Here is a 57671-nt window from a genome sequence, read left to right as displayed (position 1 = left end):
TGCGGCAAATACCGGTAACTTTAAAATTTTCCAGGTAACCGTGCCAATCCTTGCAGCAAACCAAGGCAAAAAGGTAGTGAGCGTACAGCTAAAGAAAACCTCATCTGCCGAAGGTTATGCTAACATGTTTGCTATTTCGGGTAAAGCCATTGGCGACTGTCCTACCATGAATACAGCTGCAGGCCACGGTAACCCGGGCTTTACAACCGCTACTGTAGAATGGGTATTGGGTAACCCGGGCGGTACAGCTGCCAGTGCAGTAACCTATACCGTAGAGGTAGCTACCGACGCTGCATTTACATCGCCTATATCAGGTTCTCCGTTTACTAACCTTAGCGGTTCATCGTACACATTTAGTGGTGTATCTGCAAATACCACGTACTATTTCAGGGTAAAAGCAGGTAACGGCATATGTGATTCCGGCTACTCTACAGGAAGCTTCTATAATGGCTACTGTTTGCCAACCGGACTTAGCTCATCTACAAGCTACTACCTTACTAATGTAGTTACTACAGGTGCACTAAGCAACCTAAGCAACGCTACCGGCAGTACTGTAGGTACAGCTACTGTAGGCTATGCAAATTATAGTGCTACACAAAGTGTAACGCACTATGCAGGAAGCTCGTTTAACATTGCGCTTTCTACAAGTTCAGGCACACACTATTTCTACACATGGATAGATTTTAACAACGACCTTGATTTTGCCGACACAGGCGAAACATTGGTTGCAACAACTGGTTTCACCGGCTCTTACAGCGGCGCTATAGCTATACCTGCAGGTACACCAAACGGCACCTACCGCATGCGTGTAGCCAGCAGCTGGTCTGGCACCATCACTGCTTGCGGCCCTGCCCCTTATGGTGAATATGAAGATTATTCACTTACAGTAGTATCGCAGCCGGCTCCGTGTACAGCGCCAAACGCTATTGCAGACCTTGGGCTTACACCTACAAGCACAAGCATGGCGGGTACAATAACTCCTGATGCTACAGCACCTACAGGTTATATTATAGTACGCAGCACTGCTGCATCATTAACAGCACAGCCGGTAAACAATACCTCTTATGCAGCAGGCAACAGCCTTGGCGGAGGTACTGTATTATACAACGGTACTGCTTTAACGTTTAATGATACCGGCCTTTCATCAGGCACTAACTACTACTACTTTGTATACGGATACAACACCGGCGGTGCCACCTGTTTAGGCCCTGTATATGGTGCTGTCTATACTTCTAACAAGTCTACTTGTATCGGTACACCACCGGTGGCAGGCGCCAGCAACATTAAAAACAACCAGGCCACAATAAACTGGGCCAGCGTTGTAGGCACAAACGTTAGCTATACCCTTGAGGTGTATACAGACAGTGGTTACACAACCCCTATAAGCGGTTCGCCATTTACTACAACATCTATCAGGTATGCGCTTTCAAGCCTTACTGCCAATGCCACTTACTACTTTAGGGTTAAGGCTGTTGCCGATGGCGTATGCGAATCAGGCTACGGCACAGGAAGCTTCATAGCCCAAAACAGCTACACCCCTATAGACATTACAGGCTTTAACGCCGACGTAATTGCTAACGGTACCGGCCTGGCTAACCTTTCTACCACTAACGACGTAGACGGCGTAAGCAATGCATACATGTCTCTTGATTATAAAAATTCAAGTACAGCTACTGCTGCTACATTCGGTTTACCTGTAAACAGGTTGCTTACAAGCAGTACTATATCTGGTCTTAACTTTATAATCCCAGACTATAATGGTAACAACTCGTTAAGGCTAAACGGCACTACCCCATCGGGTACCGTAACCCTTACAACACCTATGAAGTTTACAGACATTTACCTTGCGGTAACATCGGGCAGCCTTGCTTCTACCGTAAACGTAACCATTAACTTCTCAGACAGTACCACACAAACCATTTCAGGTATAAGCCTAACAGACTGGTATGACCCGGGAACTACTACACAACCTGCCCTTATAAGCGGTATAGGACGTGTAAACAGGTCAGCCAGCGCTACCGGCACACCGGAATCAGGTGCTTCAAAAGTATTCATGATTACCCTTACGCTTGACCCTTCTAACGTAGGTAAAACCGTAACAAGCTTTAGCGTTGCTACAACTGCAACAGGAAACACTCCTGTAGCAAACATCTTTGCCGTATCAGGTAAAGTAATAGGCGATTGCCCTGCTATGGGTACAACGTCGGCTACTGTAGCATCATTTACGGCAGCTACTATAAACTGGACCCTTTCATCGGCAGGCGATGGCGCTACAGCACCTACAGCTTACACTGTAGAACTGTATACAGATGCCGCCTTTACAACCCCGGCTACAGGCTCACCGTTTACAGGTATAAGCGCTACTTCGCTTTCGCTTACAAGCCTTACCGGCCAAACCAACTATTACTACAGGGTTAAGGCAAACAACGGTAACTGCGATTCTGGTTATGTAACAGGCAGCTTCTACACAGGCTACTGTGTACCTACCGGCCTTACCGGCAACACGGCTTACTACATTACTAATGTAACTACCACTAACGGTACTACTAACATAAGTAATACTACAACTGCCGGTGCGGCAGGTTATGCCAACTTCTCTGCTACGCAAATCGTAAGCCAGATACCTGGTGGCACATTTAACTACAGTATTGCTACAAGTACAGGTACACACTACTACTATGTATGGGTAGACTGGAACAACGACCTTGATTTTGCCGATACAGGCGAAACAATATTAGCTACTAACGGTTTTACTAACGGATACAGTGGAACCATAACCGTACCGCTTACACAGGCTGCGGGTAACTACCGTATGAGGGTAGCTAACAGCTGGTCTGGTGTTATTACCGCTTGTGGCCCTGCTGCTAATGGCGAGTATGAAGATTACACCATCAACGTACTACCTGCACCTTCGTGCTACTCCCCTACCGGGCTTGTAGCAACGTATGGCTACACCAGCAGTACATTCAGCTGGAGTCTGCCAATATCTGGCACAACTCCTGTAGGATATGAGTATGTACTGTCTACCACAGCAGGCACTCCTGCAGGCAGCGGTACTCCTGTAACCAGCCCTACGTTTACAACACCTACAACGCTTGGTACTACATACTACCTGTATGTACGTTCTAACTGTGGCGGTGGCGATTACAGCTCTTGGTCTACAGCTACATTTACCCCTGGTTATTGTACACCGGCTACCACTACTGTAAACACTATAGATACGGTAACAAACGTAGTAGCTACAAATACTACAGGCGGCACTTATACTAATGCTTCTACAAGTAACGGTACTACAAACTACAGCACTTATACTACAACCTTTAACCTTACCCAGGGCAGTGCCGGTAATACCATAGCACTTACCTTCGGTACAGACGGCACGCAGTACAGCGCTGTATGGATAGACTATAACCGCAACCTTATCTTTGAAACAGGCGAAGAAGTTATAGGTGTTGCTACAAGCTCAGCAGCCGGCAGTGCCACTGTAACCTATACATTTGCCGTTCCTGCAACTGCTCAGCTGGGCAGTACTGTAATGCGTGTACGTGGTGGTTCAGACTCAGCTTACTCAGCATCCGGCCCATGTGCTACAACAGCTTATGGCGAAACAGAAGATTACACCATTAACATTATAGCCCCTTGCTATAACTGGACAGGTGCTACCAGTACTAACTGGAATACGGCTTCTAACTGGTGTGCAGGTGTAATACCTACTTCTGCAAATGACGTAACCATAGGCACAGCTACATACTACCCTGTAATTACTACAGGTACAGTATCTGTACACAACCTTACCCTGGGTGCCGGTACTACGCTAACCGTGAACAGCGGTGCTACACTAAGTGTAGACAACATACTGGCTGTAAACAGTGCAGCTACGCTAACGGTACAAAACAACGGTGCACTACTACAAGGTGCCTCTACCGTAACCGATGCTAACAGCGGTAAGATAACCTTCCACAAAACAAGTAACCCACTGTTCAGGCTGGATTACACATTGTGGTCGTCTCCGGTAGCTACATGGACCGTAGGACAGTTCTCGCCTGCAACGTCAAGCAACCGTTTCTACGAGTACATTTACACTACTGAAGGTGTAGGTGCCTACTCACCGGTAGCTACAACAACTGCATTTACAGCAGCTAAAGGTTTCCTTATCCGTATGCCAAACGTACTGAGCGGAAACGTGGTAGGTACTACAGGTGACCAGGTAACAACACCTGCTGAATACATAGCCGGTAACGACAACTACTATTTCGACGGTACGTTTACAGGTGCACCGAACAACGGTACCATAACCTACCCGATAAGCGCAGGTGCTGAAAGGTTTACCGCAACTGGTAACCCATACCCGTCGCCAATTAACCTGTCGGATTTCTTCACTGCTAACAACAGCGTGATTAACACCACATCGGGTATCTACCTGTGGAGGAAGCGTAACAATACGGCCAACTCATCATACGCAACACTTAGCCAGGCTGGTTACGTAGCGAACCCGCAGGATGGTGGTGTAGTAGACATGAGCTCGTACTTCTCAGGGGTTAACACCTATAACAACTGGACTATAGCGCCATCGCAGGGCTTCTTTGTAAAAAATGCTGCTGCTGTAACGTCGGGGGCTATAACCTTTACAAACGCCATGCGCCGTGCAGCACCGGGTGCTTCACAAGCCTTCTTTAAGTCGGCTGCAAGCAGCGCTTCACGCCTGTGGCTGAACATCGCTGCCGAAAACGGCACTGCAAGCCAAACCATGGTAGCCTATATGGAAGAAGGTACACTGGGACTTGACTACGGTTTTGATGCCACCAAGTTTACCGATGGCAACTCGCTTTCTATCTACTCGGTAGCCGAAACAACCCCTCTTACCATACAGGCAAGGCCGGGCTTTGAAGTAAGCGATGTAGTACCGATGGGCTTCAGCGTGCCAAGTGCCGGTACATTTACCGTAACACTTGACCACGTAGACGGGCTGTTTGAAGACGGACAGAAAATTTACCTGAGGGATAACCAGGAAGGCATAGTGCGCGACCTTACACAACTGGATTACACATTCAGCAGTGAGGCGGGTGCATTCGAAGGGCGTTTTGATGTAATCTATACAACACAAGCCCTGGGTACAGAAAACCCTGTACTGGATGCCAATAAGGTTATTGTATACACCGAAGGTAAGGTAATAGGCATCAACAGCGGAAACGCAATGATGAACAACGTTACCATCTACGACATCCGCGGACGTATGCTGTACAACCAGAACGGAATCAACAACACCGAACTGAAAATAAGCAACCTTACTGCAGAGCAGCAGGTACTTATTGTGGAAATTGATACCGTAAACGGAAAAGTAAGCAAGCGAATCGTATTCTAACGGTTGCTATAAAATAACATACCCAAAAGAGAAGCCCCGCCAATATTGGCGGGGCTTACTTTTTATAGTGTAAAGGCTTCTTTTAAAACCGTAGCCTGAAATGTTATTTACTGACTAAAATACTCACGGCATTGCCACCAAAGCCCACAGCATTAATAAGCACTTTGCGTATATCCCTGTCCTGCTCCTGCGGGTAAAATGGCGATGCTATAAACGTATTGTGCTGCATCATCAGCAATGCCATTTCCACACTCAGCAGGCCACTGGCACCAAAGGTGTGCCCTATCTTCCATTTGTTTGTAGTAAGCAGCGGCAGGCTTGCGCCAAAAACAGCCTTAATGGCATTCAGTTCTCCAAGGTCACCTTTTATGGTTCCGGGCGCATGCATCACTACAGCATCTACCTCAGCAGGGTTCATTCCCGCCAAAGCCATTTTCATGCTTTTTTGCAGGCACTCGGCATCATCACTAAGTGATGCCCCGTGCTTTATCGTTTCGGTAGCATAGCCTATCCCTACAATATAACCCAGCGCATCGGGATTGTACCCTGCTTCAAGGCAGGCCACAGCAGCACCCTCGCCCAGCACCATAGTATTCAGTTCCTTATCCATATCCAGCGCGTGGCATGGATAGGCATTAGTAAGCGGGCTGTAAATTTTCATGGCCTGCATCTGCGCTATGGTAAAACCCGTAAGCGGCGCCTCACTCCCCCCCACCAGGAACTTATCGCTCAGGCCACTCTTCAGCCAGGCAACACCGTTAAGCACCGCATGGAGCGCCGTACTGCACGTTATGGAATGCGAAATTTCGGGTCCGTTATGTTTCAAATCCTGCGCTACCCAGCTGGCTATATTGCCCAGTGTGGTACTCGGCGATGCCTGTACAGCCGCCTTGCCCGTAGTAAGGTATTGGTTATAATGCTGCTCAAAAAGGTCGGTAGCACCACGGCTGGAACCTATGTTAATGCCAAAGGTATCACCCTCTGCCCAGCCCGCCTGTGCAGCAGCACTGCGCGCAGCAAGCACCGCATACAGTACCGACTTATCCACACTGCGGAAATTCGGGTTGCTTTGTTTTAGCGCCTCAGCTTTGGCAGAAAGGCTTTCGGCAAGGCTTCCGCCAAAAACAGTATTATTGGCTACAGCCAAAGGCCTCAGCAATACACCGCCGCTAAGGTAGTGTTGCCAAACATCAGCCGCAGTATCGCCCAGTGGTGAGACAGACCCCACCGAAAGTATAGAAATGGTATCGGTATTCATACCGTAAAAAATTTATGCAAAGATACGGGCAACAATCTCAAAATTGAAAGATTGAAAAATTTAAATATTTTGCCAGTGCTACATTAGACAATTGGTACATTTTTAAAACACCTCTTCCAGCGCCTGCCCTATCACCGTATACACCCTGTCCAGTTGCTCGTCAGTAATGATATAAGGCGTAAGCACATATACAATATTACCCACAGGGCGCAGTATCACACCGTTTTCTATGAAAAATTTGTACAGCTTATTGCGAAAATCACCATAGTACGACTCGGCACCGTCACGCTTTATCTCCAGCGCCACAATAACCCCGAGTACACGGGCAGTTTTTACACGCGGGTGCTGTTGCACCGTTTCCATAAAGGCACGGTGGCGGGCATTTACCCGGTTGATGTTGGCCTGCATATCATCGGTGAGCAGCAAATCCAGGCTGGCAAGGGCGGCGGCGCAACCGGTAGGGTTAGCCGTAAAGGTATGCCCGTGGAACAATGCCTTATTAATATCATCGCTATAAAAACCGTCGAAAATCTGCTGCGTAAAGGTGGTTATCGCCATAGGGATGGTACCGCCCGTAAGCGCCTTGCTAAGGCACATCATATCGGGTTGCTGCGTAAGGTAATCGCACGCGAATATTTTTCCTGTTTTGCCAAAGCCCGTCATTACCTCATCGGCTATAGTAAACACACCGTGTTCCCGGCAGGCTGCCATTAGGCTATCCAGTACTTCGGGGCCATACATCACCATGCCCGCTGCCCCCTGTACTAAGGGTTCAAAAATAAATGCAGCATATTCACCCGTAGCCAAAAGCTGGTTCAGCATATCAAGGCTGGCCTGCTCCTGCCCCGCAACCGGTACCGGGATACGCGTAACCTCAATCAGCGAACCGCGGAATGCCTCCGTAAAAAACGAAATGCCGCTGGCCGCCATAGCCGCAAAGGTATCGCCATGGAAACCATCGGCCAGGGCTATGATTTTAGTACGTTTTTCGCCCTTATTGTAAAAGTATTGTAATGATGCCTTTATGGCCACCTCAACCGCCGTACTGCCGTTATCGCTAAAAAACAGCTTCTTTTGATTTGATGGTAGTATTTGCAGAAGCCTTTCGGCCAACTGTAGTGCCGGGTTGTGCGTAAAGCCGCCAAAAAGCACGTGCTCCAGCGTGGTAAGCTGCTTATAAATGGCATCGGCTATATATGTATTGCTGTGCCCGAAGGGGTTTACCCACCAGCTGGCTATAGCATCTATATATTCCTTACCGTCTTCGTCCCAAAGCAGGGCACCTTCGCCCCTCACAATTTTTATGGGAGGAAGCGCCGTTTTATGCTGTGTATACGGGTGCCAGAGCCCCCCATCCCCCAAAGGGGGAGACTTCATCTCTGAATTTTTCAATTTTTAAATCTTTAATTTTTTTAAATCTGAAATAACCTCTCCCTGAACTCATCTGCATACTCGGCCACTACATTGGCATCAAAATAGGGTTCATCCTGTATGCGGCCTATCATGTCCAGTCCGGTCATGTTCAGTATTACACTTTCGCTGGCTCGGTTTTCATTACCGTTAAAAATAATACCGGCTATGGTTAGCCCACGGCTTTTAAGCGCCTCCACAGTAAGCAGCGTGTGGTTAATGCTGCCCAGGTAATGGCGCGATACTATAATCACTTTATAGTCGGGCTTAATCAGGTCGGCTATGGTCTGCGTGTTGTTTATAGGCACGTAAATGCCGCCAGCCCCTTCTATAACCAGGTGCTCGTTCTCGGTATGCGGTTCAATGATATTTTCAGGTGAAATGGCAACACCGTCTATCTCCGCAGCCAGGTGCGGGCTGGCGGGGGTATGTAATGCGTATGCATTAGGGTGCAGTATGGTTTTGGTAGTTCTAAGGTAACGCTGCACCTTATGGGTGTCGGAGTTGTCAAGGTCGCCCGCCTGTATGGGTTTCCAGTAGTCGGCCTCCAGGGCCTGGGTTACTATGGCAGCTGCTATGGTTTTACCCACATCGGTACCTATCCCGGTAATAAATAGTTTCATTATAAAGTATTCTTACAGCTATGGTAAAGCCGTTATTTCATCTCAAATTCATGGCCGCAGTTGTTGCAGTGGTACTTGTACTTTACAAATGGCGGAAGCGTACCCAGCAATAACGTACCAAACAAAAAACCTAAAAACCCCTTACGGTCACGTACCGTACTCATTACCTCTACCTCTGTAGCATTACAGTTGGGGCAATGTACGGGGTTACCACTGTTGTCTACCGCATAGCGCGATATGGTTTGCAGCACTTCCCGCGCCTTTTCGGCATCTTCGGTACGCACAAAAAGCTGCACACCGCCCATGGCATTGCTCATCAACGGATCGGTATCTATGGTGTTATTATTTTTAAGGAACACCTCTATACCTTCGGCTTCAAGCCTGCCCTTAAGGATAAGTGCTTCGGCACTGTACTGGAACGACGCTACTTTTATAAACTGTGGCTGCATGTTGCAAAGGTACGTAACAAATACATCCTCCCGACACCCCCACAATTCTGTTAAAAACCACCCATCCGTATTATCAATACTTTAATAAATCCTTACCAGAACCCGAAGTTATTTCTGTCTAATTTTGGTGTATCTGCTAAGAAATTAACACTTTGATTTATGGAACTGCGGTTACCACCCTATCTGCGTACGCTGGCTATAATGCTGCTCATTACCATGATTGTATTTTTTATGATTATGGCAAAAGGGCTGCTGGTACCCCTGCTCATTTCGGGTTACATAGCCATGCTGCTTACCAGTACCTGCAACCGGCTGGAACGGTTTAAAGTTCCGCGGTCGCTGGCGGCATTTATCTGCCTGCTGGTATTTGTAACCATACTGGGCGGTATTATTTTTCTGATTTACACACAGGTAAAAGGGTTTACCAATGACTTGGGCGACGGCCTTATGGGCAAAATAAACACCTTTGTTATAGAAGCCAACACCTGGAGCAAAAATACCTTTGGGGTAGACCTGGGCATGCCAAACGGTTTTGAAATAGAAAAAGCCGTGGAAATGGTAGGCGCCGAAAATGCCAAGCCTACCCGTATGCTTATAGATACACTAAGCACTGTGAGCGACATAGTGCTGCTGCCGGTTTTCATCTTCTTTTTGCTGATATACCGCGACCATTTGGCTGTGTTCATTACCAAGGTATTCCGTAAGCAGGACAATGATTTTCTGTTGCGAAAGCTTACCTCCATCCGTAAAATAGTACATGCCTACATACTGGGCGCGGGTAAGGTAATGTGCATACTGGCTATAGTGAATACTGCCGTACTGTTTGCACTGGGCATAGAGCACGCCATATTCTTTGGAGTATTGGCAGGCATGCTGAACATCATCCCCTACGTAGGCCCCACACTGGGTGCGGTACTGCCGTTTTTCTTTGCACTGGTAACTAAAGACAGCGTATTTTATCCCCTGGCAGTAGTATTTGCCTTTACACTCATACAAATATTGGAAGGCTCATTTTTAACCCCGAAAATCACCGGAAGTAACGTAAACCTCAATGCACTGGTTACGTTTATAGGCCTGCTTGTAGGTGGCGCCATATGGGGCATTATGGGTATGATACTGATAATACCTACCATAGCCATAATGAAGAAACTCTTTGAGCTAAGCCCCGACACGCGCCCTTATGCCTACCTGTTTGGCGAGGAAGACAGCAACTGGTTCAAACGGCGATACGGCGAAGCCACCCCAGCTGAAAAAGAAATTGAAAAACAGGCCGACAAAGAAGCAAAAGAGGTTATGAATAACGAAGCGCATTAGTCAGCGTATCCATAAGTGCCGAAATTTGCCGTGTCGTATTAAAGCTGTGCAGGCAAATGCGCAAGCGTTCCTGCCCTGCCGGTACCGTGGGCGACAGTATGGCTTTTACGCTAAAACCCGTACGTTGCAGCAGCCCCGCTATTTTTCGCGCACGGTCGTTACCCGGAACAATAATACAGTGTATGGCACTAAAGCTGAGGATAAACGGCAGGCGGCAACGCTCTGCCTCCGATTTAAAATGTGTTATAGCCTGCTGTAATCCTGTAAGGCTTTCAGGGTGCATACGCATAATATTATAGCTGCTTATAATGGCGGCCAATGAGTGTGGCGGCAATGCCGTAGTATAAACAAAACTCCGCGCGAAGTTGGCCAGATAGGTAGTAAGTTCTTTACTGCCCAGTATGGCAGCCCCATGGCAACCTAATGCCTTTCCAAAGGTAACTATAGTAGCAAACACACGCTGCTGCAGTCCATAGTCCTGCAACAACCCCTCTCCCCTGCGGCCAAAAACCCCTATGGCATGCGCCTCATCTACTATAAGGCGGCATTTGTAGCGTTCGGCAACATCGGCAAAAGCCTCCAGGTTTGGCGTATCGCCGTCCATACTAAAAACCGATTCGGTAACAATGTACAGTTCCTGCGCCTTGCTGCGGTGGCGTTCTACCAGGCGGTACAGCGCCTGCGTGTCGTTATGAGCAAATTTAAACGAGGCCGCACCGCTAAGCCTAAGGCCGTCGCGTATGCTGGCGTGTATAAACTCATCATACAAAACCACATCGCCCTTTTGCGGCACACTGCTGAAAAACCCCAAATTGGCATCGTACCCTGAGTTGAATATCAGTGCGCTTTCGGCATCATGGTATTCGGCTATGGCTTTTTCGGCATCGTCATACAGGGCATGGTTACCGCTAATAAGGCGTGATCCCGTGGCACCGTTCTGCTTTACACCCATACCCTCCAGGAGTTCGTGGGCAGTAATAAAAAGCTCTTCCGAAGCGGCCAGCCCCAGGTAATCGTTAGAAGAAAAATCGGTAAGCTTCCCGGTGCTTCCGGGGGTACGCAGGGCGTTTTCCGCTTCGCGCTGCGCCAGCTTTTCAGCAAGGGATTTAGGGAATGTATCCATTACTTCAAATATAAACATCCCGTGTGTAAGTTTAACACTTTTCGTAAAAATATTTTTTTTCAAATATTTTTTATTGTTTTTCGATAATTATTTTACCTTTGTCGAAAACAAAATCATTTCAACCATGAAGAAGTTAAAAATCCTCCACGCTATTATTATAGCAGCTGTAGCATGGTATGTGCTATACATAGGCTATTATTTTGTTGATTATTTGTTGCAGCAAAGCACCACCACAACCGAATCAGAAATACCAGTAAGAAGACTGGCATCGTTACTGGCTTCATACAGCCTGGATATACCCGCACTTGTCCTTGTGGCTTTATCGCTTAACCGCTTTATAAAATACGGGTATTTTAATACCGGCAGTGCTAAAGGGCTTAAATGGGCAGGCTGGTTGTTTTTAATCCAAGCAGTAATAAGTCCATTATACACGTACATTTCATCTGCTACTTTTAAACAAACCATAGGAACAATAATCTTAGGATGGAGTAACATGCTGCCCCTTTGTTTAGGCATTGGGCTTATGGTGCTGGCCGATTTTATACTGCGTGGCAAATACCTGAAAGATGAAAACCAACTAACCATTTAATTTTTACAGCTATGGCTAAAATATCTATAATCCGTTTAATGGTGGGTATTTATATACCTTTCAAAATATTATTCATGGTTTTAACCTATACCAGTCTTGAAGGTTTTGCCTATTTCCCCGAATTAGAAATGATAAAACGGTTAAGCATTGTAGAGATTGTATCTTCATTATCCTTGTTACCTGCCCTGGTTACTTTATGGTTATCGCTGCATTTCTTTTTAATAAAAGGATATTTTAACCCCAAAAGCCGCAGGCTGCTTAAAGCCACGGGGTATATCCTCGCTTTTAATGTTATAACTACACTGGTACTGTACCTCGCAATATGTTATATACCCGGTTATATGAAATGGGACACGTTCCCCGGCTCATTATCTTCTATAGTACCTAACCTGCTTATAGGCATCGGGCTTATGGTTGTGGCCGATTTTATACAACAGGGTGAAAGCATAGAACACGAAAACCGCGAAATTATTTAAATAAACAAACCTTATGAAACGTCTTAACTTTTTAAAACTCCTTGTATCTATCCTTTTTGTAACAGACATTATAGCCATTGCCCTGGGCGTACCCTTTTCACTCATTTATCTTATAGCGCCAGACAGGATTCCTGCCGGGCTTAAAGCTACAATGGATATGGGTAACGGCCTGCATTTTGGGTTTTTCAACCTGATTATTGCCCTTGCGGGTTTTGCCTGCGAAGCCTATGCGCTGTACTGCCTTAAACAGGTTTTGGCATTATTCCAGAAGAATCGTTTTTTTGATGCCAAAGTGGTAGCGTTGTTCCGCAAAACAGGCACCTACGTTATATGGGGCTGCATACTGGTATGGTTTGCACACCTGCTTATACCCGCCGCCGATGGAACCGTACACTTTAGTGCCAACATTAACTCGGCAACCATTTTTGTAGCGGCACTGGGGCTATTATTCCTGGTACTGGGTGATGTGTTTGAGATGGCCCGCAAGCTGAAAGAAGAAAACGACCTAACCGTATAATCCCGTTTAGAAATGAAATACAATATAAAAGTAGTTACTACTGCGCTGCTGGTAGTACTTATACCCCTTTCTGTATACATTGCCATGTGCCTTATTGCAGGCCTTGCCTGCCTCATTCATGAGATTCCTCCATTTGCCGAGGGCTTAATAAACAGGCTATTTTCGCCATTGCAAAAAACTTCTGGTGTTGCACTCGGTTTGTTTTTTATGGCATATACTGCGGCGATGGCATATTTGTTTGTCAATGTAAACAACCTGAGGCTTGCGCTGAAAAGTATTGCCAAAAATGGCGCTTTTGAAGATTATAATGCCCGCAGGTTGTACCGGGCAGGTACCGGCATTGTACGGTTTGCATTCATTAAATATGTATTGATGTGTACATTCGGTGCCTTTGCATTGTTAGACATGCTGGCAGTTTTCACCGAAATAATCCCTATGCTTGCGTTGTATACCATGGGTAAATTTATTCTTGTAATGGCCGATATGACAGAGCGCGGCGAAACCCTGCTTGAAGAAAACGAACTTACCATATAAACCTATAGCACCATGAAAGCGACACAACGTGCCCTGGGTAGGGTATACAATTTCAGCCGGGTGGCATTTTGGCTGTACCTTGCCTTTATAGCCACAATCGTTTACCAGAATATAGCCAACACCTTTGGCAGCGAGCCAAAAGAACCCACAAGCGCTTACTTTTTACCCGTAAACATGGACCTGAAAAACGTAAGCGACACCATAATACCCTACAGCCACAGCAGGCCATCGGGTACCGAAACCGGCACTGTTGTTATACACAATGGCCTTTCTGCAACGGAGCGTAAGGAAATAAACACCATACTTACCGACAGCAGTTACCATAAAGAAATAATTACCAACCGTTTTATAAGCCGGAGAGGTGAGCCAACCCCCGTACAGACGGTATCTGACAGTGCAGACGGGGCGGTGTATGTCAACCCCGATTCCGTTGGCTTTAAAATACTGTTGTGGCTGCGCTATTTCTTCGACCCGGTAAAAAACCTCATCGTGCTGTTCTTTATATACAGGTCGGCCAAAATGCTCCATGAAAATTTTTCGTTCAGTAAAAAACTGGCAAAAAACATACTGTATGCCGGTAATGCCATAATTTTGGAGCAGCTGTTCTTACTGCTTTCAGACTGGTATATTGCTACACGCCTGCATACGGTAACCCTTGTAAAAAATGCAGGAGGCACCACACAAGAGGTGTTAGATGTGTCTTTCAGCATGCAGGCCAGCCTTATAACGGTTTTTATTGGGCTTTGCCTTATTGCCCTGTCGCGCCTGCTGCAACACGGCTACCAGTTACAACAGGAAAACGAACTTACCATATAGCCCATGCCTATAATTATAAACCTCGACGTGATGCTGGCCAAACGCAAAATGCGCAGCAACGAACTGGCCGATAAGGTGGGCATAACCACGGCTAACCTCTCCATACTGAAAACCGGTAAGGCCAAAGCCATACGCTTCAGTACGCTGGAGGCAATTTGCCGCGAACTCGACTGCCAGCCCGGCGATATTATGGAGTTTATCCCGGATGAATCTTAAAGTCGAAAGTTAAAGGTCGAAAGTCATAAAGTCGGGCAACTATCCTCGCCTGTAAATTTTTCAATTTCTCGCAAAGTCACAAAGCCGCAAAGAGAATGGAAACTGTGGCTGTGATTGAAAAATCCACACCAAACAAATAAACGAATCAACACATTTACAAATTAACACTGAAAGCAATAATATCATAAACCGCTTTTACGTTAAAAGGTTTTTTGTAAGTTTATACCCTTAACCACTACGCAGGCATTATGAAGCGGATTATGTATACCCTCACTGCACTATCTTTTATCCTGGCGGCCTGTAATGGCAACCGCGGGGAAGAAGGTACACAGCCTGGCACCGGAAAAACGGCGCAGGTATACAGGCCCATACCTAAAAAAACACCCAAGCCTGCAAAAGAGACCCCGCTTGACGAAGAAGCCCTGAAAAACCAGCAGCGCCTTATTCCCCACGAAAAAACCCTGGAAGGCTTTACCTTCCGCTACGGGTATACTAAGTATGATGAGGACGAATACGGTTTTGAGAACCCCGGTTTCCTGGAGGTGAAAAAAGACGGTAAACTACTGTTTAAAGACGCTTTTAAAGGCGAGGGCGAACCCTTTGTAACCTCTATGGGCTACCACGAACTGGGCGGCAAAAAACTCATCTTTAAGCTTAACTACGGCACACCCGCCTGCGACTATGCACAAATATCGCGCTACTATGTGGTGAATGCCGATGGCAGCATGGCGTTTATAACCGAAAGCTGGTCGGCTAACAGTGGCGACGGCTACAGCTCACGCTCGTTCAGGGAAATACTGCCGGGCGATTTTACCGGTGAACCGAATACCATGGTGGTTATAGAATCATTGGTATTCCATGAAGGCGATAAGCCAGACCAGGCCGATACTACCCGTATTATTTTTAGCGGCAACACCTTCAGGGTAGAAAAAAACACCGATAATATTGCAAAGGCTGAGTAAAGCCTTTCGTAATAGCTTCTCTGTCTTCTCTATGAAACTACATGTTACCAAACACCCAGGTAAGCCCTGAAAACTGCGGCTGCGACTGAAAACTATTGCCCATAATTCTCCACATCCGTTAACGATAACCCGATAACCGCATTAGCAAATAAACAAATTAACCCAAAACGTTTACTTTATTGAAAAATAAGCAAAATACATATTGCATATTTCAGTAATAAACAACTATCTTTGCACTCGGAAAAAAAGGGTTTTTCCTTATTCTATAAATAGCTGTTTAATAAATACATAAGCAATGTCTAAAGTAACAGGAAAAGTTGCACAGATTATCGGCCCGGTAGTAGACGTGGTGTTTGACTCACAGGCTGCGGCCCTGCCAAAGATCTACGATTCATTAGAGATCATTAAAAATGATGGTTCAAAACTGGTACTTGAGGTACAGTCTCACGTGGGACAGGATACTGTACGTACCATATCTATGGACTCTACAGACGGCCTTAGCCGCGGACAGGAAGTAGTAGCAACCGGTGCTCCTATACAGGTGCCTATCGGCGGCGATATCTACGGACGTTTGTTTAATGTAGTAGGCGATGCCATTGACGGCCTTGGTAACCTTCCTAAAGAAGGTGCAAACGGTCTTCCAATCCACCGCTCTGCCCCTCGTTTCGACGAACTTTCTACATCTTCTGAAGTACTTTTTACAGGTATCAAAGTAATCGACCTTATCGAGCCTTATGCAAAAGGTGGTAAAATTGGTCTTTTCGGTGGTGCCGGTGTAGGTAAAACGGTACTTATCCAGGAGCTTATTAATAATATAGCAAAAGGCCACGGTGGTCTTTCGGTTTTCGCCGGTGTAGGTGAGCGTACCCGTGAGGGTAACGACCTTATGCGTGAGATGCTTGAATCAGGCATTATCAAGTACGGTGAAGACTTTATGCACTCTATGGAAAACGGCGGTTGGGACCTTTCTAAGGTAGACAAAGCCGGTATGAGGGAAAGTAAAGCTACTTTCGTGTTCGGACAGATGAACGAACCACCGGGAGCACGTGCCCGTGTAGCCCTTTCAGGCCTTACCATTGCCGAGTATTTCCGTGACGGTGCCGGTGAAGGACAAGGTAAAGACGTACTGTTCTTCGTAGACAACATCTTCCGTTTTACACAGGCGGGTTCAGAGGTATCGGCGCTACTTGGCCGTATGCCATCTGCGGTAGGTTACCAGCCTACACTTGCTACTGAGATGGGTGCTATGCAAGAGCGTATTACTTCTACTAAAAACGGTTCAATTACTTCGGTTCAGGCGGTATACGTACCTGCGGATGACTTAACTGACCCGGCTCCTGCCACAACATTTGCCCACCTTGACGCTACTACGGTACTTAGCCGTAAAATCGCCGAGCTTGGTATTTACCCTGCGGTAGACCCACTAGATTCAACTTCACGTATCCTTACCCCTCAAATCCTTGGTGCTGACCATTACAACACTGCACAGAGGGTAAAAGAGATACTGCAAAAATACAAGCAGCTGCAAGACATCATTGCCATCCTTGGTATGGAAGAACTTAGCGAGGAAGATAAACTTGTTGTAAGCCGTGCACGCCGCGTACAGCGTTTCCTTTCTCAGCCGTTCCACGTAGCTGAGCAGTTTACAGGTATACCTGGTGTACTTGTAGATATTAAAGATACCATAAAAGGCTTTAACATGATTATAGACGGTGAGCTGGATCACCTTCCTGAAGCTGCCTTTAACCTTAAAGGCGGTATAGAGGATGTGATTGAAGCAGGCCAGAAAATGTTAGCCGAAGCGTAAACCTGGTTTATTGGTTGTTGGTTGTTGGTTGTTAGAAGCTGCCAACAACCGACAACTAACAACCATCAACTAAAAGGACTATGTTATCATTAGAAATAGTATCGCCGGAAGGGCATTTATTTAAAGGCAACGTTACATCGGTAACTGTGCCGGGCGTAAATGGCGAATTCCAGATGCTGGACCACCACGCCAATATTGTTTCGATACTGGCCCAGGGCAACATCAAAATAGCCGTGCCTGATTTTAAAACTGCTGAGCTTAGCGAGCGTTTTACAAAACAGGACAAAGACCAGAAGTTTTACCTGCCTATAGAAAGCGGTACACTGGAACTTAAAGACAACAGGATCATTATACTGGTTGATTAAATTCATCTATACAGCTAAAATCCCCTTTTCTCGCGAAAAGGGGATTTTGTTTTTCTATTTATTCAGCTTCTTATTCAGAGTGTTTTTACCCACAGTATACGCATAAGAAGAACTAGGAAGATATTGTATATTTAAACCTTTATTTTCAATCTCGCCTTCTTTATCTATTGTAGTTACAATTGGATTATTCAGTTCATTCTCCTCGCAAAATTTGTGGAGGCTCTTTAGGTCATGAGGTTTATCATAATATCGATTACTCCATTTTATTTCCAAAGCCCATATCGGTTTTAAAGTTGTATCACTTAAACCTACCATATCTACTTCACCATTACTCCAACGGGCATACCACGGCGTAAACCACTCACGGTGCATCCATTGAGCAAAAATTGCGGTTTCAACAAGGTTCCCTATCATTTCATCAGTAGTTGTTACAGGAGAAAATAACGCACTGCGCAAAGATGGGTTAGTAAGGTAAATTTTAAAAAAATTATCCCGCTTAAACCTTTTACCACTTTGATCTATCCTCTTAACCTGCTTTATTAAATAAGCCGCCTCGAGATATTCAATATACTTTTTAAGCGTATTCTTAGGAACTTGCGACTGTTTACTAAGTGTTTCTAAAGAAAATTCTCCCCCTGTATTATATGCTATTGTTGTAAAAAGCGAGTTTAATTCTCTGGTATCACTAATCCCATAAAGACTAGGTAAATCGCGAAGTAAAACTTTATCTACTATATCCTGCCTTATATATCTTCCGGGATTTTCCTGTATCTTTTTAGAAAAAATAACTTCCGGATAGCCCCCAAAATTGATATAATCAATAAAATGCCTATTTAATTCTTCAAGATGAGTAGAAGTATAAAATTCAGATACAGTATTTCGCCACTTTAAATTTATTGTAGTAATAATCCTGTCAAGACCCTTTAGAGAAATATATTCGTTAAATGTAAGTGGAGGTAAAAGAAAATCAGTAAACCTTCCTGCACCGCTCTCCGTACTTGCAAATTTAAGAGCAGCAGCAGCAGAGCCTGAAACTATAAATTTATCTTTTCTGTAACTATCAACAAGAGATTTTAAATGCACTTCCCAGTTTCTACAATACTGAATCTCATCAAATATTACAGTCCATCCGGTTTTATCCTTTAATCCTGTTGCTTCTTTTGCATAAATAAACAATTGCTCTAGGGAAATATTATTGTATATGGGATTCTCAATAGTAATAAATATAATTTTATTAGGCTCGTAAGAACCCTCTATCATATCCTGAACCATATGGTAAAGCATTACTGTTTTACCTACTCTACGAGGCCCCATTAATACTACAGCCCTCCTTATCTCCCTTTCATAAACTAGAGGCTTAAAAAGATCAAAATATAATCGTCTGGGCATATCATTATAATCAGCTTCAATTTGCCCATCCACCCACCACGGGTTTTCAAATCTTATCCTGTCTAAAACTTGTTTTTTAGAGATTTCACGAAGCATAAAAAATCTTATTTCATACAAAAATAAAAAATAAAGTCAAACATTTGACTTTATTAGAACAAAAATAAGAAAATAAGAAAATTTTACATCATACAATCTCTTAGATTATAAAACTAATATTCATAAAATAAAAACAGCCGTATCGTCCTTTTTACGGAACCATACGGCTGCTTAGAGAAAATATTTAAATAGTAAGATGTGCTTTAAAATGGTGGTTAAGGTGGGGCAGGGTTATTTGCCCAGAGCTTTCTTAATGCCCGCTACGGCTACAATACCAAACACTAACATGTTTACAATACCCAGTGCTTTTATAACAAGGGCATTGGCCATGTGTGGCTGTTCTGCAATGTGAAAGGCAATGTAGTAGCCCAATACCGCCATTACCACTGCCGGCAACGTATAGTTCGGGCGCACAATCCTGGTTTCGTTTTCAAGTGGATTCATGGCAATTGTGGTTTTTGATTAATACTTAAAAAATTTGAGCGAAAACTATGCCAATAGAACGCCATGACAGCCCCATATGATGTAAAAGGCGTGTTAAAAATTTGCTAAAATTTTTCTGATTAAAAAACCTACTCCTTAAGTATCCTTAGCCTGTAGGTGTTTGCCACAGTATCGTGCAGGTAATTATAAACATCATTAGAGCCTTCATTGCTGATTTTAAATGACTTTTCTACAGGTTTTTCAGGACTGTCATCATCCTGCTTTATCTGCGCTATGGGTATAAGTGTAGTACTTTGAGGATTTTTCTTCGGTATTACCCTTAGCGAGTTGTCATCGTCCTGCAGGTATAGCGTAGTTTTGTCTTCAAAACACGGAACCACAAAACCCAGCACATCATAATAACCCCTGTAGGTAAACGTCTTCAGCACCTTACCGTACGGCGACACCAGGCGGGCATTGGGTACTTTGGTGCTGTCATTATATTCATCAATAGCCAGTATAGTTTCAGGGTTTACCAGCCTTTTGGTTACCAGCCAGTGGCCTTTGGTATTCAGGTTGGTTTTTTTACCGTTGCGATGCAGCACCTCGTAGTTGGTAACAATAAAGCTGCCATCGGGTGCCACGGCGATTTTCCCGTCGCAGCCGCCACCGCCAAAACTGTTGTAATACGTCATGTGGCGCAACTTCCCGTCGCGGCCTATCAACAGAAAAACTTCATCGCCCACATCACTCTCCGGCACAAGGAAACGCACCGTAAACATAAAGGCATCAAAAGACGGTACGTACCCGAGCACGGTAGGCGTATCAATAACAGTTTCTGCTACCACGCTACCGTCGGCAGTATTTTCAAAATCCTTTTTAGAAAACACGGTTTTAAACACCTGTTTCCCGGCAGCATCGGTAAGCGTAAAAGTATATGCGGCATCATAACCTGTGTATTTACCAATATGTGTTACCCCTTTATCGGTGTAGGTATGATTAAAAACATAGGTTGTACCCAAAAGGCACTGTGCAGAAACGGTACATTTCCAAAGTTGCCTGTCTACCTTAATTAAAGTATCATCGGCGTACAGGCTGTCATTATTTCCGGCATAGTTGTGCTCGCGGGCATCGTAAGTTTCGTAAACAGTGTCGGGCGTTGTACTTTCGGCAGTTTCGGGTACAGGCACTTTGCCCGGCTCCCGTTTATGGCAGGCCGAAAGTAAAACGATAAGCACTAAGACGCAGAGATTTTTCAAGGTTGGCAGTGGTCAGTAATTAATTGGTAGTAGATTTCAGCGAACCAATAGTACCGCAATGTCCGGGCTTATTCATGTGCACCAGTTGCAGTATTTCGGTACCATAGGCATTTTGGGCAATACGTAGTTCCAAAATATAATTGCCCTTAAACACAGTTTGCAGGTTTACAATACCGGTAGTTTGTGCAGGCTGGGTTTGCAGTGTAGTATCGTAAACATTAGTCTTTGCCTCAAGGTAAGGCGAATCATCCAGCAGTTGCAGTGAAGGCAGGCTCAAAACAACATTCTGCCCCGGGCGTATCAGCGCAGTGGTGGTGGTGCCTACCGTTACGTTTTGCAGCGGGTAAGGTGTTTTGTTTACCAATGTAAGCTGTACCTGTGCAAATGAAGCCACAGTACTAAACATAACAAACAGCAGCGCAGCAAGATGTTTCATAGTTGATGGGATTTATGGTAAAGATAAATGTTTTTCTGATACAGGACTATATGTATATTTACCGCAATGAAAGCTACGGTTACAGAATATAAACCACACGGAATATGGCGGGGCATTGGCCTTACAGCGCTTACGCTTTTCCCCATGCACATCTGGATTATGTACCGGTACGTACAACTGGGACAAGAATATGCCCATTGGTTCTTCAGCCCCATGGCCGCAGGAATTGGTCTGGTGTTAGAGCCGTTGTTTATTATTTACATGCTCACTATTGTGAATATAGTGATAAGCAAAGCCCGTGGCACAGTACGCAGAAGCTGGGTGTTGTTTGGCATAAGGTTTAACGGCAAAGAAATCAGCACAGGGAATCCTGATTATATATCACTAACACGCAATACCTACAGGCGCACAACGGAAAGCGGTGACAGCTACAGTACAGAATTTCGAATAAATGCCTGGAAAAATGACAGTACATATAAACACTTATTCAGCTATAGCATGGAAACCGATGCCAGGTATGTAGCCGAAGGCATTGCTAACGCCCTAAGTATACCATTTAACGATTATACTTAGTGACCGGGCCACTGCTGTACCCTTACCCCCACCCCCGATGGGTCGGCTATGGCAAATTCCAGCGCACCCCACGGGCGCATGGTCACCTTGTTAAGGTTGGGGTGCAACAGGTGTGGGTGCGTTGCCGAAACCTTACTGTATACGGCTTGTATATCGGGTGTATGGATGCGTATTTCGGGGCGGTCCTTATCGGCATACTCCTTGTTTTGAAACAAAAATACCGATAGCCCGTCACAGTCTACCACGCAGCAGGGTTCGCGTTCGGCAAGGCCATTGTAGCCCATAGTAAACCCCAGGCAGTTGATAAACAAATCGAGCCCTACAGTAATGTCTTCGTAAAATATACTGGGTACTAAGCGGGTAAATTTCATGGTATTTATGGATTTGGTTTCACCAAAGTTAGGGAAAATTTTCAGTAGCGGGTTACTGTTTTCGAACCGGATATATAGAACTCGGTACCATAAGCATTACTACAAAACACTATGCTTCTAACCCCAGGCAGAATTATAGAAAAAGTTACAGTAGTAATTTTATAAAATATTTGTATCTTTGCAGCAACAGTACACACCGCGCGAGTTTGTTTGTTAACATACAGCGTACCAGGGTGTGTCTTTTGCTTTTAATAAGTCCCGTTTTAGTACATAATTTGTATTTTAGCGGGACTTATTAATTATAATATGTTCGAAAAACCAGCCCTTACCATTGACCAACAAATTGATAAACTTAAAACCAGAGGCCTGTTAATTGATGACGCAGATAATGCACATCATTATCTGTCCCATATAAGTTATTATCGGCTGGGTGAGTATTGGTATGTAATGCAGGCAGATAAAGAACAGCATATTTTTAAACCAAACAGCAGGTTTCCTGATGTTATTGCACTCTACAACTTTGACCGTGAACTTCGTATTTTATTATTTGATATAATTGAGAAAATTGAAATAAGCCTAAGGACAAAACTTATATATCACCTGTCTCATGAATTTGACCCGTGGTGGTTCCAAAACTTTTTTATTTTTGAAGACAGTAAAGCGTTAGTAAAGACACTTGCAAACCTTGAAGAAGAACTGGAGCGTAGTAAGGAAGTAACAATAAAAAACCATTTTAAAAAATATAAAGAAGACCAGCGTTTCCCTCCTTCCTGGAAAGCGTTAGAACAAACAAGTTTCGGGGCTTTATCAAAGCTATACGGCAATCTTAAAAACCAGGTTAAGTCTAAAGATACAATAGCCCGTGAATTAGGAGCTGTTAACCATACCTACCTCCCAAGTTGGCTGCAATCCATCTCACAGATAAGAAATTTATGTGCCCACCACGCCAGGTTATGGAATAAGAACCTGCCCGGTTCACCAAAGCTTTTACAGAATCCACCCTATAATTGGGTTAAGGATGTCCCAAAACAACATGAATTTTTAAAGCTGTATATTCACCTTTGTATTATGAAATACTTGTTAGACAGGATACAGCCGGAAAATAACTTTACGGCCAGGTTGTCTGCCCTTTTTGAAAAATCCCAAATGTGGACCCGGGGGCTTTAGGCATGAAAGAAAACTGGCAAGAAGAAGACTTATGGAAGTTATAAACTTATGACTGTGCCGTTTTACTTCCTATTATCCGTATCAGTTCGGCGTAAATTTCAGCCCCAACGAGTGACTCTGCAATAATAAAAGCTGTACCAATATCTGATATAAGGTACAGGGTTTCCTCTATAACAAAATAACTTTTAAAGCTTTCCCATTTCAGTTTTATATCGGCAGTAGGGCTTAGCATGCGTATACTTTCTTCATCATATTCCACAAGGGTATTTTGGCGGTGTTTTTCCCAGTCGGTTATTCTTTCGTTTACCGTTTTTTCAAAACTCTTTTTACTTCTCCTGTATATAGACATTGAAATAAATGCCGTATAAGCCGCAAATAAAGCCACAAGAATAAACAGATAACCTGTTTCACCATTTTTGGCGCTTGCCACAGCCATGCCTGCAAGTAATAGTATTGCCGATATATACCATGTGCGGCGGGTAGCCTGGCGGTTCTTTTCCCAGTTTTTATAAAGCCAAAGCCTATGCTGCCTGCGGTACAGTTCCGGCTGCATGGTAACCTCAAATTGTTTCATGGTTCAGGTAGATTTGCGATTGCAATATAAGCGTTTGTATGGAACACTGTCAAGGAGGATTTACAATCCGGGATAAAAAACAAAAAAATTTTTCACCCCCGTCCCAACCTTTTCCGTTAAACAATGCTCTTTATAAAAAAGACCTTATTTACATGAAAAAGATTTTAATGATAGCACTGCTGCTTATAAGCGGCAGCCTTTTTGCCCAAAAGCCGGTGTTTGCCAATGCCAAGGCTACGCAGGCCACGGTATACTATAACGGTGCCGAACTTACCCAGACTACTAATGTAACCCTGCCTGCCGGTACCAGCGAAATTGTTGTGAAAAACGTAGCCAACTATATTTACGAAAATACCGTGCAGGTGGGTACCCCCGCTGCGGTTACGGTACTGTCGGTGCAGTTTACACAGAATTACATGAGCGAATACCCTGTGCCCGATACGGGTTCGCCTGCACTGAAAAAGGTGCGCGACAGTATAGCGGTTATCCGTACCGAACTGGATAAGCTGGCGACACAAAAAAGCAACGACCAGAAAACGCTTGACCTTTTGGATAAAAACCAACAGGTAGCCGGGCAAAATACCGGCCTTAGTGTGGCCGACCTTATGAAACTGGTAGACTACTATCGTGCCAAGCGCAATGAGATTACGGCCAACCAGCTTACCATAGGCACCCGTGAAAAGAAACTGAACGAGAAGCTGGAAATACTGAACAAAAAACTGAATGCCGACAATGCCCCTAAAGACGAGGACACCAGCAAAGGCAAACTGGTGCTACAGGTAATGTGCGATGCCGCGGGCAGCTACCCTTTAGAGATAACCTACCTTACCCAGGGTGCGGCATGGGCGCCGTTTTATGACCTGCGTGCCGAAAACAGCAGCGGCCCCATCAGCATGATGTACAAGGCACAGGTAACCCAAAACACCGGCATTGACTGGAAACAGGTAAAACTGACCCTGAGCAGCGGCGTGCCCAACCAAAGCAGCCAGATACCCATACTTACCGCGTGGTTTTTAAGGTTTGGCGCACCGGCGTATTACAGCAACAATATGATGTTAAACACTATACAAGGTAGGGCTTCAGGTGTTAACATAAAAGGTTACTCAGCTGAAAGCGGAGATATGGATAAAGTGGGTAAAAAAGACCTGGGTGACTACACCACCATAAACGACAACCAAATGAACGTGTCGTTTACCATAGATGCCCCGTATGATATAGCCAGTAACGGCAAGGCACACAGCGTACGCATGAAGGAGATAAAGCTGCCTGCTACGTACCGCCACTATTCGGTTCCGAAGCTGGAGCAGGAGGCGTTCCTTATGGCTGATGTTACCGACTACAGCAAGTACAACCTGCTGCCGGGCGAGGCCAATATTATATTCGAAGGGATGTACATCGGTAAAACCACCATCAACCCTAACCAGACTTCAGATACGCTGAACCTGGGCATGGGCCGCGACAAGCGTGTATCTGTAAAACGTGAAAAAGTAGCCGATAAAAGCGGCACCAAATTCCTGAGTGGGTACAAGGAGCAGACCTTTACCTATGAAACCACCGTACGCAACAACAAGAAAGACACGGTAACCCTGCTACTAAAAGACCAGTACCCGGTAAGCACCGACAAAGAAATTGAAGTAACCCTGCTGAAAGACGACGGCGCCAAGGTAAATACCGAAAGCGGTGTACTGACCTGGGAACTGAAACTGAACCCCGGCGAAACCAAAAAGGTACGGATAAGTTATAAAGTCCGGTACCCGAAAGACAAGGCAATAGCCAATTTATAGAAGCCAACCACTCAACTATATTTAACTAACTCAAATGTGTGGGCAGCCCTTACAGGTGGTAGTGTAAAGGGCTGTCCTTTTTTTATGTTTATTGTTTGTTGTTTATAGTTCATGGTTGCTTACTCTTGCCTATTTGTTCATTAAACGGGCATTGAAAAATTATTAATAAAATTTTCAGCTGCGTCCGTCATGGCGGGCACGAAGCCATCTCATAAAAACTTTGCGGCTTTGCGGCTTTGCGAGAAAATATATTATAAAGAAACCATTACCCAAAGTCCCTCAAAGGAAGCGCAAAGTCTCCCAAAGTTTTTTATTGCCTTCAAAGCACACGAAGCATTCCTACGGAATGTAAAAGATTTTTAGCAGCATTATGATATTGCCGCGCTACGCTCGCAAAGACGGTGCGTGAAAAACGCTATGAATACAGCACTCCAATTCAGGCCTGTCATGGAACGAAGCCATCTCATAACTTTACGCCTTAGCGGCTTTGCGAGAAAAATATACTACCGAGAAGTTATTGCGCAAAGCTCTTCAAAGTAAGCGCAAAGTCCCTCAAAGTTATTCTGCGTATGAGTGAAGCTGCTCCCTTCCCTTTGGGGAGGGCTGGGGAGGGGCTACTCAACATCACCTATACAGGGTATGATTATGTTTCCGATGTAGTACCGTAGTATTCAAAACTAAGCCCAATCTTTGCATTTACTAAAACGTTTTATTTACTTGCACCCAAATTCCAAAAGCATTATGCAAACATCCGCAAGTACTGTGCAGGCAACACCTGCAAAACCTCACTATGCCATACTGGACGGGCTGCGTGGGGTAGCTGCCCTTATGGTGGTTATTTTCCACATTTTCGAGCTGCACTCTACCAGCCACCACGACCAGATAATTAACCACGGCTACCTGGCGGTAGATTTTTTCTTCCTGCTATCGGGCTTCGTTATCGGCTACGCGTACGACGACCGCTGGCACAGCATGGGCATGAAGCAATTCTTCGGGCGAAGGCTGCAACGCCTGCAGCCCATGGTAGTGTTCGGTATGGTGGTAGGTGCCGTTATGTTCTACTTCCAGGCGTGTTCATTAATGCCAAAAATAGAATCGACTCCCGTGTGGCAAATGTTGCTGGTAATGGTTATCGGCTGTACATTGCTGCCGCTGCCCCCATCTCAGGACATACGCGGCTGGAACGAAATGCACCCGCTTAACGGCCCGGGTTGGTCGCTGTTCTTTGAATATATAGCCAATATATTTTACGCGCTTTTTGGCCGCAGGCTGAACAACAAATTACTAATAGTACTGGTATTCCTTTCGGCATGCGCGCTGGTCTACCTTGCCGTGTTTAGCGAAGGCGGCGATGTTGTAGGCGGCTGGGAGCTAAGCCCCGGTGGGCTGCGCATTGGCTTCAGCCGTATGATGTTCCCGTTCTTTGCAGGTTTACTGTTATTCCGCATTGCAAGTATAAAAAACATAAAGAATGCCTTTTTGTGGAGCAGCCTGCTATTGGTTGCAGTAATGGCTTTCCCGCGTGTGGGTACACCCGAAACCAACTGGATGAACGGCCTGTATGAGAGTGCCTGTATCATCATTATATTCCCGCTTATAGTATACATCGGTGCAGGTGGGCAGTTACAGGGCCGTGCTGCCAACGTATGCCGTTTTTTAGGAGATATATCGTATCCTATTTACATTACGCACTATCCTTTTATCTACGCCTATACTGCCTACGTGTCAAACAACAAAAAGCCACCGTATAGCGAAGCGTGGCCGTATATGCTCCTTACGTTTGTAAGCAGTGTGGTGCTGGCATACGCCGCCCTGAAGCTCTATGACGAACCCGTGCGCCGCTGGCTGAAAAAGAAATGGCCGGCATAGCAATATGCTTTCTGCACATTAAAATTTTCACAAATACACAAAGGGCTATAGTTTAGTTTGGTATTTTTATAGTAAATCTCTTAAAACCAATTTGCTATGAAAACACTTTTACGCTATGCCCTTATGCTTGGCTGCACCGCCGCATGGGCACAGGAAATACAACTGAGCCAGTTTGCCGATGGCTTTAGTTCGCCATGCGAAATTACCCATGCGGGCGACAGCCGCCTGTTTATTGTAGAACAGGGCGGTACCATTAAGATACTTAATGTAGACGGGCTGGTAAACGAAACCCCTTACCTGGACATATCGGCGCTTACCAATGGCAATGGCGAACAGGGTTTGCTGGGTCTGGCCTTTCACCCTGATTATGCCAATAACGGGTATTTGTATGTGGATTATACCAACCTTTCGGGCGATACAGTAATAGCCCGCTACACCCGCAGTACCGATAATGCTGCCTATGCCGACCCCGCAAGCGCGCAGATACTGCTTACTATAGACCAACCGTACAGCAACCACAATGGCGGCTGCCTGCGTTTCGGGCCCGATGGTTTCCTTTATATAGCCATGGGCGATGGCGGCAGCGGTGGTGACCCACAAGGCAACGGGCAAAACACTAACACTCTTTTGGGCAAGCTGCTGCGTATAGATGTGAATAACGGCGACACCTATTCAATCCCCGAAGGCAACCCATTTGTAGGTATAGACGGTGCCGACGAAATTTGGGCGTACGGCCTGCGTAATCCCTGGAAGTTTTCGTTTGACCGCCTTACCGGCGACCTTTGGATAGCCGATGTGGGCCAAAACAATATAGAAGAAATAAACATGGTAGGCCCCGGTGAGGCCGGTATTAACTACGGCTGGCGCTGCTTTGAAGGTACCGAGACCTACAATGCCGACGACTGTTCGCTTACGGTTATGTACACTTCTCCCGTAGCCGAATACACCCATGACGATGGCGGCTGTTCTATAACCGGTGGCTTTGTATACACCGGAAGTAACTACCCTGCCCTTACAGGCCAATATGTTTTTACCGACTATTGCAGCGGTAAAATAGGGCTTAATCCAGGTGGCAACGAAATAACATGGACAGAGGCTTTTAACGGAAACTTTTCTACCCTGGGCGAAGATGAGCAGGGCGAGTTGTATATAGCCGATATTATAGGCGGTATAGTATACAAAATAACCGATGCCACCGCCTCCGCACCGGAGTTTAATGCAAGCAATGTAAAGCTGTTCCCTAACCCTGCGGGTAACAGTGTAACCCTGCAAACAAACAATGCCACATTCCCTTTACAGGCTAACATTTACGACTTAAGCGGTAAGCTGGTACTAAGCAACCAATACCACAGCGCTACCAATACTATAGATGTAAGCGCACTGGCCGGTGGCCTGTACATAGCCGAAATAAACAGCGCCACAGGCACGGTAAGGCAAAAACTGGTAGTTAACGATTAAAGAAATCTTTCTTTATGATAAAAAATAGAAATCCGTTGTGGTAAAGTATACCGCAACGGATTTCTTATTTGTATTTCAATTCGTTATGAGATTATCTCATCTATTTGTGGCCGCCCTCAGCACCTTCAAGTTGTTGTTTTACAAAGTTTATGGTGTGGTGTATCAGTGCTGCATTTACTATCGGTTGTAATTTTTTTCAGGCAATAAAAATAAGGAAAACTTACCCCTCGCAGGAAACCAATACCATTTATTCCAGTTCGTGGATGCTGTGCCTTTTAAACAACGTACCACTGTTCGGGAAAAAGTAAAAGCCATTTTTGGCATACGCCTTAAATGCCTCATCGGTTTGCTCATGGCTTATCCTGCTCAGTTTTTTGTTTTCATAAAAATAAATCCCTTCAGCCTGCGGAAACGGTTTTCCGTTGTACTCCGGCGGAAGGCTGTCAACACTAAAACGGATTTCGGAAGTGGTAAAATCCTTTTTAAAAGCAGCATATACCCAAATGCCCTGCGTATGCCCACCACTCTCAAAAAACTGCTGCTCCTCAATCAGTGTAGTATCACTCTCAAAAGCCACATCCGGCGAAAGCCTGAAATATTTATACGCTCCGGGCCGGCCAAGCTTCAGCAGGTTACTTTCATACATGTACCCATTATCATCCCTTTCCCCCAATGTAAGCAATATCCCTTTGCTTTCGCGCAGGGTATCCTTAGGCGTATAGCTGCGGTATTCTGCTTCGGTAAGCGGGATATGCCACTCACGATTATTACATGCTATAAGCAGTACCATTATCGGGATTAAGTAGTATTTTTTCATGCTTGCTTTCTTATTGACAAATTAACGCATAACCGTATAACCGCATAACCTAATACACCGCTTTCTTGCTCACGGTACGGTTAACGTCGATAACATAAAACAGCGCCTGGATGTCGTTAAGGTACAAACGGAAATCGGTAAACTCAGGGCTGTCGTTAAGCGAATGGCAGGTAATATACCCTTCTTCGGTATTGTGTTCTATGATTTCCTTAAGCAGGGGCAATTTACTTTGGGTGGTATAAATAACCCAATACGGAAAATCGCGGTAGCGCAGCTTGCTTGTCCAGTGCTGGCGTTGCAGCTCGCGGGTGGTAACAATACTGTTACGGGCTATAGCACGCGCCGAACCATCGTCCATACTGTCGCCATTCACACGGAATGCCACATAGCGGCCATGTACCACTTTATCTACCAATATACCGTGCTGGCTCAGGTCCATCAGGAAATGACTGTCCTGGTAATTATCCAGGAAGCCCGCCTGCACCTCAAACTCTGCCAGAGGCATCAGCATATAAAACTGCCCGTTCGGCAGCGGCACAAACTGGTTGCCGTTCTTGTTTTCCTCTACCACGGGTACATAGCGCACTACTTCAGCACCTACTACACGCGTATGGTTAACGTCTTCAGCCAATACTTTGTGTAATATTTCACTTTTACTACGCGGTATAGGCTTGCCTTTCTCGTAATTTATAATCGTTTCGCGACTGGCACCAATAAGGTCGCCTAACTCCTTTTGGGTCAGGCCCAATTCTTCACGACGTTTTTTAATATCTAATCCTTCCATAATCAACAGTTTACGGTAGGCGTCAAAAAATTTTCACCAAAAAGTGGAAAAATTAACGCACAATAATTTTGCCATGTGGAATATTCCACTTAATTTTGCAGTGTTGGTTCGACAAAGGTAACACAAAAAGCGAAATAAACAACAAATAGTTAGTTAAATAGTGCATTTATCCACAACAAACACTTTAACCAAGCCAACACAAGCACTTAAAACCAACAATCTTAAAGTGGAATATACCACCTTAACAACCAAGATTTGCCCAAAATATTTGATGAAGATGAAATTATGACAGCAAGCAGCACCAACCCAACCCAGCCAAACGAAACGGTAAGCGGCAAAACCAACCAAGCCCAGACCTTTAACGCCAATATGGCCGCCATTATGCTCTTTAACACCGACAGGCGGTTTACTATTACAGAATAGGTTATACGGCGATTTGGTTATCAGGTTATTCGGATGAGACCGGAAACAAACGACTGAATACTGTAACCTATAACCCTGCACAAAATCTTTAAATCATTCAATCTAAAAATTTTTAAATCTAAAAGCATGACTATTACAGGAACCATTGAAAGTATTGAATACCGCAACACAGCAGGCCATGAGAAAAAAGTAGTAACCCTGGTACCCGACCACCGCCAACGCGCATTTGTAGAATTCCGCGGGCGCCGCATGGAGGAACTTGACCCCTATAAAGAACACGACGAAATTGCGGTAGATGTTTCGCTTGAAGGAAAAATAAGCAAAAACAGTGGCATACAGTACAACAACCTTGTGGCATTTGCTGTAAGGGCGGTGTAGCCCCCTAACCCCCGAAGGGGGAACCCCGCATAACTAAAAAACTCTTCTAACCGCTTTCTCCCCTTTGGGGCTGGGGGCTTAAACATTAAAAAATGAATTATACCATAAAAGGCATAGTAACCGCCATAGGCGATGTAAAAACGACCAAGCTGGGCACCGCGGTGCAGCAGCTGCATTTTGAACAGGAAAACGGGCGCATGTTTTACCCCAGCGCCCTGGGCACCAAAATAGAATTGCTACACGATGTACTGCCCGGCGACGTTGCCGAACTGCAGTTCCATATCAGCGGCAGCAAAGGCACTTATAACAATGTGATTATAGACAATATTGTGAGGGTGTAGGCCTCACCCCCAGCCCCTCTCCAATAGAGAGGGGAGCAGCTTCACTCTAATGCTAATTTGAATGTTGGGAGTTTTCAGGCTTTCGCCTTTATGACTTTACAACTTTCGACTGATGTAGTTCTTTGACATAATGAAAAAGGGAAAAATAAAGCATCACCTGTAGCAGATAATAATACTGGCACAGGTGGTGTTATATATAACAATGGTACAAATATTGCAATAGATAATTGTGCTATAATACGTTAAGAAGATTTAAAAGGACATAAAAAGAATCTTCGGGTAGAGATTTAGAAGAAAGTTTATATATTTGCAGTGTATATGAAGACCAATACTTTACATATAACTAATCCATCTAAAGGATTATTAGATTTTGCCCGTAAACTTCAAGCAGATAAAGAAGCTGCCAAAAAAGAATTACGTGAGCAGGCTCATTTGCTTTTTACATAGATAAACAACCAGAGAATTCAACCTCCCTAAAAGTGAAACTACTATAAAACGAGTAGTTAGAAACAGAACGAATGTTAACTGATTAACCCATCTCTATGTTCAATCAAATTCTAAAAGATAAAATAGGTAATACACTGATATATATATCTAGCTCACTAGGTGGAAACGTGTATCTCACTAAAGTTATCAAATTACTTTATTTGCTTGATGAACAATCTATTCGAGAAACAGGTGTTCCATTTACATGGCTTGACTATAAAGTTTGGAAAAACGGGCCAGTCCCTGAAGAATTGCATACTGAACTTCGTTATAAGGTAAACAATCCTTTTCATAAACCTGAATTTTCAGATTACATCAAGGTAACTGTAACAGAGAACCCTCTAAACCAAGACATGGAGGCCTTCATTATTTCACCCGCAAAAGACTTTAACGACGATGAGTTCTCTGATTACGATATGAATTTAATGGATAGAATTCTTAAATTATACGGCAACAAATCAGGAAATCAACTAATCAATATTTTACACGAAGAGGGTACGTTGTGGGATAAAGTAGTCAAAGAAAATAACTTAGAGTTATCTTTTACACTAAGAGGTAATAAGAGTGACTTCTCTATACCATTTACCGAACTTCTAAGAGATGATGAATTGAGGCAACTTGCCTACAAAGCGGCTTTTTCATCATTGTCTTTTTCAGAGCAAATACGCGGTTAAATGATTGAGCAAGGGAATATATTTTTTATACCCAAATACGAGTATGAAGATGGTAGTGAACCAACTGATAAACTTTTAATAGTATTATACGTTGATGAAGTTAATTCATTAATTATAAAGGCACTACCCACCTCACAAGAAAAAGTACCAGATAAAAAACAATTTCACGGCTGTACTAACAACGATATTTTATCATTTTACATGTTTGAAGAACATCGCGTTGTTGGGACTAAAGTAAATGATGAAGATTTCTGTTTTAACAAAAACACTTTTGTTTTGGTGAAAGATAATGTGGGAATTGAAAGTATCAACAACATTACCATTTATTATAAAGACCGCTTGAAGCATTTAGGGAAGCTTAGTAGTGATGAACTAACAAGGCTGCTAAAATGTATCAAAAACAGCACTCACCTAAAAAGAAAAGTACGCAGATTAATGGATGAGCTAATAAAATAGCCATCGCCAATACTCCCCTAACCACCACACCATGAAAGCAGTAACACCTGCTTCAGGCAAAAGGAAAACCAAGGGCACCCTCTACAAACCCGAGTATACCGAAACCGCACGCAAAATATGTCTGCTGGGCGCTACGGATGCTACCCTTGCTTCTTTTTTTGGCGTGTGCCGGGAAACCATAGTCAACTGGAAGAAGCAATACCCCGAGTTTAAAGAAGCCCTGTTGCACGGCAAAAAGGCCGCCGACCTTGAAGTTGTTTCCTCCCTCTACCAGGCCACGCAAGACAGGGTTATTACCCTGAAGCAGGCCATTAAATGCAAGGAGGTGTACTACGACGAAAACGGCAAGCGCGTGGAAAAAGAACGCATAGAAATTGTAGAGGTACAAAAGCATGTCCCGGCTGATTTCCGGAGCCAGCAGTTTTGGCTGCGCAACCGTAACCCCAAGCAATGGAACGAAAAGTACGACGACAGCGAAGACGACAACCCGCGCGGCATAACGCTTAATTTGGGCTTTGGCCAAAACCCGCTCGATGATGAAACTACTGCCTAAACAGCAGCATGCCGTTTGGTTCCTTAAAGACAATATTACCGAAGAAATACTGTACGGTGGTGCGGCAGGCGGCGGCAAAAGCGCACTGGGCTGCCTGTGGCTTATGGAAATGTGCCAAAAATACCCCGGTTCGCGCTGGCTTATGGGCCGCAGCAAACTCAAAACCCTGAAGGAAACCACACTCAACACGTTTTTTGAGTTGGCCACCACCCTGCGGCTCAGTCCGCAGTTTACCTACAAACCCACCGAAAATATCATCTACTGGAAAAACGGCAGCCAGATACTGCTGAAAGACCTGTTCCATTACCCATCCGACCCGAATTTTGACAGCCTGGGTTCGCTGGAAATTACCGGCGCCTTTATAGACGAATGCAGCCAGGTGGCGTACCAGGCATGGCAAATTGTAAAAAGCCGCATCCGTTATAAACTTACCGAATTTGGCCTGATACCAAAGCTCCTGGGCAGTTGCAACCCCGTAAAAAACTGGGCCTATAAAGAGTTTTACAAACCCTGGCGTGAAACCAAACTTCCCACATACAGGTGTTTTATACAAAGCCTTCCGGCAGATAACCCACATCTGCACCGCAGCTACCTGCAGTCGCTCTTGCGGCTCGATAAAAACAGCCGCGAACGCCTGTACTATGGCAACTGGGAGTATGACGACGACCCCGCCGCACTGATAAGCCACGATGCCATAACCGATTATTTCAACCCGGCACACCTTAGTCCGCAAGGCGTTAAGTACATGACTATTGACGTGGCACGTAAGGGCAGGGACAAAACCGTATTCCGGGTATGGCACGGCTGGCTGTGCATAGCCCGCGAGGCCATAGCACAATCAGGACTGGACGAAGTAGTAGGCCGTGCCAAGATACTGCAAACCAAATACGGCGTTGCCCTGAGCAATATCATTGCCGATGAAGACGGGGTGGGCGGCGGGGTAGTCGATTTCCTGAGGTGCAAGGGGTTTATAAACAATTCGGCACCACTGGAAATGCGTGAGGGCGACACTTATGTAAAACCCAACTTTGACAACCTGAAAAGCCAATGCAGCATTAAAATGGCCGGGATGATAGAAAGCAGGCTGGCAGGCGAAATTTGCCACGACCCCACCCTGATACAAACCGTAACCGAAGAAATGGAGCAGGTAAAACTAAAGGACATCGACCGCGACGGCCGTCAGGGCATCATACCAAAAGAGCGTGTAAAGGAACTCATAGGCCGATCCCCGGATGAATGGGACAGCATTATGATGCGCTACTGGTTTGCACTGCGTAAGGATTTTTCGGCAAGAGTGAGGGTGGGTTGATGGTTGTCAGTTGCCAGTTGTTGGGAGCTTCACTCGCGTCCGTCATGGCGAGCGGAGGCACGGAGCGCGGCCATCTCATCCGTTTATACTTTGCGCTTTTCCACATTCCGAAGGAATACTCTGTTCGCTTTAAATGATGACAAAAATCTCCGTGCATCTCAGTATTACAAATTCCATGCAAAGACACCGAATCTTTCAATCCTTCAATCTTTAAATTTTTCAATTTAAAAAAATGAAAAACCTCACCCTGCGGCAATACGCCCGCCTGCCCGATACTTCCCTGTATGATGGTGTACTGGAAGCCCTGAAACCCGCTAATACCTTTGCCGGAAAAAAGATGGACATCCAGCAGATGCCCTATGCCAATGTAAAGTACTGCATCCGCCTGCTGGGCAAAACCAGCAGCTGGCCCGATGTGGTAAAGCTGTTTGAAATATGCTATGGGGTAAACGAATTGCAATTCTGGAAGGTACGCATCACCGAATATTTTGCTGCGCGGCGGTTCCTGATTAACGAGTTTACCCGCATCATAGCAACCGAAACCCGCCTGCTGCATACCCTGAGTACCGACAGTCACCTTTGGCACATGGCCGGTGCCGACCGTCTGAAACCCTTCAGCGACACCCTGCCACTGGTACAACTTGGCAAAATGTTCGGGCAATATCCGTTTGACCTTGGGCGTAAGCCGTATGGCGAAATCTTTAGCCTGCTGGCACAGATTAAAACCCAGAATGAGGTGGAGGCAGAATATGGCAAACTGGCAAAGTAGTTTTGGTTTAAAGTTTAAGGTTTAAAGTTAGCTTACTCATGTCTTAAAAACATTTGACTATAATACCCCCTGATGGCGCGGATCTGTGATCCGTGACTTAATATAAGAACACTGAAGCTCCCAACAACCATCAACTGACAACCACCAACCAAATCAACAAATCCACGAATTAACAAATCCGCAAAAAAATGGACATAGTACGCATATTCCACAGCCTGGCCGATACGCACGGGCTGCACTACCACTACGGCAAAAAAGCCGCGCTGAACCTGCTCGACGGTTCGCTGGAACCCGATAAGATTTTCCTGCTACACGAGTTTACCAACCGGAAAAGCAGCTATAACCAAACCGGTACCAAAATAGAAGCAACTGAATACGAAGGCAAATTCTTCCTGGTGAAGCATGCCGACTACAACCTGCACTTTTATGCCGAAGCCGGTGATGCCGAAACAGGCAAATACGCCACAGGCATAGAGCCGTTACTGGATATTTTCAGTACGCTGGGTAACGGCCTGGCCTGCCAGGGGCACGAGGTAACCCAATGGGATAATATAGACGTTACCGATGCACTGGATGCCAACATGGACGGCCTGCTGTGCAGCTACAAAATAAAAATACTGGTGAGCCATGGAAGCTAACGTAAGGCAGGCGCTTAAGGCCGAGTTTGAAAAACTGCGGCAGGAAATCATAGCCCGGTACGAGCAAAGCGGAATGAAGGCTGGGGGCAACTGGGCAAATTCAGTACAGGTACAGGAACTGCCGAATGGCTTTACCATAGTAGCCGACAGTTACATAAACGGCCGTGGGCCCGGTAAGGCGCCACCCAGCGAAGCCATAGAACGGTGGATAAAACAAAAGGGCATTTCGGCACGGATAAAGGGTGATATTTCTACCGGCAGCCTGGCTTACCTTATAGCCCGTAAGATCGCCCGACAGGGTTGGAAACCCAAGGGCGGCAATGAAGATATTGCAGGACAGGTAGCCACACCACAACGCATACAGCAGATAATGGATGCCGTAGCCCCGGTATACGCCGAAAATTTTGCCCGGGATATTTCAGTGCTTTTAGAGAAAACCTTTGCATGATACAGTTTGTAAAACCCATAACCCCAAACCGCCTGCGTATGGCGTACAACAATGATGTGGTGCGCTTTTACAGCACTATGGCTGGCACGCCAAACTACTGCACCATTACCATATTCCCCGGGGTTACCGTGCGCCTGTACCCCGACCCGCAGGGACGTTTCTATTTCAACTTCAGGCCGTACATAAGCACGTTTATCAACATAGCTAATTTTGAAGACACCGTAGAAACCAACCTTACCGTAGAAGACCCCGGCAGCTTTGTATACAGCGCTATGAACGATGTGGCCACCCAACGCAACGTAACCTTCAGCATCAATATGGGCGATGCCGGCACCGATACTGTTTCATACACACTTACGTGGCTGGCAGCTGCGCAACAGATAGGCAATTATACCGAATACCTCTTAAACGAACTTCTGGTACTCTCCCCCACCCTGCCCGATGCCGCCAACACCTGGTACCTTAAGTACTGGGAGGGTTACCCGTTTGACCTTTCGGTTTTCAGCAACGTAAACGGGCTGGAGGTGACCAATACTACCAACCTTATTTCGGCAAGCCTGGATATTTTAGGTTATGGCGCCCGTATTTTCTTTTCAGATGGGCGTACCGATGAAACCCTTGAAGACATCTTGCCTTTAGCAACAGGCTACAACACCCTGAAGCTGCTACGCGAAGGCGAGCCGCAGGAAAAAGCCAAATTCATTCAGCTGGAAAAATCAGCACCCTGCGAAGGCGTATACCTGAAGTGGCGAAACTCCCAGGGAGGCTACAGCTACTGGCTGTTTGAAAACACCTACGCCATAGACCGCAATGCCAAGTCGCTTGGGGAACTTAACCGTGATTTCGAGAACCCCGAAAACAGCTTTGGCAGTACCACCCAAGTGGGACGTGAAGTACAGGATACCATAAAAATTGTAGCCGAACTGCTTACCCCGCCACAACGCGATATAGTGCAAAACCTGCTGGAAAGCCCCAAGGTGTACCTGTTTACAGGCAAGCCCTTCAGCCGCAGCGATTACCGTAGCTGGATAGAGGTTTCGGTAAAAACCACATCGGCACGCATTAAAAACCCACGCGAAAGCCTTACCAATTTTGCTTTTGATATAGAGCTCCCGGTACGGTATACGGTGAGTTTGTAGGTGGTTGTTAGTTATTAGTTGTTGGTTGTTGGTTGATGGGAACTTCCCTCTTGTGAAAAATTAGTTCTGCTTTGGTAACACAGAGTCTCCCAGAGTGAGCGCAGAGATACACAGAGAGGACTATTACCCAAAGTCTCCCAAAGGGAGCGCAAAGTTTCTCAAAGTTTTTTAACTGGGTAAGTGCACAAAGCATTCCTTCGGAATGTGAATAAGTAACCCAAAGTGGTTTTCAGTTTCTTCCATGTCCACCGAAGCGTAGCGGAGTGGAGATATCTCATTTGATTTTAGATCCGAGTGAAGCTCCCATCAACCAACAACTGACAACCATCAACCCAAAAAATATTTCCCATAAAAAATGACCCTTGTCGCTTATACTCTACATAAACGGGCAGGTGGCCGACCTGGAACCCGGCACCACCATAGCCCAGACCAGGCAGGTAAACGACCTTAACAGCCTGGACAACCGCCAGGCCAGCTATACCAATAAATTCAGCCTGCCAAAAACGGCGGCTAACCTGCGTATAGTACAGTACCTTACCCTGGTGGGCAATAGCAGCAACGTGCCATATCAGAAAAACGAATGCAGCCTGTACAGCGCTTCTGGCGAGTGTTTTGTGTACAACGGCTGGGCCATGATAACCGATGGCGGCGATAGCTTTGATGTAGTCATTTACGACGGCATCATCGACCTGTACAAGGCCATAGAAAACCAAAACCTTTCGGTATTAGACCTTTCAGGGCTTAACCATACCAAAAGCCTGCAAACCATAGAAGACTCATGGACAGAACCCGATTCCCCTTACCGCTACATACTGGCCGACTACAACGGCAAAACCGGAAGTAACCCATCGGGTAACTCGGTGGCTATAGACTACCTTGTACCCTCGGTTAACGTGTCGTGGCTTTGGAACAAAATATTCGAGCACTATAATTTTGAGCCGCCCATAGGTACGGTATTCCAAACCCAGTACTTTAAAAACCTGTGGATGACCTTTCCGAAAGGCATAGACGGCGAAAGCAGTTCGGGCGAAGTTTTCAGCAGCAACAATATTACTAATGAAAACAGTGCCACCAGTGGCAGCTCGTGGAGTACACTGTTACTGAAGTTTAACGAATCTGAGTCAATTAATGACGAATATATTGAATACCTGAGCAGTAGTAAGTACCGCCTTAAGGCAAAGAAAAGCGGCCACTACAAACTGCGTATTACGGGTAATGTAAAAAGTACATCAAACTTCAGCATGTATGTGGTAAAGAACGTGACCAATACGTCGGCCACTGCGCTTAATGCATTGTCGCCCATTGCCACGATTAAAACCAACCAGGTAAAGGATGCCGATTTTGATTATATCTCACAATCGGTGTTACTTTCGGCAAACGATACCATCAGTATTATCTTCCGCCATGTAAACGGGCCAAACCAGGGGCTGGCGTTTTCTACAGCCGATAAATGGGAAACCCTGGAAGTTACTGTGCGCCAGGTACAACAGGGCGAAATGGACTTTAGCGCTGCTTTTGCCGATTTTTCTATACGGGATTTCCTTAGTGAGGTGGTATACCGTTTTGGGCTTACCATGCAAAAGGACAAATACAGCAATACCTATACATTTTGCAACCTTGCCGAGGTAATGCAAAACCCTGATGTGGCAGACTGGAGTGACAAGTTTATAAGCAAAAAACAGGAAAACTACATCTATGGCAGCTATGCCCAGAACAACTGGTTCCGCTACGCCTATAACGACAAGGAAAGCAGCCACAACGACAGCAGTATAACGGTTGGCAACGTAAACCTGACCGAAAGCCGTGACGCCATAAAAAGCAAAATATACAGCCCCGAACTTACCCGCACACCATACCTTAACCGCACTTCGGGCGTATACAAGCTGTGGGAAAAGGAGGTTAGCGAAGACGATGCCGGTGTAAGTACTGTAAAGTACAAACCGCTGGATAAACGCTACTATTTTCTTCGTGGGGAAGTGTACAACCAAAACATCAATATAATTGACTTTACCATTGGCGACGTGGAGTCATCTGCATATGCATACATAGAAAGCTACTGGAAACTGCCTTTTAACGATGTGATTCAGGACTATTATACCGACCTGAACCGTATACTGGACAAAGCCTGTATAATAACCGCAGAGCTGTGGCTTAAAGAAGGCGACATTGCGCAGCTGGATTTCCTGAAGCTGTATTATATAGAACAGCTGGGCAGCTACTTTTTGCTGAATAAGGTGAGCAACTACATACCGGGCAAACCCACCACCTGTGAACTGGTGAAAGTAATTTTCGGCGAAGCACAGCAAATAACACGCGAAATAAACATAACTGATTTTAGCAGTTTTACAAACAATACAACGCAGCGCCACAATATAAGCGCAGCATACACCACTAACTACAACCCGGCAGCACTAAGCCTGCAATGGCGGGAAATGGGTACAGAAGAATGGAATACATTACCGGCAGGGCAAATTATACAATACACCACGCCTTTCAGCTTCTACCTTCCCATTGCCGAATTTAACGGAATGATATGCGAATTCCGTATAGCAGATACATTTCACAATGTTTACAGCAACATAAAGATTAGAGGATTTATACTGACTTAATTACCATGACAGCAGATCTCACCAATACACCACCCATAATAGACTTTGGGTTTGGCACCACGGTATTAACCTTATATGCATTTAATGACATCCCACCCATAACTGTATGGCAAAACACCCTGTACCATCCGGCATTGTACAACCCTGTGCTCACTGCCCCGGGTGCCGTTATTAATGTTATAAGCCCCTATGAGTATGCCCTTACGTTTGAAGAATATGACGAAAACACAAACACCAGCATACAGCTCTCTTTTACTACACCTAACGGGCAGGTACTGTACAGCAATATTTTAAGTATAAATTTTAGCGGGTAATGACAAAGAAAATAAACATTGGCAAGCTTGATGTAGATGTACAGGACCTTATAGCAAATGCCGCCAAAACGGCCGAAAAAATCAAAGACCTGAAGGACAAACAATCTGAACTACAGGAAAAAGGGAAAGAAACATCAAAACAATTTGTGGCAAATGCCGCCGCCTTAAAAAGCCTTGAAGACAGCTACAAAACCCAGCAGGCAGCGCTATCGGCACAAATAGCCGAGGAAACAAAGCTGGTAAACATAAAGAAAAACATAAAGCAGGCCGTAGACCAGCAAAATAACAGCGAAAACGCTTATATAGAAAATAATAAGCAACTCATTGAGCTAAAAAAACAGCTGCGCATAGATGACGACGACTACGAAAAACGCCTCGGTAAAATCAACGCCAAAATAGCTGAAAACAATCAGTGGCTGGAAGAAAACGGCAGTGCCAATGCAAAGCTGATGACTACCATGAGCGACTATAAAGACCAGGTAACCGAGTCGTTTGACGCTATCAATATTTTTAACGGGGGCATTAGCGGCTTTGTAAGCCGCGCACAGGAAGCAGGCGGCGTGGGCAAACTGTTTTCGTCTTCGCTTTCGGGCATGACAGGCGGTATAAAAGGTATGGGGGCGGCAATAACCGCCAACCCTATTGGCCTGCTGCTTGCCATATTGGGGCCGCTAATACAAAAGCTGATGAGTTTTCCGCCCATAACAAAAGCGGTAGAAAAAGCCATGGCCGCACTGGGGCCAATAATGGAGATTTTATCTATGCCGATACAAATTCTTGTAGACAGCATAGCTGCGATTATTGAGGCCTTTGCAGATTTTATCGGTTCATCTACCGAAGCGGGACGGGCAGCACAGCAACTGGCCAAAGACAAGGAAGCCCTTAAAAAAAAGGAAGAGGAACTAAGTGCCGCCATGAGCGTGCAGGAGGAACGCAACGCCAAAGCAAAACAGGACATTGATGATCTGATGAAGCTGGCTAAAGACCAGACGAAAAGTGAAGGTGAGCGCCTTAAAGCCCTTGAAGCGGCGCACAATATAGAAAAGCAAAACCTTGAAGAACGCAAAAAACTTAGTAATGACACTTACAACCAGGCTGTAAATCAGGCTGCATTGGGCAAAGGGCTTACCAAAGATGAGATATACCAACTGCAAACTCAAGGTGCCGCCTATGCCGAAAAGATGATGAAGGTGAAACACTTCACCAAGGAAGAAATCGATGCCCTGAAAAAAGCCAATATAGAGCGGATAAAACTAAGCGGCGAAGAAAAGGGCATACTGGAAAACTATGAAGCCAATAAGGCCAAAATAGCCGAAGATACTGCGGCAAAACAACAGGCAGCCGAAGACAAACGCAAACAGGCTGAAGAGACCCGCAGACAGAAAGCTGCCAAGGCGGCACAGGACGCCATAGACATACAAAAGCTGGAACTGGACAAGTATACCGAAAGCCAGAAAACCAAGGCGCATACTATGAAGGAGGAGCTGGACATTGCCGAAAACATACATAAAAGAAAACTGGCAATAATTAATGCTGAATATGCTGCTTCAGATAAATCGGCTAAGGCAAAGCTGGAAAAGGAAAAGGCAACAATGGAGGCCAATAACGAAATTTTAGGCAAAAGAGCTGAAGTAGCCGTAGCTTATGCTGAAAAGGAGTTACAGGCTTACATTGAAGCAAACAACCAGAGTCTTATTTCTACCGATAAAATCAACGATGAGCTTATAAAAAAGGAAACGGAGCGCCTTACCAACCTCGAAGCAAAAGAGCTTGCTTACCAGAAAAAACGATTTGATGAAGGCCTTATTAACTCTGAAGAATTCGAGCAGGCAAAACTTGCCATACAACAAAAGTATGATGAGCAGGAGAAAAACATTGAAACGGTAAAAAAGGAAGCCAAAAAGGCTGCAGAAGATGCAGAAATAGCACAAAAAGCACAGGAAGCCGCAACCGACCTGGAGATAAAACGTGCCAATGCTACCAGTGAATTTGAGTTGCAACGTATAGATGAAGAGGAACGCCATGCCACACGCATAGCCGACCTCAAAAAACAATTACAAGATGGCCTCATAACTCAAAAACAGTTTGATGAGCTAGAGAAACAGGAGAATGAAAAAAATGCCGAAATAAAGAAAGGTATAGACAAAGCTTCTTTTGATAACAAACTTGCCCTTGCCAGCCAGGCCTTCAGCACCATGCAGGGAATTGTGGGCAAAGAAAGCGCTGCAGGTAAAGCCATGGCTGTAGCACAAGCTACTATAGATACCTATAAGAGTGCGGTATCGGCCTATAGTTCTATGACCGGTATACCTGTTGTAGGCCCAGCGTTGGGCGCCGTAGCAGCAGCAGCAGCAGTAGCAGCGGGTATTGCAAACGTAAAGAAGATAACCAGTACTAAAACCCCTAAGGCCGAAAAAGGTGCCTTGTTCAGCATAGGTGGTAAACGCCACAGTGCGGGTGGCACCCTGTTTACCGGTGAAGACGGCACCCGATTTGAAGCTGAAGCCGGTGAAGTTATCGGCGTAATGAACCGTAATGCAGCGCGTCATTTTATGGCATTTAACAATGCTTTCCCGGCAGGTAGCGGCAGCGCGCCAAACTACTTTGCCTCCGGTGGTATTGTATCCCGTGAGGTGGCACAACCTTCACTCAATGCTGAAGAGCTTGCTGCCCGTATTGCCCAGGCAAACCGCTCTTTACCTGCACCTGTAGTAGCAGTAGAAGATATTATAACCAAAGGAAACAGCTATGTAAGTGTGAAGGAAGGCGCTAATTTTTAGTATAAACAAAACTGCCGCTATAATGGCGGCAGTTTATATTTTATTTCATGGTTTCCATACAAGTAATTATACCTGTCAGCTTCCGTCCTTCAAATCCCCATATGGCTTCGCCCGCTTTTATACTTACTATCTTGCTTTTCTTTACCGCTGCAAGGTTTTTACCATAGATAAGTATAGAAAACGAGTATTTAAAATCGGTTGAAGAATGCGGGGTGGGATAACAGGTTGTATCAAATATCAGCCGCGTACCGTCTTCCAGGGACACTGCAACCTTATTAACTTCACCCCCGGAATTGGTTTTGGCAAAAAAGTTAAACATCACAGCATATGTAGGTTGCTCCTCTGATGTCATTTTTTCTACCTTGCAGCCACGCCCAGCAGATGCGAAGGTTGAAGAACCCCCCAAACCATTATATTTCACATAATCACAATAAAAACCTGCCGGTAGTTTAAGGCCGCCAATTACCTGAAAAGGATAGTCTAAATCAGACTCAGGACTATACTTGTAATAGAGTTTGCTACCTGCCTTATCCTGTAGAGTAACCCTTACATCACCAGGGCCGTTGATATACGATTTTTTTAAGGTATCTACATTAACCACATTAAATTCCTTACCTATAAGTTCTTCTCTTTTACTTGTGCGTGCACGCTCTTTAGTGGGCATATACACATCCATCATCTGGTCATCAGAATAAAAACCGGAGAAATAGCCGTCTTTTTCTGTTGAATATCCATCAACAATTTTAACATCTTTACCCTTCAAAAGGCTGGGACGCATAAATGGGAAACTTTCCTGGGCATAAACAAAAGACAGCGCCATAAGTGCGCACAGCAAATACACTTTTTTCATTGATTGGTGTTTTTAAAATGTTAGTTGATACAGCAAATATAACTATTTTTTTGAAACTTCAAATTTTTTGTAAGATTATTTTCAAATAAAAAAGCCCCCTGCCATTGCGGCGCAGGGAGCTTCTGAGTATATAGAGGAAAAGAGAAGCATATTAAATATTTGCAGTATTTTTTGCTTCGTTGTTTACAGTACAAATGTAATGATTTATTTGTATTAAACAATATTTATTAAGATTATTTTCTTATATGATTAAAACTATTTTAGACGGCTGGAAAAACTTCCTTAGCAAAACCGAAGTAACCGAAGCCACTGCCATAAAACGGGCAGCTGTTTGTGCTGCATGCCCACAGCTACGGCAGGGTAAACTTCTTGCCTTCATAAAAGACAGCCTTACCGAAATAGAAGGGGCTTACTGCAACATGTGTAAGTGCCCCCTGAGCGCCAAGGTGCGCAGCAACGATATTTGCCCCGAAAACAGATGGTGATTTTGACACGCTATGAAAGCATAACCTCACTGGGAGATAATTTTTTAAAACTGATGGCACAGGGCCTTATCCCCACACACATACTGGACTGGAAGGTGTATTATGAAGCTTACCTTACCGAAGCCGAAACCCTGAAACAGCAATTTGGCCGCACCAAGAAAACCCGTGCCGCAGGTAACGTAGCCGATACGTACAAAATCAGCGAACGCTGCATGTTTAGCATCATCGCGTTTATGGAAAGCGTTTAGTAAACCGTCACAGATTTTATAAAGAAAAAACCTCATCGCCCAGGTACAGCACCGGGCGGCCTTCGTGGTAGCCGCTACGCCAGTTGGCAGCAGTAACGTTAGTTTTAAGTATGGTAGCTTCGCAGGTTTCAAAATGCACGAACAGCAGTGTACTACCCTCGCCTGTCGTGGGCGTAAGCTGCCGCAGGTACACGCCCGTATCTCCCACATGGAGCCAGTCGGCAAAAGTGGCACGTTCCAGTTCGGGTACTTCAGGGAAGCTTTTCAGGAAAATGGTTTCGCTTTCGGTACCCGGCACGCCCCCTGCCCAGCGGCTGTAAAGGCTAAACCCATTACCCTGGAAGAACTGCCCCCACTCGTTCAGCGCAGGCAAATGGGCCAGGTTTACTTTTGGTTTTGGTTCCTCTTTTTTCTTTTTAAACCAGGAAAACATTCTGCTGCTGTTTTAAATTATACGCAAAGGTAAGTGTTTAGTATTATTTGGTTTGTAAATGCAGTGGCGGCGTGTAAAAATATCTTCCCCGGTTTGGCGTGGTTATGCTAAAAAACATAACAATAGGTTGGGGAATGTTTTCTTGTTCTTTGTAAGCTTCAAGCACCACTCTACTTCGTTCACCATTTATAACCTCATAAGTATTATAACCTGTAAAGTCATTTCCATGCATATTTATTATGGTGTTTACAAATGACGGAAGGTATTTATCCATAACACCTGAAAGCTTCAGGTAATCTCCTTTCTTTCCACGGCAAACAAAATCATATGCAATCCTGGCAGTGGAGACTTTCTTCACTTTAAGTTCAAATATTGAGTCGCCCAACGCAGCACTATATAGGACTTCTTTATTGAATTCATATTCGTCAGGGCTTTGCATAACGTTACCATCATGCACATAACCCCTGTCAAACTCTTTAATTAATTCATTATTTAAATTACGTGATGAATCCACCTCTACCACTTGTTTAACATCCAGCCGGTAATCAAACCCACTAAAATGCCCGTAGCCATGCCCTGCTCCATAACTAAGCCTTGCTTTTACTTTTAGAAATATACTCGGATATAATTTTTGATGGTTAATACGGGCAGCAACAGAGTCATTCATAGCCTCTGAATTAAATGTTATCCACCCTTGGTAAGCATCTATGTGTTTATTATCCGAGAACTTGAACATCTGCCCTTCAAATTCATCAGTATAAAACCCCGTAAATACAGAGTCTTTAGTTATTGATTTTACCCTGAAATAATTCTTACTCGTATATCCTTCCAGTGGAATATTCTTGTATTTTCCGTCTGCAACAGCACTAATAACAATCGTTTTATAAGGATACCCTCTATATATTTTAAGGGCATCTGTTTTCTGCCCGGTTACTTTCAGGTTCATGCTACTAATATTGGCGGCAAATTCCCTGTCTGATTTCTTATATATCCCGGTAGTATCCATATCCGAAAACTGTACCGACAATCCCGGCATCAGGCTATCATTACGCGTTTCATAGAAAAAGTAAACTCCTTTTTCCTTTTCCCGGAGGTAGCCATAGTAATGCGGCGGCGTAGTACAACCGATAAACAAAAAAAGTATACTTAATGTAAAAAGGTATTTCATAATCAGGCTGGTTTACTATGCTACTAATATAACGCAAATTACTCTTTTGTTATTTCAGATTTCAGATTGCCGCTCTTTCATTTTTACATTTGAGTGAAGCTCCCAACAACTAACAACGAACAACCGACAACTTTTACTGAACAAACCCCTTCAGTACTACCACCCCAAAACCACCGTAACTTTGCAGTGTAGAATTTCAGTACTGAAGAAGTATTAAGTATCAGGAATTAAGTAGTAAGAGTTTGTCAGTATCAGTAAGCCAACCTGAAACTTTAAACCTTAAACAAAACCAATATTTCAATCATTCAATCACCGAATGACAGGAAACATCTACATCTCCGGCCAGATAGGCACCTTTGACGGTACTACCGGGGTATCATTGGCCGATGTGGTAGCCCAGGTAAAAAAGCAGCCCACAGCCACCGCCTTTAACGTGCACATAAACAGCGAAGGCGGGCTGGTAGACGTAGGGTTCGACATTTACAACTACCTGCGTGCCCTGCGCAAGCCCCTTACCACCATAGGCAGCGGCATAGTAGCCAGCATTGCCACGGTGATATTCATGGCCGGGAGCCGCCGCCAGCTGCGCGAAAACACCCCGTTTATGATTCACCTGCCCTGGGGTGGCAGCATGGGCACCGCCGATGAGCTGGAACAGTTTGCAGCCCAGCTGCGGCAGGTAGAACAAAAAATGGTAGGCTTTTACACCAAGGCCCTCAGCGTACAGAAAGAAGCCATACTGCCGCTGCTGAAAAACGAAACCTGGCTTACCCCCGCCCAACTCATCGCGCTGGGGTTTACCACCACCACACAGCCCATAAAAGCTGTAGCAAAAGCATATTTGAACACTAACAAACCCATGAGAGGACAGTTTACCGACAAGGACAGGCACTGGATGGAAAGCCTGTTTACCAAAGTGATGGGCAGGTTTAACCAGCCGGCTATTTTTAACAAACTGGTGCAGGATGCCACCGGCGCCGAAATTGACTTTACCGATTTGGCCGATGCCGACGTGGTAGAAATAGGTGCCACCGCTACCATAGACGGTACACCTGCCGAAGGCGAATACCTGCTGCCGGACGGAACCACCTACGTGTTTACCGCAGGCGAACTTACCGAAATCATTGAGCCCGACCCTGCTGCCGCACCTGCCGAAACCGCCGCTGCCCTGCGTGCACAAAACAAAGCCCTGAAACGCCAGTTGGCTCAGGTAAAAAATGAAGTACTGGCGCTAAAAAGGCAGGTAGGCAGCCGCTACAGCCTGGACGGCCAAAAGGCAGCTGTGCGCAAACCGGCACAGGCCGACCGCCTTAACGGTATGAAACAATATTTGCAACAAAAAACAAGGAAGTAATGCCGCTTATTAATGCAGATGCCCTGGTGCTTAACCCCCGCGAAGCCGAAACGGTAAGCGAAGTAATTTTTGAAAGGGTGTTTAACGAAAGCGACCTTGCCGAATACCACGAGGTAGAAACCGGTATCGACGTGAAAACGCAGATTGCCTTTGCTACAAGGCTGGGCCTGCTGGGTAAGGAAACACAAGGCTGTACGCCAAATGAGGCCGAAGGCTTTTCGCTTACGCAAAAGTACTGGACACCCGTACTGGAGGACTTCCGCCTGATGCACTGCCAAACGGATATGCCTGCCCTGCTGAAGCTGTTCCGTAAGTCGCAGCGCATTAACCCTGATTTCTTCGACCTTGTTGGTTCTCAGGAACTGGGTGTTATCATTTCCGCAGTAGAATCGGCACTGGTAGAAAACATCCACCGTAAGGTATGGTTTAACGATAAAACGGCAGCCACAGTAGCAAACAGCGGTGTGTTTAAAAACGGTACCGACCTGGGGTATTTCAACTCGTTCGACGGCCTGTTTAAGCAAATCTTCGCCGAAGTGCCTACCTCTGTGGCCAACTATGTTGCCATTACCAAAAATGCAGGTACTACCTATGCTGCCCAAGTACTGGATGAGGATGCCGCGTTGGACATCTTCGAGAAAATGGTAACCCGTGCTGACGAAAGGCTGGTTTCGGCAGACGATGTGTTTATCCTTGCAAGCCGTTCGCTGGCCGATAACTACCGTGCTACCCTGCGCAACAAAAACCTGGGTTCGGGCTTCCTGGAAGTGGTGGAAGAAGGCAGGCCAAGGCTGTTCTTTGACGGTATAGAGGTAAAAGTGCGTTACGACTGGGACCGCTATATTAAAGACTACCAGAACAACGGTACCAAATACCATCTGCCACACCGTGCCGTGCTGACTACAAAGAGCAACATTCCGGTAGGTACCCTAAGCGAAGAAGACCTTACCAAGCTTGATGTGTTCTACGACAAAACCCTACGCACCAACATTATGGACGCTGCATACAGCATCGACGCCAAGCACCTTGAACCGTATATGACGGTGGCAGCGTACTAATTTGTTTAAAGTTTAAAAGTTTCAGGTTTAAAGTTAGCTTCACTCGTACCCACTATCGGGACTGAAAACTGCGACTATAATACAGCAGAGTAAGCATTCCCCTCCTCGGAGGGGTGCCCGCAGGGCGGGGTGGTTAACAATCCTCACACCAACCCCTATCCGGAGGAGAGGGAGCAACTTCACTCGTGCCCATTACGACCCTGAAGGGGTCACGTTTATTAGCCTGGGGCAACGCCCGGGGGGAAATCCGCATGGAGAATTATATACGAGTGAAGCTCCCAACAACCATCAACCGACAACTAACAACCATCCCCCCAAGACTTCTTCTCTAATCAAAAAAAACAACCATGTCTGATTGTACTGGAAACCTAACCGCTGATATCCTTTTCGATTGTATTAACGCGCCTGTGGGCGGTATAGAGCAAAACGTGCTCATTGTAAAAAAAGATGATGTTAAAGTATCTACCATAACTGTAGACCCTGATAACGACCTTGTGGTTACCGGCCTGGAGCTGAATGCCACTGCCGATGCTTTCAGGCTTACCGGTGTAAAGCAGAGTAACAGCAAGGCCTGGGAACTTGTGAAAAAGGAAAACGCGCCTGATAAGTTTAAGCACACCTTTAGCGGGGTGATCTTTAACCCGAGCGCCGAAAACAAAATGCAGGCTTCGGCTCTGGCCAAGGGTGCCAAATATGTAATCATCGTAGAGCAGGTATGGAAAGGTGCCGGCAGTAAAGATGCCTTCGAGATCCTGGGGCTTTCATCGGGCCTTGAAATAAGCACCATGACAAACAGCAGCAAGGAAAACGACAACATGATTATGTTTGAGCTTGCAAGCGCCGACGGTTTTGAAGAGGCTACCATGCCGAAAAACTTCCTGGACGGCACCTACGCCGCCACAAAGGCCCTGTTTGACAACAAACTGGTACCGGTAACCCCATAACCGTATGGATTTTACCAGTATGGATATCGCAGCCCTTACCCGTAGTGTTACGGGCGAGGGCCGGCGGTACCTTGAGCTGTTCCTCAGGGAGTATACCGCCCTTTTCCCGGGCCCGGTAAACCCGGGGTGCCCCCGCTGCCTGCAAGAATATTTGACCCGTTATAAAAACCATTATAAAAGTATGAGTACCGCAAACACCTGCCGCTACAGGCTGCACGAACGTTACGAAAACATACCACTGCAATTTGGTTCACCCATCTTGGTCAACAATGACAACATAACCGATGCGTATGCCGAAATATTACTAAACCACCCTAACGGCGCACGCTACTTTGCCCAAATACCGGAGCCGGAAACAGTATCAACAACAGAACCGGAAAGCGACGAAGAAATACACACTGGGCAGACCGTAAACACTACCCCGACAGATACCCTCTCCGCACTTGAAGATAACGACAGTACCGAATGAAGGCGCTCTTTGTAGACATTTGGAAACGCCTTACCCCCTGGAGCAAAAGCGCCGACGTATATGCCAATGACGTGGACAACGCCTATCCCGAACGTATGGACCGGCTGATAAACAACAGCGTTACGGCCAAGAGCGCGGCAGCCATTATGGTGCAGTACCTCATCGGTAAAGGGTACGGCCCGGAAAACGACAGCATTGTCATCAACAAACAGAAAAACCTCCGCCTGATTGATTTTGCCGATGATGTGGCAGACGACCTGGTAAAGCAGCGCGGAGTGTTTATACACATCAACTACAACGCACTGTACCAGATAGCCGACGTAAGTGTACTGCCCTACGAATGGTGCCGTATGGGCAAAAAAGACAGTACTGATTATTCGGGTAAGGTAGCGGTGTGTAAAGAATGGCTGAAGCCAAAACGCAGCGAAATAGAACTTATAGATGTGTACAACCCCCGCAAGGCAGTTATAGATGCACAGGTAGAAGCCGCCGGTGGCTGGGAGCAGTACAAAGGCCAGGTACTGTTCGTTAATATGGATACTAAGCTTATCTACCCCCTGAGCCGCATTGATGCCGTAGCCGAAGATTGCGACAGCGAGGCACAGGCGGGCATTTACAAAAACAGGCTGTTGCGCCGTGGTTTTTTTGGCAATACACTGGTGGTTACACGTCCGCTTGTTGGTGGTGGCCTGGAACCGGGCAGCCATGCCTACCGTGAAGCCGAAGATGAGCGCGAAGCCTTTCAGAAAGCCATAAAAGACAGCCTCGGTGCCGAAAATACCGGTGGCGTGCTGTGCCTGGAAATGGACTTTGCCGGGGAAAAACTGGAAGATGCCATACTGGTAAAGCAGATAGAAAGCAAAATAGACGACGAGCTGTTTAACTATACCGAAACCAGCGTGCGCGAAAACATACTGGTGGCATTTAACAACCTTCCGTCGGGACTCGTGAAAACCAACGACAGTGCGCTTTTTGGAAATAGTGGCGAGGCCATCCGTGAAATGAAGCGTACCTACTGGGAAAACACCAGCAAAGACCGCAACCTGCTTACGGGGCTTCTGAACCGCCTGCTGGCGCAAATGCCCGATTACAAAAGCCTTAAAGTAGAACCCCTAAAACTGATTGAAGATGCAGCTCCTGATATCCCGCAGTGATTTGGCCCAATACAAACAGATGGCCAAAACCACTTTTGACGATAAGCTGAACGAACAGATACGCGATGCACAGCTGCTGGACCTTCAGCCCCTTATTGGCGAAAGCCTGTTTAACAGCATCCTTGCCGCACCCCAGGATCATACCGAACTGCTGGAAGGCGGCGTGTACGAGCACGACGGCATTAGTTACCAGAACTACGGACTTAAGATGGTACTGGCCTACTTTGCTTATGCACGCTATGCTATGTTTTCGTCGGTTACCGATACACCCTTCAGCATGGTAGAAAAACTGAACGACAGCAGCCGCCCGGCAGAACCATTGGCAAAGAAAACCCTGTACACCATGAACCGCGATGCAGCCGTACAACTGTGGGGTAATGTAAAAAATTACCTCACCCGAACAGGATATACCGGGTACAAACCCCATGGGCAAAACGCCCCCGCAGGAGGATTTCGACTTAAAAAGATTGGCTGATGGTTATTATAAATTCGTACAGCAACAAACGCTTTACGCTAAATGGCATACAGTACCTGAAAAACTACGTTAGCAGGGTGTCGGGTAACCGCGTGCAGATTTACAACTGCTACGACAATTGCGATGTACTGGCAGGCTACGATATTTACAGTAATTATATTGTAAACGGAGAAACCTTCAGCAATGCGGCACTGCTCCAGGAAGCGTTGCTTGACATTATATTCAGCCGTGGCACCTTGGGCAACGATGTAGGGGAGCTGATACAGGACAATAAAAGGATTGTAAAAGATGTAACAATAGCTACTACTGATACAGAAACGCAAATATTAGCCAAGATTAATGCCCTGCCGCTTTACCTTATTGATGAGCACAACCTGGTTTCGTACAAGTGTTACGACGGAGGCGAAAGGGTGTTAGTTTATAATACTATTGGGGTGGGTAAAGGCAGTTACGGCATTGGAGGTACCCAGCTTACGCTGAATAACCTGTTGAAAGTATACCAATATGTGCCGTATGTAAACCAAAATAACATACACCGTGTACGTACCTATGCCACACAGGACGCAGGCAACGTCCCCAGCACCACCCAGGTAGCAATGCTTATAAACGCTAATCTCCCCATAAGCTTCAGTGAAACTGATGTTCCGTGGATTGTCGTGAATATGCTCGGCACCAGCCCCATAAAAAAACACATATACTGGTTTACAGCCGGTAAGGGCTTATGGGGAGGGCCGGAAATTGCCGGTGGCACCACAGTTAACCGGGGTATGCTACAATATGTACTTACACAAAATGCCACACCCCAGGATGTACAAGATGGAGGTAACACTTCTGTAATACCACTCGGTGTACTGCCGGATGGTGATTATATCTCAGCAGCCAATGCAGTTGAACGCGACCTAAGCAATCCTGATTTGTATTATTTCCTGAAGTTTACAGTTGATGGGGCAGAATACCTGCTTCAGTTTATAGGAACTGATTACGGTATATACGGGGGCAGTAATACGTTACTATTTACTGAGTCAGACTTCGAAGAAATGCCCGTGGCTGAAACGCCTGAGCCTTACATCCCGAATCTACAACAGGTGACTATTCAGGGAAGTACAACAGACCAACCCATTACCACATCGGACGGCATAAACACTACCGAGATACAACCTTCCGGTGGACTAATGCTTAAAAGGGATGGTTATAAAATAACACTAATGCTTGACCCGAATGCTGTATATGAAAGTTTTGATTTACTGATACCCCGTTCATATTCCGGTACCGGTTCTGAAACTATGGTTTTCCAAAGCACTGTGATATCAACACCGGGCAGGCCTGTTATCCGTAGTAAAGTAGCTAATTACTCAAGTATTAGCGAACTGGAAACGGGCGATGAAATTAGCCACCGTATAGGCAACCTCGTCATCCACAGTGCAATTTATAACGGTGGAGATCCTGACAGTATTGAAAACTTAAGTATTCTGTTGGCAACTGAAATTTAAACCAGAAAAGAAATGAGAAAACTATTTTATATGATGCTTATAGTTTGCTGTATTGCACATGCACAAACTGCTCCGTTTACCACAACAAATAATTTGAAAATCAACAATCCCGTTGAAGGCAACGCTACTGACAGTGTACTTGTGTGGCGCAATATTGATAAAGCGGTGCGCTTTTTCCCCTTGGGAGGTAAATACGTACCCTATAAGGGTGCAACACAAAATGTAGACTTAGGGGATAAGACGTTGTATGCCGGGCAGGTGTATATTGGGAATGATGATGTTGTGCCAACGGGTGAAGTGAAAAATATTTTCGGGATTTATGGCTCCTCTGATTTTTCTACTGACACCCGGAGCTTATATGTAGCAAAAGATGAATTTAATCAACTTCATATTCACAATAGAGGAAAAGGAAATGTAGAGAATAATTGTGCATTTGGGCTCTATTCCCTAGTCAAAAATACAACTGGAAATTCAAATACGGGGTTTGGATACGGCAGTCTGTATTCTAATACAACCGGATTTAACAATACTGCGGTGGGGCGTAATTGTATGTTAAACGCTAATGGTAATTATAACACTGGTGTTGGTGTTTCTTCACTTAAAAGTGTAACATCACAGTTTAATACTGCGGTGGGCTACCAGGCATTGACTTTCCTTACCTCAGGTGCATCAAATACAGCGATCGGGCTCCAAACATTATATTTATTAACAACCGGAGCTTTCAATACAGCATTTGGGGGATCGGCTATGTATTATGCTACAACCGGTTCATATAACACTGCTTTAGGAAGTTCTAGCGGCATGGACTTAACAGAAGGAAATTTCAACACTTTTGTGGGCAGGTCAGCAGGCCGTCCACTAACAACCGGGAGCTATAATCTTATAGTTTCAAGAGGCACCAATAACGTAACTGAGTATACAGGTGTTATTACAGGAAATTATAATACATTGCTTGGGACTGTTAAATCAATGTCTGGAGATTCAAATAACTGGGTAGTAATCGCCGACGGCAATGGCAATCGTGCTTTCGAGAAAAATGGAAGCACTGGCGCAGTAGACATTAAAGGCACCTCTTTTACTTTTAATTCAGGAGGGCTAAAAGCCGGGGTGATGAATGTCACTACTACTACAACCATAACAACCACAAATATTGGGTCTAACGGCTTTCTGTATGTCTATGCTGATGCTTCCAGCGGGAATATTACAATCAACTTACCAACCGCTGCTTCAATTAGTGGATATTCTGTGTGGGTGTATCGTAAAGACAATACCGCAAATACCGTAACCGTAGATGCTAACGGGTCTGAACTCATTAACCAGTCGCTTACATATTCCCTTACCGGGCAAAACAGCAATGCCAAATTTACCAGTGATGGCACACAGATAAGGGTTTTCAACTAATACTTAATATTTTCTATCAGGATTGGTCAAGATTTATTTTGAAATCAAATCATGAAAATGATTAGCCAATACATAAAGCCCATACTGGCACTTATTCTTGTGGGCGGTTTTATAGTATACTTGTTTATTACCTCCTACATTCCGCCACAAAATATAAATGAGCAACTACAAACAGCCCTTATAGGGTTCGTGGGCCTTGCCATAGGATACTACCTGGGCAGCAGCACCGGGCAACAACGTGCGAACGACGCACTACGCAGACTCAGCAGCAAAAACGAACCGTAATATGAAACATATTGTACTGTCAACTGTTGCAGGGCTGTTGAAATACTTCGGGTTAGAAGCTCCCTTTATCATTGCAGGGCTTGCCGGGGGTATTACCTTCATTTCTAAAAACAGTGGCCTTACCAAATGGCAAAAATTCCTGTCGGTGGTATCGGGTGGGTTTGCAGCAAACTACCTGACTCCCATCGTAGGCGAGCGGATGGATTTAACCGATAAAGTCCTGTACGGCATCGCGTTTCTGTTAGGCTATGGTGGCCTGAAAAGCATTGAGTGGATATTTGTAATATTTTCCGGAAACTTAAACCCTACTAAAAATGACAATTCCTGAATTTATATCCAAATACCTCCCCTTTGCCAAGCAAACCGAAGCTAAAACCGGCATCAGCGCCATAGCCATCCTTGCCCAGGCAGCACTGGAAAGCGGTTGGGGAAAAGCCGCACCCGGCAACGCTTTCTTTGGTGTAAAAGACACCGATGGTATTAACGGCAATGAGCAACTGCTTACCACCACCGAATACAGCCGCAGGGCCGACCTGGAATTCCCGCAGGTGATAAGCGTAACACCCTTAGTGCGTAACGGCGTGAAAATGTTCCGGTATAAAGTGAAGGATTATTTCAGGAAGTATAATACGCCTGAGGAATGTTTTACAGACCATGCCAACTTCTTCCTGAAAAACAAGCGCTATGCCGAAGCCCTACAGGTAAAGCACAACCCCATGCTTTTTATAGATGCCATAGCGGCGGCAGGTTATGCTACAGCGCCAAACTATGCCGGCACACTAAAGGCCGTAGCCAAAACCATAGAAAAGTACGTATGAAAATACCAACCCAAAACCTGATTATAGCAGCGCTGGTAATAGCGCTGCTTTTTGCTGTGCAAAAGTGTACCTCTGTGCAGCAAAACAGCCGGATAAACGCTTTGGCTTTGACCGATAGCATTCGGTATTTTACAAATGCACTGGGCATGCAGACAGCATCCGTCCGTACATTGCAAACCAACAAAGGCCAACTTGAAGAACTACTGCTGGATAAAGACAGGGAACTACAACGGCTCTCTGAAAACTTTTCAAAAACCCATACAGTAGCGAAATACCAAACCGTGACGAAATACGACACCATTACTATAACTTTTCACGATACTGTACCCTGTATTTTTTCACGGGAAGGTATTGCGCAAAGCAAATGGTATTCATTACGTTACCGGGCAGACCAAAGAAGCATCATTATAGATACCCTTACCCTGCCTAACACAACTACCCTTATAACCGGCACTAAGCGCAGCTGGTTTTTAGGCCGTGAAACCCTGGTAACCGAAGTAACCAATAGCAATCCCCACGTTAAAGTAACCCAATTAAAATCAGCTGAAGTAATATTGCCCACCCCTGTTTATAAAAAGTGGTATGTATGGCTGGGAGTCGGTTTAGCCGGTGGATATTTTCTAGCAAAATAAACTTGAACTTGTTTTATTAGTACCTTTGTAAAAACCAACATTAGAATGGGTACTACTCCATTTCTTAATCCCTTTAAACTAACGCTGATAAACATCGTAGTTTTAGCAGCGTATACCTTGCTTTCACTGGCATTAGTGTATTATTACACCTTTGCTCCCTCACCTATACCTGATTTAATTTTGGGTTATGGCATTGGAACACAAATACTTTTATACCTCATGGGATTTAAGTCTCTGCGCAATTTTAATGTTTATTTCTTTTGGCTGAT

The 57671-nt window shown here is 45.3% G+C and carries 62 protein-coding genes (2 of these 62 running past the window's edge); 46 read left to right on the top strand and 16 right to left on the bottom strand.

Annotated features, from left to right (window positions below):
• On the top strand, positions 1–5362 hold the 3' portion of the coding sequence (locus ACZIX4_RS06745; RefSeq protein ID WP_463334853.1) for a GEVED domain-containing protein. It extends 3026 nt beyond the left edge of the window; only the last 5362 of its 8388 coding nucleotides appear in the window; its start codon lies beyond the left edge, outside the window; the stop codon is at positions 5360–5362.
• A 103-nt stretch (positions 5363–5465) separates the two neighbouring features.
• Here the strand turns inward: ACZIX4_RS06745 and ACZIX4_RS06740 are convergent, their stop codons facing one another.
• From ACZIX4_RS06740 to ACZIX4_RS06725, 4 genes are all read right to left on the bottom strand, one after another.
• Entirely contained in the window at positions 5466–6620 is a 1155-nt protein-coding gene (locus tag ACZIX4_RS06740) for a beta-ketoacyl synthase N-terminal-like domain-containing protein (protein WP_463334852.1), read from the bottom strand.
• Between the two features lie 102 nt (positions 6621–6722).
• Positions 6723–7997: an adenosylmethionine--8-amino-7-oxononanoate transaminase gene (bioA, locus tag ACZIX4_RS06735; RefSeq protein WP_463334851.1), complete on the bottom strand. Its 1275-nt coding sequence runs from the start codon at positions 7995–7997 to the stop codon at positions 6723–6725.
• A 35-nt stretch (positions 7998–8032) separates the two neighbouring features.
• Complete coding sequence (bioD, locus tag ACZIX4_RS06730; protein WP_463334850.1) at positions 8033–8653, bottom strand: dethiobiotin synthase; 621 nt, start codon at positions 8651–8653, stop codon at positions 8033–8035.
• 32 nt (positions 8654–8685) lie between these two features.
• On the bottom strand, positions 8686–9102 hold the full coding sequence (locus ACZIX4_RS06725) for a putative signal transducing protein (RefSeq protein WP_463334849.1): 417 nt from the start codon (positions 9100–9102) through the stop codon (positions 8686–8688).
• A gap of 159 nt (positions 9103–9261) precedes the next feature.
• Between ACZIX4_RS06725 and ACZIX4_RS06720 the strand changes: the two genes are divergently transcribed.
• On the top strand, positions 9262–10416 hold the full coding sequence (locus ACZIX4_RS06720; RefSeq protein WP_463334848.1) for an AI-2E family transporter: 1155 nt from the start codon (positions 9262–9264) through the stop codon (positions 10414–10416).
• Here ACZIX4_RS06720 and ACZIX4_RS06715 read toward each other — a convergent pair.
• A complete protein-coding gene (locus ACZIX4_RS06715; RefSeq protein ID WP_463334847.1) occupies positions 10394–11557 on the bottom strand; it encodes an aminotransferase class I/II-fold pyridoxal phosphate-dependent enzyme in 1164 nt (387 codons plus the stop codon). The two genes, ACZIX4_RS06720 and ACZIX4_RS06715, sit on opposite strands and share 23 nt — an antisense overlap.
• A 106-nt stretch (positions 11558–11663) precedes the next feature.
• Here ACZIX4_RS06715 and ACZIX4_RS06710 point away from each other — a divergent pair, with 106 nt between their 5' ends.
• The 9 genes from ACZIX4_RS06710 to ACZIX4_RS06670 all read left to right on the top strand — a co-directional run bounded on the left by ACZIX4_RS06710 (position 11664) and on the right by ACZIX4_RS06670 (position 17821).
• On the top strand, positions 11664–12128 hold the full coding sequence (locus ACZIX4_RS06710; protein ID WP_463334846.1) for a hypothetical protein: 465 nt from the start codon (positions 11664–11666) through the stop codon (positions 12126–12128).
• Between the two features lie 74 nt (positions 12129–12202).
• Positions 12203–12604 carry a hypothetical protein gene (locus ACZIX4_RS06705; protein ID WP_463334845.1) on the top strand — a complete coding sequence of 134 codons (402 nt, stop codon included), beginning with the start codon at positions 12203–12205 and terminating at the stop codon, positions 12602–12604.
• A 13-nt stretch (positions 12605–12617) separates the two neighbouring features.
• On the top strand, positions 12618–13121 hold the full coding sequence (locus ACZIX4_RS06700) for a DUF2975 domain-containing protein (protein WP_463334844.1): 504 nt from the start codon (positions 12618–12620) through the stop codon (positions 13119–13121).
• Positions 13122–13133: 12 nt separating this feature from the next.
• The gene (locus ACZIX4_RS06695) at positions 13134–13655 is read left to right on the top strand and encodes a DUF2975 domain-containing protein (RefSeq protein WP_463334843.1); all 522 of its coding nucleotides are present in this window, start codon (positions 13134–13136) and stop codon (positions 13653–13655) included.
• 12 nt (positions 13656–13667) lie between these two features.
• Positions 13668–14471 (top strand): DUF2975 domain-containing protein, encoded by an 804-nt coding sequence (locus tag ACZIX4_RS06690; RefSeq protein ID WP_463334842.1) that lies wholly within the window; start codon positions 13668–13670, stop codon positions 14469–14471.
• Positions 14472–14474: 3 nt separating this feature from the next.
• On the top strand, positions 14475–14687 hold the full coding sequence (locus ACZIX4_RS06685; protein WP_463334841.1) for a helix-turn-helix domain-containing protein: 213 nt from the start codon (positions 14475–14477) through the stop codon (positions 14685–14687).
• Between the two features lie 248 nt (positions 14688–14935).
• Entirely contained in the window at positions 14936–15649 is a 714-nt protein-coding gene (locus ACZIX4_RS06680; RefSeq protein ID WP_463334840.1) for a hypothetical protein, read from the top strand.
• Between the two features lie 295 nt (positions 15650–15944).
• Positions 15945–17456 (top strand): F0F1 ATP synthase subunit beta, encoded by a 1512-nt coding sequence (gene atpD, locus ACZIX4_RS06675; protein ID WP_463334839.1) that lies wholly within the window; start codon positions 15945–15947, stop codon positions 17454–17456.
• 80 nt (positions 17457–17536) lie between these two features.
• Positions 17537–17821: a F0F1 ATP synthase subunit epsilon gene (locus tag ACZIX4_RS06670; protein WP_463334838.1), complete on the top strand. Its 285-nt coding sequence runs from the start codon at positions 17537–17539 to the stop codon at positions 17819–17821.
• A 54-nt stretch (positions 17822–17875) separates the two neighbouring features.
• Here the strand turns inward: ACZIX4_RS06670 and ACZIX4_RS06665 are convergent, their stop codons facing one another.
• The 4 genes from ACZIX4_RS06665 to ACZIX4_RS06650 all read right to left on the bottom strand — a co-directional run bounded on the left by ACZIX4_RS06665 (position 17876) and on the right by ACZIX4_RS06650 (position 21424).
• The gene (locus ACZIX4_RS06665; RefSeq protein WP_463334837.1) at positions 17876–19306 is read right to left on the bottom strand and encodes an ATP-binding protein; all 1431 of its coding nucleotides are present in this window, start codon (positions 19304–19306) and stop codon (positions 17876–17878) included.
• 231 nt (positions 19307–19537) lie between these two features.
• Positions 19538–19750 carry a hypothetical protein gene (locus ACZIX4_RS06660; protein WP_463334836.1) on the bottom strand — a complete coding sequence of 71 codons (213 nt, stop codon included), beginning with the start codon at positions 19748–19750 and terminating at the stop codon, positions 19538–19540.
• Positions 19751–19878: 128 nt separating this feature from the next.
• Positions 19879–20967 (bottom strand): hypothetical protein, encoded by a 1089-nt coding sequence (locus tag ACZIX4_RS06655; protein ID WP_463334835.1) that lies wholly within the window; start codon positions 20965–20967, stop codon positions 19879–19881.
• Between the two features lie 40 nt (positions 20968–21007).
• The gene (locus ACZIX4_RS06650) at positions 21008–21424 is read right to left on the bottom strand and encodes a hypothetical protein (RefSeq protein WP_463334834.1); all 417 of its coding nucleotides are present in this window, start codon (positions 21422–21424) and stop codon (positions 21008–21010) included.
• 66 nt (positions 21425–21490) lie between these two features.
• On the opposite strand from ACZIX4_RS06650, the gene ACZIX4_RS06645 reads away from it, so the two are divergent.
• Positions 21491–21997, top strand: a complete 507-nt coding sequence (locus tag ACZIX4_RS06645) for a hypothetical protein (RefSeq protein WP_463334833.1) — start codon at positions 21491–21493, stop codon at positions 21995–21997.
• Here the strand turns inward: ACZIX4_RS06645 and ACZIX4_RS06640 are convergent.
• Positions 21994–22368, bottom strand: coding sequence for a VOC family protein (locus ACZIX4_RS06640; protein ID WP_463334832.1), 375 nt, complete (start codon positions 22366–22368; stop codon positions 21994–21996). The genes ACZIX4_RS06645 and ACZIX4_RS06640 overlap by 4 nt on opposite strands.
• Positions 22369–22674: 306 nt before the next feature.
• On the opposite strand from ACZIX4_RS06640, the gene ACZIX4_RS06635 reads away from it, so the two are divergent.
• Complete coding sequence (locus ACZIX4_RS06635) at positions 22675–23535, top strand: Abi family protein (protein WP_463334831.1); 861 nt, start codon at positions 22675–22677, stop codon at positions 23533–23535.
• Positions 23536–23581: 46 nt separating this feature from the next.
• Here the strand turns inward: ACZIX4_RS06635 and ACZIX4_RS06630 are convergent, their stop codons facing one another.
• Positions 23582–24109 (bottom strand): hypothetical protein, encoded by a 528-nt coding sequence (locus ACZIX4_RS06630; RefSeq protein ID WP_463334830.1) that lies wholly within the window; start codon positions 24107–24109, stop codon positions 23582–23584.
• A 152-nt stretch (positions 24110–24261) separates the two neighbouring features.
• On the opposite strand from ACZIX4_RS06630, the gene ACZIX4_RS06625 reads away from it, so the two are divergent.
• The 3 genes from ACZIX4_RS06625 to ACZIX4_RS06615 all read left to right on the top strand — a co-directional run bounded on the left by ACZIX4_RS06625 (position 24262) and on the right by ACZIX4_RS06615 (position 29220).
• Positions 24262–25893: a DUF4139 domain-containing protein gene (locus tag ACZIX4_RS06625; protein WP_463334829.1), complete on the top strand. Its 1632-nt coding sequence runs from the start codon at positions 24262–24264 to the stop codon at positions 25891–25893.
• 741 nt (positions 25894–26634) lie between these two features.
• Positions 26635–27762 (top strand): acyltransferase family protein, encoded by a 1128-nt coding sequence (locus ACZIX4_RS06620; RefSeq protein WP_463334828.1) that lies wholly within the window; start codon positions 26635–26637, stop codon positions 27760–27762.
• Positions 27763–27858: 96 nt separating this feature from the next.
• Positions 27859–29220: a PQQ-dependent sugar dehydrogenase gene (locus ACZIX4_RS06615; protein WP_463334827.1), complete on the top strand. Its 1362-nt coding sequence runs from the start codon at positions 27859–27861 to the stop codon at positions 29218–29220.
• 247 nt (positions 29221–29467) lie between these two features.
• Here the strand turns inward: ACZIX4_RS06615 and ACZIX4_RS06610 are convergent, their stop codons facing one another.
• The gene (locus tag ACZIX4_RS06610) at positions 29468–30037 is read right to left on the bottom strand and encodes a hypothetical protein (protein ID WP_463334826.1); all 570 of its coding nucleotides are present in this window, start codon (positions 30035–30037) and stop codon (positions 29468–29470) included.
• A gap of 49 nt (positions 30038–30086) precedes the next feature.
• Positions 30087–30821 carry a helix-turn-helix domain-containing protein gene (locus ACZIX4_RS06605; protein ID WP_463334825.1) on the bottom strand — a complete coding sequence of 245 codons (735 nt, stop codon included), beginning with the start codon at positions 30819–30821 and terminating at the stop codon, positions 30087–30089.
• Between the two features lie 255 nt (positions 30822–31076).
• Here ACZIX4_RS06605 and ACZIX4_RS06600 point away from each other — a divergent pair, with 255 nt between their 5' ends.
• The 15 genes from ACZIX4_RS06600 (at position 31077) to ACZIX4_RS06530 (ending at position 44138) form a co-directional block, all read left to right on the top strand.
• Positions 31077–31244 carry a hypothetical protein gene (locus ACZIX4_RS06600; protein ID WP_463334824.1) on the top strand — a complete coding sequence of 56 codons (168 nt, stop codon included), beginning with the start codon at positions 31077–31079 and terminating at the stop codon, positions 31242–31244.
• 126 nt (positions 31245–31370) lie between these two features.
• Positions 31371–31622: a hypothetical protein gene (locus ACZIX4_RS06595; RefSeq protein ID WP_463334823.1), complete on the top strand. Its 252-nt coding sequence runs from the start codon at positions 31371–31373 to the stop codon at positions 31620–31622.
• Positions 31623–31714: 92 nt separating this feature from the next.
• On the top strand, positions 31715–31963 hold the full coding sequence (locus tag ACZIX4_RS06590; protein WP_463334822.1) for a hypothetical protein: 249 nt from the start codon (positions 31715–31717) through the stop codon (positions 31961–31963).
• A gap of 318 nt (positions 31964–32281) precedes the next feature.
• Complete coding sequence (locus tag ACZIX4_RS06585) at positions 32282–32410, top strand: hypothetical protein (protein ID WP_463334821.1); 129 nt, start codon at positions 32282–32284, stop codon at positions 32408–32410.
• Positions 32411–32505: 95 nt separating this feature from the next.
• Positions 32506–33123, top strand: a complete 618-nt coding sequence (locus ACZIX4_RS06580) for a Panacea domain-containing protein (RefSeq protein ID WP_463334820.1) — start codon at positions 32506–32508, stop codon at positions 33121–33123.
• A complete protein-coding gene (locus ACZIX4_RS06575) occupies positions 33124–33579 on the top strand; it encodes a hypothetical protein (RefSeq protein WP_463334819.1) in 456 nt (151 codons plus the stop codon).
• Positions 33580–33610: 31 nt separating this feature from the next.
• Positions 33611–34132: a hypothetical protein gene (locus ACZIX4_RS06570; RefSeq protein WP_463334818.1), complete on the top strand. Its 522-nt coding sequence runs from the start codon at positions 33611–33613 to the stop codon at positions 34130–34132.
• Positions 34113–35441 carry a phage terminase large subunit gene (locus tag ACZIX4_RS06565; RefSeq protein WP_463334817.1) on the top strand — a complete coding sequence of 443 codons (1329 nt, stop codon included), beginning with the start codon at positions 34113–34115 and terminating at the stop codon, positions 35439–35441. The genes ACZIX4_RS06570 and ACZIX4_RS06565 overlap by 20 nt, the downstream gene beginning before the upstream one ends.
• A gap of 232 nt (positions 35442–35673) precedes the next feature.
• Positions 35674–36210, top strand: coding sequence for a hypothetical protein (locus tag ACZIX4_RS06560; protein ID WP_463334816.1), 537 nt, complete (start codon positions 35674–35676; stop codon positions 36208–36210).
• A gap of 188 nt (positions 36211–36398) precedes the next feature.
• Entirely contained in the window at positions 36399–36848 is a 450-nt protein-coding gene (locus ACZIX4_RS06555) for a hypothetical protein (protein ID WP_463334815.1), read from the top strand.
• A complete protein-coding gene (locus tag ACZIX4_RS06550; RefSeq protein WP_463334814.1) occupies positions 36838–37296 on the top strand; it encodes a hypothetical protein in 459 nt (152 codons plus the stop codon). Before ACZIX4_RS06555 ends, ACZIX4_RS06550 begins: the two co-directional genes overlap by 11 nt.
• Complete coding sequence (locus ACZIX4_RS06545) at positions 37293–38435, top strand: hypothetical protein (protein ID WP_463334813.1); 1143 nt, start codon at positions 37293–37295, stop codon at positions 38433–38435. The genes ACZIX4_RS06550 and ACZIX4_RS06545 overlap by 4 nt, the downstream gene beginning before the upstream one ends.
• 362 nt (positions 38436–38797) lie before the next feature.
• Positions 38798–41044, top strand: coding sequence for a hypothetical protein (locus ACZIX4_RS06540; protein WP_463334812.1), 2247 nt, complete (start codon positions 38798–38800; stop codon positions 41042–41044).
• A 5-nt stretch (positions 41045–41049) separates the two neighbouring features.
• Positions 41050–41358 (top strand): hypothetical protein, encoded by a 309-nt coding sequence (locus ACZIX4_RS06535; RefSeq protein WP_463334811.1) that lies wholly within the window; start codon positions 41050–41052, stop codon positions 41356–41358.
• Complete coding sequence (locus ACZIX4_RS06530) at positions 41358–44138, top strand: hypothetical protein (protein ID WP_463334810.1); 2781 nt, start codon at positions 41358–41360, stop codon at positions 44136–44138. The genes ACZIX4_RS06535 and ACZIX4_RS06530 overlap by 1 nt, the downstream gene beginning before the upstream one ends.
• 40 nt (positions 44139–44178) lie before the next feature.
• Here the strand turns inward: ACZIX4_RS06530 and ACZIX4_RS06525 are convergent, their stop codons facing one another.
• The gene (locus tag ACZIX4_RS06525) at positions 44179–44988 is read right to left on the bottom strand and encodes a hypothetical protein (protein ID WP_463334809.1); all 810 of its coding nucleotides are present in this window, start codon (positions 44986–44988) and stop codon (positions 44179–44181) included.
• 245 nt (positions 44989–45233) lie between these two features.
• Between ACZIX4_RS06525 and ACZIX4_RS06520 the strand changes: the two genes are divergently transcribed.
• Positions 45234–45473 (top strand): hypothetical protein, encoded by a 240-nt coding sequence (locus ACZIX4_RS06520; RefSeq protein ID WP_463334808.1) that lies wholly within the window; start codon positions 45234–45236, stop codon positions 45471–45473.
• A 2-nt stretch (positions 45474–45475) separates the two neighbouring features.
• Positions 45476–45721: a hypothetical protein gene (locus tag ACZIX4_RS06515; protein ID WP_463334807.1), complete on the top strand. Its 246-nt coding sequence runs from the start codon at positions 45476–45478 to the stop codon at positions 45719–45721.
• A gap of 16 nt (positions 45722–45737) precedes the next feature.
• On the opposite strand, the gene ACZIX4_RS06510 is transcribed toward ACZIX4_RS06515, so the two are convergent.
• A complete protein-coding gene (locus tag ACZIX4_RS06510; protein WP_463334806.1) occupies positions 45738–46154 on the bottom strand; it encodes a hypothetical protein in 417 nt (138 codons plus the stop codon).
• 43 nt (positions 46155–46197) lie between these two features.
• Positions 46198–47322, bottom strand: a complete 1125-nt coding sequence (locus ACZIX4_RS06505; RefSeq protein ID WP_463334805.1) for a hypothetical protein — start codon at positions 47320–47322, stop codon at positions 46198–46200.
• A 316-nt stretch (positions 47323–47638) separates the two neighbouring features.
• On the opposite strand from ACZIX4_RS06505, the gene ACZIX4_RS06500 reads away from it, so the two are divergent.
• The 13 genes from ACZIX4_RS06500 to ACZIX4_RS06440 all read left to right on the top strand — a co-directional run.
• Entirely contained in the window at positions 47639–48676 is a 1038-nt protein-coding gene (locus tag ACZIX4_RS06500) for a head maturation protease, ClpP-related (RefSeq protein WP_463334804.1), read from the top strand.
• The gene (locus ACZIX4_RS06495) at positions 48676–49734 is read left to right on the top strand and encodes a hypothetical protein (RefSeq protein ID WP_463334803.1); all 1059 of its coding nucleotides are present in this window, start codon (positions 48676–48678) and stop codon (positions 49732–49734) included. Before ACZIX4_RS06500 ends, ACZIX4_RS06495 begins: the two co-directional genes overlap by 1 nt.
• A gap of 347 nt (positions 49735–50081) precedes the next feature.
• Positions 50082–50678, top strand: a complete 597-nt coding sequence (locus ACZIX4_RS06490) for a hypothetical protein (protein WP_463334802.1) — start codon at positions 50082–50084, stop codon at positions 50676–50678.
• Positions 50679–50682: 4 nt separating this feature from the next.
• Positions 50683–51147 (top strand): hypothetical protein, encoded by a 465-nt coding sequence (locus ACZIX4_RS06485; RefSeq protein WP_463334801.1) that lies wholly within the window; start codon positions 50683–50685, stop codon positions 51145–51147.
• A complete protein-coding gene (locus ACZIX4_RS06480; protein ID WP_463334800.1) occupies positions 51144–52301 on the top strand; it encodes a hypothetical protein in 1158 nt (385 codons plus the stop codon). Before ACZIX4_RS06485 ends, ACZIX4_RS06480 begins: the two co-directional genes overlap by 4 nt.
• Entirely contained in the window at positions 52276–52776 is a 501-nt protein-coding gene (locus tag ACZIX4_RS06475) for a DUF6712 family protein (protein ID WP_463334799.1), read from the top strand. The genes ACZIX4_RS06480 and ACZIX4_RS06475 overlap by 26 nt, the downstream gene beginning before the upstream one ends.
• The gene (locus ACZIX4_RS06470; RefSeq protein ID WP_463334798.1) at positions 52776–54266 is read left to right on the top strand and encodes a hypothetical protein; all 1491 of its coding nucleotides are present in this window, start codon (positions 52776–52778) and stop codon (positions 54264–54266) included. The genes ACZIX4_RS06475 and ACZIX4_RS06470 overlap by 1 nt, the downstream gene beginning before the upstream one ends.
• 12 nt (positions 54267–54278) lie before the next feature.
• Complete coding sequence (locus ACZIX4_RS06465; protein WP_463334797.1) at positions 54279–55667, top strand: hypothetical protein; 1389 nt, start codon at positions 54279–54281, stop codon at positions 55665–55667.
• A gap of 51 nt (positions 55668–55718) precedes the next feature.
• Positions 55719–55952, top strand: a complete 234-nt coding sequence (locus tag ACZIX4_RS06460; protein ID WP_463334796.1) for a hypothetical protein — start codon at positions 55719–55721, stop codon at positions 55950–55952.
• A gap of 1 nt (position 55953) precedes the next feature.
• Entirely contained in the window at positions 55954–56280 is a 327-nt protein-coding gene (locus ACZIX4_RS06455; RefSeq protein ID WP_463334795.1) for a hypothetical protein, read from the top strand.
• Positions 56267–56770 (top strand): glucosaminidase domain-containing protein, encoded by a 504-nt coding sequence (locus ACZIX4_RS06450; protein WP_463334794.1) that lies wholly within the window; start codon positions 56267–56269, stop codon positions 56768–56770. Before ACZIX4_RS06455 ends, ACZIX4_RS06450 begins: the two co-directional genes overlap by 14 nt.
• Positions 56767–57402 carry a DUF6549 family protein gene (locus ACZIX4_RS06445; RefSeq protein ID WP_463334793.1) on the top strand — a complete coding sequence of 212 codons (636 nt, stop codon included), beginning with the start codon at positions 56767–56769 and terminating at the stop codon, positions 57400–57402. Before ACZIX4_RS06450 ends, ACZIX4_RS06445 begins: the two co-directional genes overlap by 4 nt.
• Before the next feature lie 45 nt (positions 57403–57447).
• A protein-coding gene (locus ACZIX4_RS06440) for a hypothetical protein (RefSeq protein WP_463334792.1) crosses the window boundary here: on the top strand, positions 57448–57671 show its 5' end (the start). Its footprint extends 274 nt past the window's final position; 224 of the gene's 498 nt are visible here — the first part of the coding sequence; the start codon lies at positions 57448–57450; the stop codon falls past the right edge of the window.

It is taken from the genome of Flavobacterium niveum (assembly GCF_055231775.1).
The sequence above is the reverse complement of the archived record's forward strand: the minus strand, read 5'-3'. Positions and strand labels throughout refer to the sequence as shown.

Coding starts and splice junctions, on each gene's coding strand:
- ACZIX4_RS06740 (WP_463334852.1), bottom strand. CDS start 6,620: ATGAATACCGATACCATTTCTATACTTTCGGTGGGGTCTGTCTCACCA.
- bioA (WP_463334851.1), bottom strand. CDS start 7,997: ATGAAGTCTCCCCCTTTGGGGGATGGGGGGCTCTGGCACCCGTATACA.
- bioD (WP_463334850.1), bottom strand. CDS start 8,653: ATGAAACTATTTATTACCGGGATAGGTACCGATGTGGGTAAAACCATA.
- ACZIX4_RS06725 (WP_463334849.1), bottom strand. CDS start 9,102: ATGCAGCCACAGTTTATAAAAGTAGCGTCGTTCCAGTACAGTGCCGAA.
- ACZIX4_RS06720 (WP_463334848.1), top strand. CDS start 9,262: ATGGAACTGCGGTTACCACCCTATCTGCGTACGCTGGCTATAATGCTG.
- ACZIX4_RS06715 (WP_463334847.1), bottom strand. CDS start 11,557: ATGTTTATATTTGAAGTAATGGATACATTCCCTAAATCCCTTGCTGAA.
- ACZIX4_RS06710 (WP_463334846.1), top strand. CDS start 11,664: ATGAAGAAGTTAAAAATCCTCCACGCTATTATTATAGCAGCTGTAGCA.
- ACZIX4_RS06705 (WP_463334845.1), top strand. CDS start 12,203: ATGGTTTTAACCTATACCAGTCTTGAAGGTTTTGCCTATTTCCCCGAA.
- ACZIX4_RS06700 (WP_463334844.1), top strand. CDS start 12,618: ATGAAACGTCTTAACTTTTTAAAACTCCTTGTATCTATCCTTTTTGTA.
- ACZIX4_RS06695 (WP_463334843.1), top strand. CDS start 13,134: ATGAAATACAATATAAAAGTAGTTACTACTGCGCTGCTGGTAGTACTT.
- ACZIX4_RS06690 (WP_463334842.1), top strand. CDS start 13,668: ATGAAAGCGACACAACGTGCCCTGGGTAGGGTATACAATTTCAGCCGG.
- ACZIX4_RS06685 (WP_463334841.1), top strand. CDS start 14,475: ATGCCTATAATTATAAACCTCGACGTGATGCTGGCCAAACGCAAAATG.
- ACZIX4_RS06680 (WP_463334840.1), top strand. CDS start 14,936: ATGAAGCGGATTATGTATACCCTCACTGCACTATCTTTTATCCTGGCG.
- atpD (WP_463334839.1), top strand. CDS start 15,945: ATGTCTAAAGTAACAGGAAAAGTTGCACAGATTATCGGCCCGGTAGTA.
- ACZIX4_RS06670 (WP_463334838.1), top strand. CDS start 17,537: ATGTTATCATTAGAAATAGTATCGCCGGAAGGGCATTTATTTAAAGGC.
- ACZIX4_RS06665 (WP_463334837.1), bottom strand. CDS start 19,306: ATGCTTCGTGAAATCTCTAAAAAACAAGTTTTAGACAGGATAAGATTT.
- ACZIX4_RS06660 (WP_463334836.1), bottom strand. CDS start 19,750: ATGAATCCACTTGAAAACGAAACCAGGATTGTGCGCCCGAACTATACG.
- ACZIX4_RS06650 (WP_463334834.1), bottom strand. CDS start 21,424: ATGAAACATCTTGCTGCGCTGCTGTTTGTTATGTTTAGTACTGTGGCT.
- ACZIX4_RS06645 (WP_463334833.1), top strand. CDS start 21,491: ATGAAAGCTACGGTTACAGAATATAAACCACACGGAATATGGCGGGGC.
- ACZIX4_RS06640 (WP_463334832.1), bottom strand. CDS start 22,368: ATGAAATTTACCCGCTTAGTACCCAGTATATTTTACGAAGACATTACT.
- ACZIX4_RS06635 (WP_463334831.1), top strand. CDS start 22,675: ATGTTCGAAAAACCAGCCCTTACCATTGACCAACAAATTGATAAACTT.
- ACZIX4_RS06630 (WP_463334830.1), bottom strand. CDS start 24,109: ATGAAACAATTTGAGGTTACCATGCAGCCGGAACTGTACCGCAGGCAG.
- ACZIX4_RS06625 (WP_463334829.1), top strand. CDS start 24,262: ATGAAAAAGATTTTAATGATAGCACTGCTGCTTATAAGCGGCAGCCTT.
- ACZIX4_RS06620 (WP_463334828.1), top strand. CDS start 26,635: ATGCAAACATCCGCAAGTACTGTGCAGGCAACACCTGCAAAACCTCAC.
- ACZIX4_RS06615 (WP_463334827.1), top strand. CDS start 27,859: ATGAAAACACTTTTACGCTATGCCCTTATGCTTGGCTGCACCGCCGCA.
- ACZIX4_RS06610 (WP_463334826.1), bottom strand. CDS start 30,037: ATGAAAAAATACTACTTAATCCCGATAATGGTACTGCTTATAGCATGT.
- ACZIX4_RS06605 (WP_463334825.1), bottom strand. CDS start 30,821: ATGGAAGGATTAGATATTAAAAAACGTCGTGAAGAATTGGGCCTGACC.
- ACZIX4_RS06595 (WP_463334823.1), top strand. CDS start 31,371: ATGACTATTACAGGAACCATTGAAAGTATTGAATACCGCAACACAGCA.
- ACZIX4_RS06590 (WP_463334822.1), top strand. CDS start 31,715: ATGAATTATACCATAAAAGGCATAGTAACCGCCATAGGCGATGTAAAA.
- ACZIX4_RS06585 (WP_463334821.1), top strand. CDS start 32,282: ATGAAGACCAATACTTTACATATAACTAATCCATCTAAAGGATTATTA.
- ACZIX4_RS06580 (WP_463334820.1), top strand. CDS start 32,506: ATGTTCAATCAAATTCTAAAAGATAAAATAGGTAATACACTGATATAT.
- ACZIX4_RS06575 (WP_463334819.1), top strand. CDS start 33,124: ATGATTGAGCAAGGGAATATATTTTTTATACCCAAATACGAGTATGAA.
- ACZIX4_RS06570 (WP_463334818.1), top strand. CDS start 33,611: ATGAAAGCAGTAACACCTGCTTCAGGCAAAAGGAAAACCAAGGGCACC.
- ACZIX4_RS06565 (WP_463334817.1), top strand. CDS start 34,113: ATGATGAAACTACTGCCTAAACAGCAGCATGCCGTTTGGTTCCTTAAA.
- ACZIX4_RS06560 (WP_463334816.1), top strand. CDS start 35,674: ATGAAAAACCTCACCCTGCGGCAATACGCCCGCCTGCCCGATACTTCC.
- ACZIX4_RS06555 (WP_463334815.1), top strand. CDS start 36,399: ATGGACATAGTACGCATATTCCACAGCCTGGCCGATACGCACGGGCTG.
- ACZIX4_RS06550 (WP_463334814.1), top strand. CDS start 36,838: ATGGAAGCTAACGTAAGGCAGGCGCTTAAGGCCGAGTTTGAAAAACTG.
- ACZIX4_RS06545 (WP_463334813.1), top strand. CDS start 37,293: ATGATACAGTTTGTAAAACCCATAACCCCAAACCGCCTGCGTATGGCG.
- ACZIX4_RS06535 (WP_463334811.1), top strand. CDS start 41,050: ATGACAGCAGATCTCACCAATACACCACCCATAATAGACTTTGGGTTT.
- ACZIX4_RS06530 (WP_463334810.1), top strand. CDS start 41,358: ATGACAAAGAAAATAAACATTGGCAAGCTTGATGTAGATGTACAGGAC.
- ACZIX4_RS06525 (WP_463334809.1), bottom strand. CDS start 44,988: ATGAAAAAAGTGTATTTGCTGTGCGCACTTATGGCGCTGTCTTTTGTT.
- ACZIX4_RS06520 (WP_463334808.1), top strand. CDS start 45,234: ATGATTAAAACTATTTTAGACGGCTGGAAAAACTTCCTTAGCAAAACC.
- ACZIX4_RS06510 (WP_463334806.1), bottom strand. CDS start 46,154: ATGTTTTCCTGGTTTAAAAAGAAAAAAGAGGAACCAAAACCAAAAGTA.
- ACZIX4_RS06505 (WP_463334805.1), bottom strand. CDS start 47,322: ATGAAATACCTTTTTACATTAAGTATACTTTTTTTGTTTATCGGTTGT.
- ACZIX4_RS06500 (WP_463334804.1), top strand. CDS start 47,639: ATGACAGGAAACATCTACATCTCCGGCCAGATAGGCACCTTTGACGGT.
- ACZIX4_RS06495 (WP_463334803.1), top strand. CDS start 48,676: ATGCCGCTTATTAATGCAGATGCCCTGGTGCTTAACCCCCGCGAAGCC.
- ACZIX4_RS06490 (WP_463334802.1), top strand. CDS start 50,082: ATGTCTGATTGTACTGGAAACCTAACCGCTGATATCCTTTTCGATTGT.
- ACZIX4_RS06485 (WP_463334801.1), top strand. CDS start 50,683: ATGGATTTTACCAGTATGGATATCGCAGCCCTTACCCGTAGTGTTACG.
- ACZIX4_RS06480 (WP_463334800.1), top strand. CDS start 51,144: ATGAAGGCGCTCTTTGTAGACATTTGGAAACGCCTTACCCCCTGGAGC.
- ACZIX4_RS06475 (WP_463334799.1), top strand. CDS start 52,276: ATGCAGCTCCTGATATCCCGCAGTGATTTGGCCCAATACAAACAGATG.
- ACZIX4_RS06470 (WP_463334798.1), top strand. CDS start 52,776: ATGGTTATTATAAATTCGTACAGCAACAAACGCTTTACGCTAAATGGC.
- ACZIX4_RS06465 (WP_463334797.1), top strand. CDS start 54,279: ATGAGAAAACTATTTTATATGATGCTTATAGTTTGCTGTATTGCACAT.
- ACZIX4_RS06460 (WP_463334796.1), top strand. CDS start 55,719: ATGAAAATGATTAGCCAATACATAAAGCCCATACTGGCACTTATTCTT.
- ACZIX4_RS06455 (WP_463334795.1), top strand. CDS start 55,954: ATGAAACATATTGTACTGTCAACTGTTGCAGGGCTGTTGAAATACTTC.
- ACZIX4_RS06450 (WP_463334794.1), top strand. CDS start 56,267: ATGACAATTCCTGAATTTATATCCAAATACCTCCCCTTTGCCAAGCAA.
- ACZIX4_RS06445 (WP_463334793.1), top strand. CDS start 56,767: ATGAAAATACCAACCCAAAACCTGATTATAGCAGCGCTGGTAATAGCG.